Source organism: Paenibacillus tyrphae (assembly GCF_027925525.1).
GTDB lineage: Bacteria > Bacillota > Bacilli > Paenibacillales > NBRC-103111 > Paenibacillus_G > Paenibacillus_G tyrfis_B.
Genome location: NZ_BSDJ01000045.1, coordinates 1 through 50,211, shown reverse-complemented (window position 1 = coordinate 50,211; position 50,211 = coordinate 1). Strand labels below are relative to the sequence as shown.

At 55.7% G+C, this 50,211-nt stretch carries 41 protein-coding genes; 9 read left to right on the top strand and 32 right to left on the bottom strand.

Annotated features, from left to right (window positions below):
• Positions 1-77: 77 nt before the first annotated feature.
• From QMG93_RS32660 to adhP, 3 genes are all read right to left on the bottom strand, one after another.
• Entirely contained in the window at positions 78-443 is a 366-nt protein-coding gene (locus tag QMG93_RS32660; protein ID WP_281944015.1) for a DUF779 domain-containing protein, read from the bottom strand.
• Between the two features lie 13 nt (positions 444-456).
• Positions 457-1,977 carry an aldehyde dehydrogenase gene (gene adh / locus QMG93_RS32655; RefSeq protein ID WP_216793594.1) on the bottom strand — a complete coding sequence of 507 codons (1,521 nt, stop codon included), beginning with the start codon at positions 1,975-1,977 and terminating at the stop codon, positions 457-459.
• 95 nt (positions 1,978-2,072) lie between these two features.
• Positions 2,073-3,086 (bottom strand): alcohol dehydrogenase AdhP, encoded by a 1,014-nt coding sequence (gene adhP, locus QMG93_RS32650; RefSeq protein ID WP_281944011.1) that lies wholly within the window; start codon positions 3,084-3,086, stop codon positions 2,073-2,075.
• Positions 3,087-3,333: 247 nt separating this feature from the next.
• Between adhP and QMG93_RS32645 the strand changes: the two genes are divergently transcribed.
• The gene (locus tag QMG93_RS32645; RefSeq protein ID WP_281944010.1) at positions 3,334-5,097 is read left to right on the top strand and encodes a sigma-54-dependent Fis family transcriptional regulator; all 1,764 of its coding nucleotides are present in this window, start codon (positions 3,334-3,336) and stop codon (positions 5,095-5,097) included.
• Between the two features lie 177 nt (positions 5,098-5,274).
• On the opposite strand, the gene QMG93_RS32640 is transcribed toward QMG93_RS32645, so the two are convergent.
• From QMG93_RS32640 to QMG93_RS32615, 6 genes are all read right to left on the bottom strand, one after another.
• On the bottom strand, positions 5,275-6,774 hold the full coding sequence (locus QMG93_RS32640) for a right-handed parallel beta-helix repeat-containing protein (RefSeq protein ID WP_281944025.1): 1,500 nt from the start codon (positions 6,772-6,774) through the stop codon (positions 5,275-5,277).
• A 232-nt stretch (positions 6,775-7,006) separates the two neighbouring features.
• Positions 7,007-7,942, bottom strand: a complete 936-nt coding sequence (locus QMG93_RS32635; protein WP_281944009.1) for a carbohydrate kinase family protein — start codon at positions 7,940-7,942, stop codon at positions 7,007-7,009.
• Positions 7,943-7,961: 19 nt separating this feature from the next.
• Positions 7,962-9,263, bottom strand: a complete 1,302-nt coding sequence (gene melA / locus QMG93_RS32630; RefSeq protein WP_251598202.1) for an alpha-galactosidase — start codon at positions 9,261-9,263, stop codon at positions 7,962-7,964.
• 39 nt (positions 9,264-9,302) lie between these two features.
• Positions 9,303-10,127 carry a carbohydrate ABC transporter permease gene (locus QMG93_RS32625; protein ID WP_281944007.1) on the bottom strand — a complete coding sequence of 275 codons (825 nt, stop codon included), beginning with the start codon at positions 10,125-10,127 and terminating at the stop codon, positions 9,303-9,305.
• A gap of 16 nt (positions 10,128-10,143) precedes the next feature.
• A complete protein-coding gene (locus QMG93_RS32620) occupies positions 10,144-11,082 on the bottom strand; it encodes a carbohydrate ABC transporter permease (RefSeq protein WP_281944005.1) in 939 nt (312 codons plus the stop codon).
• A 17-nt stretch (positions 11,083-11,099) separates the two neighbouring features.
• Positions 11,100-12,410, bottom strand: coding sequence for an ABC transporter substrate-binding protein (locus QMG93_RS32615; protein WP_281944003.1), 1,311 nt, complete (start codon positions 12,408-12,410; stop codon positions 11,100-11,102).
• Between the two features lie 240 nt (positions 12,411-12,650).
• Between QMG93_RS32615 and QMG93_RS32610 the strand changes: the two genes are divergently transcribed.
• Complete coding sequence (locus QMG93_RS32610) at positions 12,651-13,706, top strand: LacI family DNA-binding transcriptional regulator (RefSeq protein ID WP_281944001.1); 1,056 nt, start codon at positions 12,651-12,653, stop codon at positions 13,704-13,706.
• Positions 13,707-13,733: 27 nt separating this feature from the next.
• Here QMG93_RS32610 and nagA read toward each other — a convergent pair whose 3' ends face one another.
• The 4 genes from nagA to cls form a co-directional block, all read right to left on the bottom strand.
• A complete protein-coding gene (nagA, locus tag QMG93_RS32605; RefSeq protein WP_281943999.1) occupies positions 13,734-14,882 on the bottom strand; it encodes an N-acetylglucosamine-6-phosphate deacetylase in 1,149 nt (382 codons plus the stop codon).
• A gap of 96 nt (positions 14,883-14,978) precedes the next feature.
• Entirely contained in the window at positions 14,979-15,743 is a 765-nt protein-coding gene (locus QMG93_RS32600; protein WP_281943997.1) for a class I SAM-dependent methyltransferase, read from the bottom strand.
• 140 nt (positions 15,744-15,883) lie between these two features.
• Complete coding sequence (locus tag QMG93_RS32595; RefSeq protein ID WP_281943995.1) at positions 15,884-16,495, bottom strand: C40 family peptidase; 612 nt, start codon at positions 16,493-16,495, stop codon at positions 15,884-15,886.
• Between the two features lie 92 nt (positions 16,496-16,587).
• Positions 16,588-18,033 carry a cardiolipin synthase gene (cls, locus tag QMG93_RS32590; protein ID WP_281943993.1) on the bottom strand — a complete coding sequence of 482 codons (1,446 nt, stop codon included), beginning with the start codon at positions 18,031-18,033 and terminating at the stop codon, positions 16,588-16,590.
• 197 nt (positions 18,034-18,230) lie between these two features.
• Here cls and QMG93_RS32585 point away from each other — a divergent pair, with 197 nt between their 5' ends.
• Positions 18,231-18,788 carry a nitroreductase gene (locus tag QMG93_RS32585; RefSeq protein ID WP_281944023.1) on the top strand — a complete coding sequence of 186 codons (558 nt, stop codon included), beginning with the start codon at positions 18,231-18,233 and terminating at the stop codon, positions 18,786-18,788.
• A gap of 89 nt (positions 18,789-18,877) precedes the next feature.
• Here the strand turns inward: QMG93_RS32585 and QMG93_RS32580 are convergent, their stop codons facing one another.
• A complete protein-coding gene (locus tag QMG93_RS32580) occupies positions 18,878-19,555 on the bottom strand; it encodes an MOSC domain-containing protein (RefSeq protein ID WP_281943991.1) in 678 nt (225 codons plus the stop codon).
• A 134-nt stretch (positions 19,556-19,689) separates the two neighbouring features.
• On the bottom strand, positions 19,690-20,991 hold the full coding sequence (locus QMG93_RS32575; RefSeq protein ID WP_281944021.1) for an Nramp family divalent metal transporter: 1,302 nt from the start codon (positions 20,989-20,991) through the stop codon (positions 19,690-19,692).
• Between the two features lie 444 nt (positions 20,992-21,435).
• On the opposite strand from QMG93_RS32575, the gene QMG93_RS32570 reads away from it, so the two are divergent.
• Positions 21,436-21,645 (top strand): hypothetical protein, encoded by a 210-nt coding sequence (locus tag QMG93_RS32570; protein ID WP_281943989.1) that lies wholly within the window; start codon positions 21,436-21,438, stop codon positions 21,643-21,645.
• A gap of 80 nt (positions 21,646-21,725) precedes the next feature.
• Here QMG93_RS32570 and glgA read toward each other — a convergent pair whose 3' ends face one another.
• From glgA to glgB, 4 genes are all read right to left on the bottom strand, one after another.
• Positions 21,726-23,171, bottom strand: a complete 1,446-nt coding sequence (gene glgA / locus QMG93_RS32565; protein ID WP_281943987.1) for a glycogen synthase GlgA — start codon at positions 23,169-23,171, stop codon at positions 21,726-21,728.
• A 143-nt stretch (positions 23,172-23,314) separates the two neighbouring features.
• Positions 23,315-24,424, bottom strand: a complete 1,110-nt coding sequence (gene glgD, locus QMG93_RS32560) for a glucose-1-phosphate adenylyltransferase subunit GlgD (protein ID WP_281943985.1) — start codon at positions 24,422-24,424, stop codon at positions 23,315-23,317.
• Positions 24,425-24,430: 6 nt separating this feature from the next.
• Complete coding sequence (locus QMG93_RS32555; protein WP_281943983.1) at positions 24,431-25,600, bottom strand: glucose-1-phosphate adenylyltransferase; 1,170 nt, start codon at positions 25,598-25,600, stop codon at positions 24,431-24,433.
• Positions 25,593-27,533, bottom strand: a complete 1,941-nt coding sequence (glgB, locus tag QMG93_RS32550) for a 1,4-alpha-glucan branching protein GlgB (RefSeq protein WP_281944019.1) — start codon at positions 27,531-27,533, stop codon at positions 25,593-25,595. Before glgB ends, QMG93_RS32555 begins: the two co-directional genes overlap by 8 nt.
• A 214-nt stretch (positions 27,534-27,747) precedes the next feature.
• Here glgB and QMG93_RS32545 point away from each other — a divergent pair, with 214 nt between their 5' ends.
• The 3 genes from QMG93_RS32545 to QMG93_RS32535 all read left to right on the top strand — a co-directional run bounded on the left by QMG93_RS32545 (position 27,748) and on the right by QMG93_RS32535 (position 30,636).
• Positions 27,748-28,875, top strand: a complete 1,128-nt coding sequence (locus tag QMG93_RS32545) for a peptidylprolyl isomerase (protein ID WP_281943982.1) — start codon at positions 27,748-27,750, stop codon at positions 28,873-28,875.
• A 186-nt stretch (positions 28,876-29,061) separates the two neighbouring features.
• The gene (locus QMG93_RS32540; protein WP_281943981.1) at positions 29,062-29,925 is read left to right on the top strand and encodes a class I SAM-dependent methyltransferase; all 864 of its coding nucleotides are present in this window, start codon (positions 29,062-29,064) and stop codon (positions 29,923-29,925) included.
• A gap of 3 nt (positions 29,926-29,928) precedes the next feature.
• Positions 29,929-30,636 carry an RluA family pseudouridine synthase gene (locus QMG93_RS32535; protein WP_281943980.1) on the top strand — a complete coding sequence of 236 codons (708 nt, stop codon included), beginning with the start codon at positions 29,929-29,931 and terminating at the stop codon, positions 30,634-30,636.
• A 72-nt stretch (positions 30,637-30,708) separates the two neighbouring features.
• Here QMG93_RS32535 and QMG93_RS32530 read toward each other — a convergent pair whose 3' ends face one another.
• A complete protein-coding gene (locus QMG93_RS32530) occupies positions 30,709-31,980 on the bottom strand; it encodes a stalk domain-containing protein (RefSeq protein WP_281943978.1) in 1,272 nt (423 codons plus the stop codon).
• A 271-nt stretch (positions 31,981-32,251) separates the two neighbouring features.
• Between QMG93_RS32530 and QMG93_RS32525 the strand changes: the two genes are divergently transcribed.
• The gene (locus QMG93_RS32525; RefSeq protein WP_281943976.1) at positions 32,252-32,620 is read left to right on the top strand and encodes a VOC family protein; all 369 of its coding nucleotides are present in this window, start codon (positions 32,252-32,254) and stop codon (positions 32,618-32,620) included.
• A 528-nt stretch (positions 32,621-33,148) separates the two neighbouring features.
• Here the strand turns inward: QMG93_RS32525 and QMG93_RS32520 are convergent.
• Together QMG93_RS32520 and QMG93_RS32515 are read right to left on the bottom strand one after the other, a co-directional pair.
• Positions 33,149-33,232, bottom strand: a complete 84-nt coding sequence (locus tag QMG93_RS32520) for a putative holin-like toxin (protein ID WP_220389023.1) — start codon at positions 33,230-33,232, stop codon at positions 33,149-33,151.
• Between the two features lie 151 nt (positions 33,233-33,383).
• Entirely contained in the window at positions 33,384-33,803 is a 420-nt protein-coding gene (locus tag QMG93_RS32515) for a MarR family transcriptional regulator (RefSeq protein ID WP_253957162.1), read from the bottom strand.
• Between the two features lie 192 nt (positions 33,804-33,995).
• Here QMG93_RS32515 and QMG93_RS32510 point away from each other — a divergent pair, with 192 nt between their 5' ends.
• Positions 33,996-34,163 (top strand): hypothetical protein, encoded by a 168-nt coding sequence (locus QMG93_RS32510; protein ID WP_010496499.1) that lies wholly within the window; start codon positions 33,996-33,998, stop codon positions 34,161-34,163.
• On the opposite strand, the gene gyrA is transcribed toward QMG93_RS32510, so the two are convergent.
• The 10 genes from gyrA to QMG93_RS32460 form a co-directional block, all read right to left on the bottom strand.
• Positions 34,160-36,595 (bottom strand): DNA gyrase subunit A, encoded by a 2,436-nt coding sequence (gyrA, locus tag QMG93_RS32505; RefSeq protein ID WP_281943970.1) that lies wholly within the window; start codon positions 36,593-36,595, stop codon positions 34,160-34,162. The genes QMG93_RS32510 and gyrA overlap by 4 nt on opposite strands.
• A gap of 14 nt (positions 36,596-36,609) precedes the next feature.
• Entirely contained in the window at positions 36,610-38,583 is a 1,974-nt protein-coding gene (gene parE / locus QMG93_RS32500) for a DNA topoisomerase IV subunit B (protein ID WP_281943968.1), read from the bottom strand.
• A gap of 54 nt (positions 38,584-38,637) precedes the next feature.
• Positions 38,638-39,630 carry an ABC transporter permease subunit gene (locus tag QMG93_RS32495; RefSeq protein WP_251598221.1) on the bottom strand — a complete coding sequence of 331 codons (993 nt, stop codon included), beginning with the start codon at positions 39,628-39,630 and terminating at the stop codon, positions 38,638-38,640.
• The gene (locus QMG93_RS32490; RefSeq protein WP_281943965.1) at positions 39,623-40,600 is read right to left on the bottom strand and encodes an ABC transporter ATP-binding protein; all 978 of its coding nucleotides are present in this window, start codon (positions 40,598-40,600) and stop codon (positions 39,623-39,625) included. Before QMG93_RS32490 ends, QMG93_RS32495 begins: the two co-directional genes overlap by 8 nt.
• 18 nt (positions 40,601-40,618) lie before the next feature.
• The gene (locus QMG93_RS32485; protein WP_281943964.1) at positions 40,619-41,554 is read right to left on the bottom strand and encodes a GDSL-type esterase/lipase family protein; all 936 of its coding nucleotides are present in this window, start codon (positions 41,552-41,554) and stop codon (positions 40,619-40,621) included.
• 171 nt (positions 41,555-41,725) lie between these two features.
• On the bottom strand, positions 41,726-43,150 hold the full coding sequence (locus tag QMG93_RS32480) for a M23 family metallopeptidase (RefSeq protein WP_281943963.1): 1,425 nt from the start codon (positions 43,148-43,150) through the stop codon (positions 41,726-41,728).
• Between the two features lie 165 nt (positions 43,151-43,315).
• Complete coding sequence (locus tag QMG93_RS32475; protein WP_281943962.1) at positions 43,316-44,083, bottom strand: sugar phosphate isomerase/epimerase family protein; 768 nt, start codon at positions 44,081-44,083, stop codon at positions 43,316-43,318.
• Positions 44,084-44,198: 115 nt separating this feature from the next.
• Entirely contained in the window at positions 44,199-45,995 is a 1,797-nt protein-coding gene (locus tag QMG93_RS32470; RefSeq protein WP_281944017.1) for an ABC transporter ATP-binding protein, read from the bottom strand.
• Positions 45,996-46,045: 50 nt separating this feature from the next.
• Positions 46,046-47,884, bottom strand: coding sequence for an ABC transporter ATP-binding protein (locus QMG93_RS32465; protein ID WP_281943961.1), 1,839 nt, complete (start codon positions 47,882-47,884; stop codon positions 46,046-46,048).
• A gap of 412 nt (positions 47,885-48,296) precedes the next feature.
• A partial coding sequence (locus tag QMG93_RS32460; RefSeq protein WP_309299715.1) for a dynamin family protein occupies positions 48,297-50,211 on the bottom strand: 1,915 nt, incomplete at its 5' end.

Below are 50,211 nucleotides of genomic sequence, written 5' to 3'. Positions count from 1 at the left end.
CCCCCTGTACTCGAAGGGGCATCGGATTACAGCCCTAGCATATTCAAATGCGTTCTCCGCAACAACCTGCCGGCCGATTACGGCAGTCCGAGCACTTTCCGTTCCTCGTCGGTAAACACGCGCGACCGAGTCAAAAATCGCACTCCCTCCGGGCCTTCGAGCGAAAACATGCCGCCTCTTCCGGGCACTACGTCGATGATCAGCTGTGTATATTTCCAATAGTCATACTGCGCTTGACTCATATAGAACAGAGCCCCGCCGATCTCGCCGAGCCGGACATCCTGTTCCCCGAGCAGGAATTCCCCCTCCGGATAACACATGGGAGAGCTGCCGTCGCAGCAGCCTCCCGATTGATGGAACATGACGGGGCCGTGTTTGTCCTGGAGCAGCCGGATCAAGGCCAGCGCTTCGTCCGTTGCAAGCACCTTCGGGACCGTATCCATCGCGCCCCCCGGATCAGAAGAAGCCCAAGGCGTCCGTGCTGTAGCTGACCAGCAGGTTTTTCGTTTGCTGGTAATGCGACAGCATCATCTTGTGCGTCTCGCGGCCAATCCCGGAGCCCTTGTACCCGCCGAACGCCGCATGCGCCGGATAGGCATGATAGCAATTGGTCCAGACGCGCCCCGCCTGGATGTTTCTTCCGAACCGGTATGCCGTGTTGATATCCCTCGTCCACAGTCCGGCACCCAGTCCGTACAGCGTATCGTTGGCGATGGCCAACGCTTCCTCCTGATCCTTGAAGGTCGTGACGGAAACGACCGGCCCGAAAATTTCCTCTTGGAAAATGCGCATTTTGTTGTGGCCTTTGAATACCGTCGGCTGAACGTAATAACCGCCGCTCAGGTCTCCTCCGAGCGCCGCACGGTCTCCGCCGATCAGACATTCGGCTCCTTCCTGCTTCCCGATGCTCAGGTACGACATGATTTTCTCGACCTGCTCGGAGGACGCCTGCGCGCCGATCATCGTTTCCGTGTCGAGCGGGTTGCCCTGCTTGATCGCCGCTACCCGCTGCAGGGCCCGCTCCATGAACTGGTCGTAGATCGACTCCTGAATGAGCGCGCGGGACGGGCAGGTGCAAACTTCTCCCTGGTTCAGCGCGAACAGCACGAAGCCTTCGATCGCCTTGTTCAGGAAGGCGTCATCCTTGGCGTACACGTCCTCGAAGAACAGATTGGGCGACTTCCCGCCGAGCTCCAGCGTGACGGGGATGATGTTCTGCGAAGCGTACTGCATGATCAGGCGTCCCGTCGTCGTTTCGCCGGTGAATGCGATCTTGGCGATGCGGCTGCTCGAAGCGAGCGGCTTGCCGGCTTCCAGACCGAAGCCGTTCACGATGTTCAGCACGCCTGGCGGCAGCAGGTCGGCAATCAGCTCCGCGAGTACGAGAATCGACGCCGGCGTCTGCTCCGCAGGCTTGAGCACGACGCAGTTGCCGGCCGCCAGCGCAGGCGCGATTTTCCACGTTGCCATAAGCAGCGGGAAGTTCCACGGAATGATCTGCCCGACGACGCCTAGAGGCTCATGGAAATGATAGGCAACCGTATCGTTGTCCACTTCCCCGAGCGTGCCCTCCTCTGTACGGATGCAACCGGCGAAATAGCGAAAATGGTCGATGGCCAGCGGCAGGTCGGCCGCGAGCGTTTCCCGGATCGGCTTGCCGTTGTCCCACGTCTCCGCGACGGCGAGCAGCTCTAAATTCGCTTCCATACGGTCCGCGATTTTGTTCAAAATTTGCGCACGGGCGGCTGCCGACGTTCGGCCCCAAGCGTCTTTGGCGGCATGGGCTGCATCCAGGGCCAGCTCGATGTCTTCCGCTGTAGAGCGGGGAACCTCGCAGAAGGCTTGACCCGTCACAGGCGTAATGTTGTCAAAATACTGCCCTTTCACCGGCGCGACCCATTGACCGCCAATAAAGTTTTCGTAGCGCTTCTTGAACGTTACCTTGGCTCCGGTTTGTCCTGGTTGTGCATAGATCATCGTTTCGTCCTCCCACGGTTGAATTGGATAGAGTAGGTAATTGGTATGTGTTGATACAGATGTATGCAACGGATTCGAATGTATGCCTTGTACCGTTAATCGAGCGTCAGAACGACACGTCCGTTGACCTGACCTTTTTGCAGCCGGTCGAACACTTCATTAATCTGATCCAGCGACTGCGTCTCGATATTCGTCTTCACCTTGCCCCGGGCGGCAAAATCCAGCGCCTCCTGCAAATCTTTCCGCGACCCGACAATCGAGCCCTTGACCGTTACGCCGTTCAACACGGTATCGAAAATCGGGATCGGTAAATCCGCATTCGGCAGTCCGACGACGACCAGCGTGCCGCCGCGACGAACCGAACGGTACGCCTGCTCGAACGCTTTCGGCGTCACGGCGACGCTGATGGCGGCGTGCGCTCCCCCAATCTCCCGCTCGATCGCTTCGGCAGGGTCTTCCTTCATCCCGTTGACGGTCAAATCGGCTCCCAAAGCCATAGCCAGCTCCAGCTTATCGTCATGAATGTCCACGGCGACGACATGGTAGCCCATCGCTTTGGCATACTGGAGCGCAACATGGCCGAGTCCGCCGATGCCGTAAATGGCAACCCACTCGCCGGGCTTCGCTCCCGTCACCTTAAGCGCCTTATACGTCGTCACGCCTGCGCAGAAGATCGGAGCCGCATCCACATAGCTTAAGCTATCCGGAATTTTCGCCACATAGGCGGCCGGCGCTTTGCAGTACTCGGCATACCCGCCGTCCACCGAATAGCCAGCATTGAGCTGGTTTTTGCAGAGCGTCTCCCATCCCGTCAGGCAATAATCGCATTCGCCGCACGCGGAATAGAGCCAAGGAATCCCGACGCGGTCCCCGACCTTAAGCGAAGTCACGCCTTCGCCCAACGCCACGATTTCACCAACGCCTTCATGCCCGGGAATAAGCGGCAGCTTCGGTTTGACCGGCCAATCTCCGTGAGCGGCATGCAGATCGGTATGGCAAACCCCGCACGCTTTAATCTTGACGAGCACTTCGCCGTGGCCGATCTCCGGCACGGGTACGTCTTTAATCTCCAATTGCTGGTGAAACTCATTTACAACGGCCGCTTTCATCTTGATGAATTCCTCCCCTTGAGATATGTTTTTTGACTTCGCTATATACAAAGCAAAAAGCGTGCCAATACGTGTGAGCCGCGTCACACAAGGGACTTTTGTAAGCGTTTTATTAAAAGTTGTTTCATTCCGGAACACTCCCTCCGTTCTTTCCGGTTCAAAATGGAACAATTGCTGTGAACAAATGGTGAACCTTCACGGGTTGTGATATTCTATACTTATATTGATGTTTCCGGAGGTGTCTTTCTTGTCATCCTTGGACATTCAGACTTATACGGAGGTTGTAGCAAGCTCATGGAAGCGCTGCCAGCGGTACGGATTGAAACCGACCGACCCGTTTGATAACCGTCTGCTGACCGGAAAGCTCTTTCAGGAGCGATTAAAGGAAAACGAAACACTTGTTCGTCACGCCTCGAAAATTTTCGACACCATCAAACCTTTTATTCAGCAGTCCGGTCAAACGGCCCTGCTCATCGATGCCCAAGGCTGCATTCTGTATGCTGCCGGGGATCCGGGCTTTTCGAAGCGGGCGGAAGCCGTTCAGCTTCAGGTCGGGGCCGTATGGGACGAGAAACGCAAAGGCACCAATGCGATCGGCGTCGCGATCACCGAAAAAATTCCCGTCCGCGTCCATGCGGCGGAGCATTTTTGCCAGGCCAATGCTTTTCTTACCTGCGCTTCTTCCCCGATTTTCAGTCCGACAGGCGAGCTGATCGGCGTCATCAATTTCAGCGGCAAACGGGAGACCTACCACCACTACAGTCTGACTCTTGCCGTCATGGTCGCGGAATCGCTGCAAAACCGGCTGCTGCTGGAGGAAGCGAAGCAGGATCAGCTCGTTACGCTTCAAGAGCTTGAATTCACCGCAAACCATAACCCGCTCCCGCTGCTGTCGCTCGACAGAGACAACCGGATCATTCGGGCGAATCAGGCGGCGCTGCGGGCCGTAGGCAAAGATGCGATCGGCAAGCCGTTCAACGGCATCGAAGGCTTCTCCGTCAAAACCATTCAAGACAGCAGCCGCACCGTCTGGCGCTCCGTAGCTGTCCGCAAGCCGCAAGAAGGCAGGCACGGCCTCTACAGCTTCTCCGACATCGCCGGGACATGCCCCAATTTTGTGGAAAAGAAGGAATTGGCCTCCAAAGCGGCACTCACCGAAATCCCCGTCCTTCTGCTCGGTGAAAGCGGTACGGGCAAAGAGCTGTTCGCCCAATCGATCCACTCGGCAAGTCTGCGGGCGGACCGCCCTTTCATCGCCGTCAACTGCGGTGCGATTCCGGATAGTCTGGTGGAAAGCGAATGGTTCGGCTACGAGCGAGGAGCGTTCACGGGAGCAAACAGAGAGGGAAGCACAGGTAAATTCGAGGCGGCGCATACGGGGACGATTTTTTTGGACGAAATCGGGGATATGTCGCTGCGCGCACAGGCGGCGCTGCTGCGCGTGCTGCAGGAGCGAACCGTCACGCCCGTCGGCAGCACCAAGTCAAGACGCATCGATGTGCGGATCGTCGCGGCCACGCACAAGCATTTGCCGCTGGAGATCAAGGAAGGGCGCTTCCGCGCGGACTTATACTACCGGCTGAAGGGCATCCAGATCACGCTGCCTTCCTTACGGGAACGCTCCGATCTGCTGACGCTGGTGGAGCATTGGCTGCACAAGAACGGCTGCCCCTACCGCCAGCTGCCGGAAGAAACGAAGCGCAAGCTGCTGCGCTATGGCTGGCCCGGCAATATCCGCGAGCTGCACGGCGTGCTGATGCAAGCTTCGTTCCTCGCGGGAGAAGGGCCGATCCGTCCCGAGCATCTACATTTTGACGAGCTCGACCAAACGGACACCTTTGAATGCCGGAGTGACGGCCCGTCCGTGCCGACGTTAAGGGATGCGGAGATTGGAGCGATCCAGCGGGCACTGCAGTCGACCGGCTGGAACCTGAGCAAATCCGCCACCCTCCTCGACATTGGCCGGACGACGCTGTACCGGAAGATCGAACAATACGGCATCGAGCCATAACAATCTGATAAAATAAAAAACAGGAGAGCTTCCGCATCCATACGGCATACGGTGCTCTCCCCGAATTAATTGGTTATCATAACGGTTGAACCTTTATCCTCACTTCGGATCAAATCCGTCTTCCTTTTCCTTCCACCTGCTCAATTCTTTAAACCAATCGTTCGAACGCTTTCCATGTCAAGGCGTAGCTTCGTACGCGCCGATATCGACGCCGCTTCCCTGCACTCTCGGCTGCCCGTCGAGATCCGCGGCGCCGATGATGGCCGGCTCCGTCGACCCGGCGTTAATCGCAGGAGAGGTCACTTTCAAATGAAAATTGTTTGCCGATGCGTTCACGAACCCGGGATCGGCAAACTTCGAGTGCGCGTCGTTCCCCGTCCCCGACTTATAGGCGGCAAAGCCGGTGTATTCCTTGTTTTTCCAGGTCCACGTCGCATTCGAATTGCCTCCCGGCGCAAAGTACAAGTTATAATCGACAACATTGCCGCTGTTTTTCGTATATTCGTTATAAATCAAAATGTTCGATGCGCTGGCCACCATAATATTGTTTTTGACGATGTTGTTCTGTGTGTCGTATTGAAGCAGCAGTTGGCCGCCGCCTAGATTTTTCGTATCGTTCTTATACAGCGTATTGTTGACGACGATACAATTGACCGTCGATCCCCGCTTCGTATCGTATCCGCCCATGGCAATGCCCGTATATCGGTTGCCGTACACCAAGTTGTTGCGGATCGTAACGCCGCTTGTCGATTTTCCTTGATGCTCGCTGGCGATCTCAATGCCGATGTCGTTGTTGTAGCTGTAGTTTTGCTCGATCACGGTGTCTTTTCCGCCGTCCACATAAATACCGCCCGCCGCGTTCGAATCGTTCGGAAGCGTTTTGCCATAGGAAGGGTTGTTGTTGGACGTAATGTTGTAGACGGTATTGCCGCGAATCAGGCCATTCCGGGCTTGGTCGTACGCCGGATTCGGCGCTTTTCCCTCGAAGCCGATGACGTCGATCCCGATATTGTCGTTGTCGTGAATGAGATTATTCGTAATTTCGAATGAATCGACATTCCCGTTCACCACCAACGATTCGCTGGAACCGAGCACCAGATCGCTCAGCGTGTTGCCGTCGATGATGACACGCTCCAGCGCTACCGGTGCTTTAGTGCCGTACACGGCGATGCCGTGCGCATCCCGACCGGCCAAATCCGAGCCGAGCGTCGCGGTGTTCTTAATGTGGTGGACGTTGTTGTTGCGAAGCTCGATATGGCTGCCCGCTCCGTGGACGAAAATGCCGATCGGCACTTTGCCCTTGGCCGATGTTGCATAGTTGCGGATTTCGAAGCCTTTGAGCGTGACGTAGCTGGCATCGGCGATGTCCACGAGACCCTCGCCGCCGGACACGGTCAAGCCGGTTCCGTCGATTATCGCCGCTTGAGCCGGCGAGCTCTCGAAGGTGATCGGGCCTGCGGCTGCCGATCCGGATTTTGTAATCTTCAGCTTCTGATTATACACGCCGCCCAATACATAGACGGTGCTCCCCGGGGCGGCATGATCGGCGGCATATTGGAGCGTTTTCCACGCGGCGCTGCTGCTCGTGCCGAGATTGCTGTCGCTGCCTGACGTTGACACGTAGTACGTTACGGGATTAGCTTGCGCTTGAGACGTTCCCACACTTGCTGCCAGCATGCCGAAAAGGATGGCGGCGGCTGCGATGATGCGGGGCGCCTGGTTTCGAATTCGGATCACGAACGTTCATCTCCTTTAACGCTTGGTATCGGCATAGTTACTACCTGCTGCATGCAGACTTCCCCTAAAACCACTTCTGTCGCCCGGTGCACACCACCTCCTTTAGCTGAACGTCGGGCGGCCCCCCTTGCAAAAATGCCCCGCAGGCAGGCCGCGTCTCATGCACTGCGCCTCAGCTTCGGATTGCCACGGAAGCCTGCAGCCGTTCCACCGCTTCCACGGTTGGCAGCCGTCCCGTTCCGCCGACGCCCTGCGTGGCGATCGCTCCGCAGGCGCAGGCGTAGCGGAGAAGCGCTTCGCCGCGCTGGCCGCCCAGATAGGCATGGATCAGCCCGGCGTTAAAGGCGTCCCCCGCCCCCGTCGTATCGACCGGGACGATATCGTAGGCTTTTACGGACAGTGGCGTCGTGCCCGTCTGAAACAGCGCAGCGCCGGCAGCGCCGCGTTTGACCGCCACTAGCCGCGCGTCCGGCGGCAGCAGCTCCCACACCGCTTCGAGCGTCGCAGCACCGTAAATGTGCAGCAGCTCCTCTTCGCTCGGGATAAACAGATCCGTAGCGCCGAGCAGCGCGTGAATCGAAGCCCGGTGCCACAGCTGGTGCACATCCCATCCCGTATCGAACGACGTGCTGCTTCCCTGCGTGCGCGCGGTTTCGAACAGCGGCTTCCAATGATCGCGCATGCCGTCCTGCAGGAAGTACGAGCCGAAATGCACGTGAGCCGCCTGCTTCAGCAATGTATCCGGCACGTCCCGCGGCTGCAGCATCGGAATGCTGCCCGGATACGTCATCAGCCCCCGGTCGCTCGGTGTCGAGAAGGATAGGGTCACGCCGGTTTTCAGCGCGGGATCGCGCTTCACATGCGCCGTATCGACGCCCATTCGCTCCAGCTCGCGGATGCAGAAACGGCCGAAATCGTCATCGCCCACGACGCTGACGAACCGGACGTCCTGCCCGAGTCCGGCCAGCGCGCACGCCGTAATGGCCGAGGAGGAGCCGAGCACGACGTCGAACGAGTCGACCAGTTTCTCCCGGTTCCATTCGGGCATCAGATCGTTCCCGGAAATAATGATATCTACGTTCAATTCGCCAAGCACGACGACAGACATGGTTTCTTCCTCCCTTTTTCTACTTCAGCTCCGGCACGAACGCGCGCTCCGCCTCGTACAGTTCCTCGAACATTGCCTTAATCTCGGCAAGCGAGCAGACGGCGGAAGTAAGCGGATCGACCATCAGCGCGTGCAGCGCCATGTCCTTGTCCCGCTCCAGCACGGCCGATACGGCCAGCTCGAAGAACGCCATGTTGCTGCGGCACAAGGCGGCCAAATGCTCCGGCAGCCGGCCGAAGCGGCACGGATTCACGCCGTTGCGGTCCACCATGCAGGCGACCTCGACGACGCCGTCCTGCGGCAGGTTCGAGATTAGCCCTTGATTGACGACGTTGCCGTAAATGACCTTCGGCTCGTTCTTCACCATCGCCTCAATGATGACGGCGGCGTATTCGTGGCTCGATTTCATTTCGAGCGGAAGCTCGCCCGACAGCTGCTGCAAAATTTCCTCGTCGTTCGTCTTCCGCCAGATCGGCCAGTTGTTCGCATAAAAGCCGGTGGCTCCGTTATACCCCGTACTGCAGTGCTGGTCGATCAAATCCTGCCTCTTGCGGTAATACGGAATGTATTCCGAGAAATGGCCGCTCGATTCAGAGACGAACGCGCCGAGGTACTTCATGGCGTCGAAACGGACCGGGTCTTTGCGCAGCAGCTCCGGGTCCTGAATCTTGTCCAGCAGCACCGGATACAAGTCTTTTCCTTGATGCGTCAATTCGACGAACCAGGACATATGGTTGATGCCGCCCGCTCTCCATTTCAATTCCTCGTATGGAACGCCAGCGTACTTCGCCAGCTGGCGCGACGAATTTTGAATCGAATGGCACAGCCCGACGACCGGAATATCCGTAATGCGCGACGTAAGCAGCGTCACCGCCGACATCGGATTCGTGTAGTTCAGAATGATCGTATCCGGGCACAGCTCCTCCACATCCCGGACGATCTCGATCCAGCTCGGCAGCGTGCGCAGCGTTTTGAACAAGCCGCCCGGCCCCAGCGTATCGCCGATGCACTGCTTTACTCCGTATTTTAGCGGAATTTCGAATTCGTACTTCACCGTCTCCAGTCCGACGACCTCGATCTGGTTAATTACAAAGTTCGAGCCGGCCAGCACCTCCCGGCGGTCCGTCGACGCCAGCACCTGCCAGCGTTTGCCCGTCATCTCAACGATGCGCTCGACCAATCCGCGCGCAATGGCGAGCCGGGCCGGATCGATATCGACCAAGGCGATAATCCCCTCGTCCATGCCGGAAATCCCGAAAATATCCATCACAATCTCCCGGGTAAACGCGCTTCCTGCTCCGATAATCGCAATTTTTGTCATAGTTCTCTTCTCCCGTCCTTTTGTTTACATATGTAAAACTCACTTCATCCCCGTCATTGTCAGACCCTTAATAAACTGCTTCTGGAAAATCAGGAATACGATAATAACCGGCACCGTAATCAGCACGGCAGCGGACATAACCACATTGTAGTTGACCGTATGCGCCCCGTTGAAAAAGACCAGCGCGAGCGGAACCGTCATGTTGTCCGTATCGTTGAGCACAATCAGCGGCCACAAATAATTGTTCCACGACGCCATGAACGTAAAAATCCCAAGCGCCGACAGCATCGGCATAATCAGCGGCGTAATGATCCGCCACATCACCTTCAGCTCGCCCGCCCCGTCGATCCGGGCCGCCTCCATCAAATCCTTCGGAATATCCTCGATAAACTGCTTCGCCAGAAAGACGCCGTACGAGCTGACCAGATTGGGCAGGATAACCGCCGCCAGATGGTTGATCAGCCCCAGCTTGGAGATGATCAGATACGTCGGGATCATAATGACCTGGAACGGAATCATCATCGTCCCAAGCACGAGAACAAACAGTACCTTTTTCCCCGGAAATTCGTACTTGGCGAAAATATAACCGGCGAGCGCGCTCGTGAACAGCGTAGCCGCCGTGACCAGAACCGAAGTGACTGCGCTGTTCGCCAGCCATCTCCAGAAAGGCGCCTCCCGGAACACCGTCTCGTACCCGGCGAAGCTCGGCTGCTCAGGCAGCAGCGTCGGCGTCGCGGAGATGATCTCCATGTTGCTTTTGAGCGACGAGAGCACCATCCACAGGTAAGGAAGCAGCATGATGCAGGCGGCCACGGTTAAAACCGCGATCAGCACGCCGTCGAACAGAGTCGTTTTCGTTTTCATGTTCCGCAGCCTCCTCTCAATGCTCCCATTGGGACCGCCCCCATCGGAGCTGCAGCAGCGTCACCAGCAAAATAATGAGCAAAAACACCGCCGCCATCGCCGAAGCGTAGCCCATATTCGAATTGCCGAACGCCTGATCGTAAATGTTCAGCGCGAGCACCCGGGTTTCGTTGAACGGCTCCCCCTTGGTCATGACTTGGAATTGAGGGAACGCCTGGAAATACGAGACGACGGTCGTGACCGTCACGAACAGCGTCGGGCGGCTGAGCAGCGGCAGCGTGATATGCCGGAACATGTGCCACCGGCTCGCGCCGTCCAGTGTCGCCGCTTCGTAGTACATGTCGGGGATCGAATCGAGCCCGGCGATAAACAGCACGATATTGTAGCCGATGTCCGCCCACAGCGTCATGACAATGACCGACAGCAGCGCATAGTTCGGATCGCTCAGCCAATGCACCGGCGGGATGTGCAGCTTGCTCAGCACCAGATTGAACAGGCCTTGATCGCTGAACATCGTCCCCCAGACGACGGCCGACCCGGACAGCGGCGCGATAGCGGGCAGGAAAAAGACAGTGCGGAACACGCTGCGCAGCCGCCGCGACCGGACCCGGTGAATCCCGAGCGCAATCAGCAGCGTAATGACAATGTTGACGACGACCGTGAACGCGACGAACTTGAACGTCACCCATAGCGATTTCAAGAAGATGGCGTCGTGAAACAGCCGGACATAATTGTCCAATCCGACAAAAGGCGATTGGTCTGCCAGCGGGCTGAATTTGTAGAACGATAAGATCAGGCTCCAGGCGATCGGAGCGAAGGCGAACAGGCCGAACAGCAGCAGAATCGGCGTCAAGGATACGAACGCGAACCGTTTTTCCTTGCGGTACTGGGCGGTCGCGCTGCTCCGGAGCGCTTTGCCGCCGGGCTTGCTGGGTATACTAGAGCTGTTTTCCATCCCTTAACACTCCCGGTTTACTTGTGTTGATCTTGACTATCGTTGACGGCCTTCTCGATCGCTTTCAATCCGTTTTCCACCGTTTCCTTCCCGCTGACCATGAGCTGGAAATGATCGTTGATTTGCTTAAAGAAATGGTCGCGGTCCCAGATGAGGCCGATCCATTGCCCGTGCGGCAGCAGGCCGACGGATGTCCGCATGAACGGGTTTTTGCTTACGAACTCCGGGTCCTCCGCGACCTCTTTCTTGGCCGGTACCGTGAAGGTGCCGAGGTTCCACGCCTTCAGATTTTCTTTTGACGAGAGGAATTGAATGAAGTCCCACGCTTCCTTGGATGCCTTGCTCTTCTTCGAGACGATCAGCCCCCACCCGGACTCAGCAGCAAAGGACGGCGGATTGTCGGTAAAGGACGGCACCGGCACGTATTCGAAATCTTTGGCCTTGTAATTGTCGAGACCAGCGGCAATCGTCCACGGTCCGCGGTAGGTCATCGCCGCCCCGCCCTTGAAGAAGTAGTCGGATGAATCGAGTTGTCCCCCGAAGGCCGTCAGATCGGTCACTTGATCCCGCACAACCAAATCCTTCAGCGCCGTCATCGCCTTAATCGCCTCCGGCGTCTGGAAATTGACATGGCCGTCGCTGCCCCAATACTTGCCGTTCTGCTGTAAAATCATCGACAGGAACGTAAACGTGATGTTGTCCCCCGAGATGAAATCGAAGCCTTTCACCTTCATGCCGCTGCCGTCGCGCACCGTCAAGGCCTTGGCGCTGTCGACCAGCTCCGTCCATGTCTTCGGCGGATAAGCGAGTCCTTTGTCGCTAAACATTTTGGGATGCGCCAGCATGCCGCCGTTCTCGATATTGAATTCCAGCGGAAGCCCGTACAGCTTGCCGTCCCACTTAAACCCGCCTAGCGGGGCCTCGTAGTACGCTTTGTCGGCCTCCTCCCCACCGGGCACCTCCGACAGCAGGCCGTTCTTGGAATATTCCGGCACCCACGTGCCGAACGCTTCGGCGATATCCGGCGGATTTTGCGCGGAGAACGACGCTTTCAGCTTTTGGTTATAGACGTCGTACGGGAAGCTTTGATAGCTGATTTCTACATTTGGGTGCGCTTTCATATAGCTGTCAATTAGCTTCTTATAATTATCGTTGAATGCCTCCGCCTGATGGCTCCAAAACACCAGCTTCACCTTTTGGCCGTTCCCTCCGCCTGCGTTGCCGCCAGCTGCACCGGACGACGGCGCTTGCGAGCACCCGGACAGTGCCACGGATACGCCCAGAGCGGCGAAAAGCGATGCCTTCGTCAATCGTTGTGCACCTTTCATTCGAGTTCCCCTTTCTCGTAGATCGTCATCGTAGATTGGAATCGATTGCCTATCCAAAATGTACCGCTTTCATTGCGCAAAGTCAACAATTATTTTTCAGTTATTTGCGGCAATAATTGCAAAAATATATTTTGTTTTGCAGTGATCATTTCAGTTGACCTGACGCGCCGTTTTGCGTAACATGAAAAGTAGAATTTGCGGCAAATTTTCTCATTATCCGATAAGAAGCGGGGTTACGTTATGCCAACACTGAAAGATATCGCGGACCGCGTCGGCGTGTCCGTCTCCACGGTGTCCCGCGTCTTGGCCAACGACGCCAACCGAACCGTGAATACCGCAACCAAACAAAAAATATGGGACGTCGCCCGGGAGCTCGGCTATCAGATCAAATCGTCCGGCGACGACGGCAGAGCCACGCGAGGCATCGGCTGTATCGTGTCAACGCTTCAGAACCGCCACTATCACCCTTACTTCTCGGTCATTTGCGACGGCATCGAGAAGGAACTGGCGAGACACGGCTATAAAATCGCCTTCACCTATACGCAGGAAGAGCTGAAAAAGCCGGAAATTTTGAAGCATGCCGTACAAGACAGCCAGGTCGAGGGCTTGATCGTCATCGAGGGCATCGAGGCCAAATTATACAACCATCTGAAGAAGCACATGCGCAATGTCGTCGGTATCGACGTGTCGGACCCCGACATTCCAACGATATCGTATGACCGGGTGGAAGCGGCGCGGCAGGCCGTCCATCATCTGATCGAACAAGGCCACCGCGACATTTTGTTTATCGGAGGCACCGGACGCTCCGGCAAATTCGAGAAGGAGAAGCGCTACCGGGGATACCGGGCGGCCTTGGAGCAGGCGGGATTGCTGATCCGGGCGGAGCGGATCATCGACGCCGGATGGGAGCCAAACAATGCGTATCAGCTTATGCTGCGGTATTTGGACGAGCACGTCGAGGATTTGCCGACGGCGGTTTTTGCCGCAAGCGACATTATGGCGATGGCCGCGATGCGGGCGATTGCCGAGAAGGGTTACCGCATTCCGAGTGAGTTCGCCATCGTCGGCTTCGACGACAACGAGCCTTCTCGTTACACAATTCCGCCGCTGTCCACGATCCATATTCCGACGTACGAGATCGGTGTTGTTGCCGCAAAAACGATGCTGCAATGCATCCGCGATCCGTACCCGCTGCCGATCAAAATTTTGGTGCCGTTCGAGCCGATGTTCCGCCAATCGAGCGAATGGATACTGCCGGGAGAAGCCGCCCACAACAACAAAAGGACAGCCGAGTGAACTTCCGCTCGGTCTGTCCTTTTTCGTTTATTTCGCTTGGCCGTACACAACTTCGCCTTCGATCATCGTCCAGCGGACGTTATAGTCCACGTCCAGCATTACGATATCGGCGTCGGCGCCCGGCTCGATCCGCCCCTTGCCGGTCAAGCCTAGAACGCGGGCCGGCGTCGTCGAAGCCATCGCGACGGCTTCATGCAGCGGGATGCCCAGCTCTACCGTCTGGCGGAGCGCCATGTTCATCGTGACCGTGCTGGAGGCAAGCGAGCCGTCCTGCAGCCGGGCGACGCCGTCCTTCACCTCCACCTGATGGCCGCCGAACAGGTACGATCCGTCGCCAAGCCCCATCGCCTGCAGCGCATCGGTAATAAGCACCATGCCTTCCGGGCCTTTCACCCGATGCATCAGCCGGATGATGGCCGGATGCAGATGGACGCCGTCGACAATCGCTTGCAAGCTGACACGTTCGTCCTCAAGCGCCGCGACGATGAGACCGGGCTCCCGGTGATGAATCGGCCGCATCCCGTTGAAGCAATGCGTCATGTGGCTGGCGCCCAGCGCGAACGCCTCTTTCGCTTCCTCGTAGGTCGCGTCGGAGTGCGCCAGAGCAACGATGATTCCTTTGGCAGCCAAATACGCCACAAGCTCTTTGCCGCCGGGAAGCTCGGGAGCCAGCGTCACCATCTTCATCAGATCGCCCGTCTGCCGGAGGATCTCTTCCATTTCTGCGAGATCGGGATGCCGAAGGTAGCGCTCGTTCTGCATGCCTTTCCGCTTCGGATGCAGATATGGGCCTTCCATATGGATTCCGGCAATTCGCGCTCCGGGTTCATGCCCAGCCACACGCCGCACGCTCTCGATCATCGCGAGAAGCTGCTCGATCGTCGAGCTGACCGAAGTCGCCAGAAACGAAGTGCAGCCGGTCCGCACGCAGGCGCGGGACACCGCTTCGATGCTTTCGGGCGCGCCGTCCATCATGTCGAACCCGTCCGCTCCGTGGATGTGGACGTCGATCATCCCGGGAATCAACACCCCTCCTTGGCCGTCGATGACGTTCGGACCCTCATGGCCCCCTTCCTTCACTTCGGCAATCCGCCCGTTCTCAACAAGCACGGAAGCCAGCGGCAGCACTTGATCTGCAAGTGCAACTCGAACATTCGTTATCCAACGGTTTATCATAGGACGTACGACCTCCAAGTATAATAGGATTCAATCATGGCAGTGACCGGAAATCCGCATCGAACAAAAACCTCTGTCCTGATCCAAGCACTCAGCTCACGGCTTGACGGCCGTCAAAATAAACCGGCTGCACGTCGTATCGATATAGCCGTGCTTGCGAATATGAGCATGTATTTCTCTCAGGGCGCCCTCATACTTCCGGACGGAGAAATCCGGAATTTGCCACGGGATCGCCTGCAGATAATAAATGATGGCACCGATATCGTAGAACCTTGTCTTCGTGCGTTCCTCGTCACGTAATGTAATCCGCAGTCCGGCACGCTCCAGCCCCTCCGCCGCCACTTCTAGGCGCCAATCGGCAAGTTCGAACGGCGGTGCGCCGAGCCAATCGTTGATTTCCCGATCGTTGTCCCCACCCACCTGCTGCGTTAGAAACGTGCCGCCCGGCTTCAGGGTACGGGCGACTTCCTGCGGAGCGAACGATTCGTGACGGTTGATGACCAGCTCAAATCGGGCGTCCTCTAATGCAAGACGATCATCTTCTTTCACCGGCACGACCGGTACGCCCAGCGGCCCCAACAGCGCCGCGGCAACCGGGATATTCGGCTCGTAGCCTTCGGTCGCCACAGTATCCGCCGGAAGCGGCGCGAGCGAAGCGAGAAACTCCCCCCCTCCCGTGCCCATGTCCAGCAGCGACCGGACGGCGGACAGCCGTTCCCTGACGTGAACGTAATAATTCCAGCGAAGCGGAAACTCTCGCATTCTTCCCGTATCGGTAAGATGCGAGAAATCCCATCCGGCAAACGGTTGATCGGTCTCATTCAAATAGTAATCGAATTCGGTTGGAGCAGGTTGAACCACCTTTTTCACCCCTGTTCTCGTTATGAAAACAAAAAAATAGCGCCGCGCCGCCGCAACGTCAAAGCGTCCGACGGGCCTCGCTATTCATTATGGAGCAAATTTTCATTTATTTCAACATAAATAAATTATTTTTCCTTTTTTTAACCCGGAATAACCCGCCGTGCGAACAAGAAGTGCTGGTACCAATACTCTCCTTCTTTCTCGTCCTTATGAATATTGCTGATCACTACGCCGATCCCGGGCTGGTACGTATGAAGAATTTTTCCTTCCCCCATATAGATCCCCACATGCCGGACTTTATTGAGACCCGTTTCATTCGGAAAATCTTCGTCCGAGAAAAACATCAAGTCGCCCCGCCGCATGTTCATAAATGCAATTTCCGTTCCTTGTACCGCTTGCTCTCTGGCGTTGTAGCCTAACGAGACCCCGTGGTGACCGTACAAATATTGAACGTAGGACGAGCAATCGAACGCCTTGTCGTGAAACCGTTCCGCCCCGTAGACGTATGGAGTCCCCATATACTTGGCGCCCTCCGCGATAATGGCATCGGCCGTTGCGCGCCACGATTTGCCGCCGCCAGCTTCCTTCATGCGCACGCCGCTGTCCGGTGTGGGCGGCAAGGCCGTTTGTTCACCCGGCACGTTCGAGTTGATCCGGCTTTTCGGCTGTGGTTGACTGCAGGAAGCAGCCGCACCTGCAACGAATAGCAGGACGGATAGCGTCCATACGATGCTTTGCCATGATTTGACCATGCAATCCCTCCTCCTCCCTATTGTGAAAATAGGGAGCCGAGGCTATGCGAGGGAATTGATGGCGTCTGAGGCACGGACAGCAGGATTGCAATCTACAAGATCGGCGACAGCAGCCGGGTGACCGACTCGCGCGCGCGGTGAAAGCGCGGACGGCTGTAATACCGCTCCAGCGTCAATTCCGTGCAGTGCTTCAAATCGTGCTCAAATATTTTTTTCAGCTTGGATACGGTTTTTCCCCCGTAGATTAAAGCATTGACTTCAAAATTGAGCTTAAAGCTGCGGATATCGATATTGGCCGTTCCGACGGAACCAACCTTGCCGTCGGCTACAATCGTCTTGGCATGAATGAAGCCCCGGTGATACAAGTAGCACTTGACGCCGACATCGAGCAGATCTCCCAAGTACGAGAACGACGCCCAATACACGATTTTATGATCGGGTACGGCAGGAAGCATAATTTTGATGTCGACCCCGGATAACGCGGCCATCTTCAACGCATTCAGCAGACTTTCGTCAGGAATAAAATACGGCGTCTGCAAATAAACGGACGCCTTGGCGGAGTTGATCACTTTAATATAGGCGTTCTTGATCTGCTCCCGGTCGTTGTTGGGGCCGCTCGACAAAATTTGCACCCCGGCATCCCCCTCATGAATCGGCAGCGGAAAATACTCCTCGATCGGGTTCAGCTTAAGCCGTGAAGCGAGATTCCAATCCATAATGAACTGTGCCTGCATTTGAAGAACGGAGCTGCCTTCGATTCGCAGATGCGTATCCCGCCACGGGCCGAACCGCGAATCCAGTCCCAGATACTCATCCCCGACGTTAAACCCGCCGATGTAACCGCACGTTCCGTCGATGATCGCCAGCTTCCGGTGGTTCCGGAAGTTCAACCGCATGTTCACATACGGAATACGGGACGGGAAAAAGGCGGACGCCTGCCCGCCCGCCGCCAGAAGCGGCCGGAAGAAATGTTTGGATAGTCCCGCACACCCGATATCGTCGTATAAAAAACGGACCTGCACGCCTTCCTTCGCCTTTTCGCTGAGCGCGGCGATCAGCCTCCGGCCCAATCCGTCGTCCCTGACGATGTAATACATCAGATGAATGTGATGCTTCGCCCCGGCGATCGCCTCGAAGAGCGAGTCAAATTTGCGGTTCCCTTCCGTAAAAATGTCGATCCGGTTATCCTGCGTAAAGAAGGCATAGCCGTTCTGCAAATTCATATAGATCATATCGTGGTAATCAGCCATAACCGGGTCGTGGTATTCAATCCGGCGCATGGCGACCGCTTCAATCTGCTTCTCGACCAGCAGCGCCATGTTGTGCAGCTGCGCTTCCTGCGCTTTATAAATTTTGCGCTTGCTGAGGTTTTGCCCGAACAGCAAATAGGCGACGAATCCGATCCCCGGCAAAAACAGCAGGACCATCAGCCACGCCCAGGTGACTCCGATATTTCGTCGCTCCAGGAAGATGACGGCAAACGCAAAGATGATGTTGATAAACGAAAGCACGAAGTACAAATTTCCGAAGATGTTCAAGCTGCCAGCCACCTTTTTTTCACTGCCCAACGGACCTTATGGTCCTCTCATTGTAGCACCGGACCTTGACCTGGGCAACAGGGTAGAGCCGTCGCTGCAGATTGAAAACATGCCGGAAAAAGCATACAATAATCGATGATCATCATTCTTGATTTCATTATTTATCGGACTGGTTTGGAGGAGCAGAACTTATGAATATTACAATTGCGGAAGCGCTGCGCCGACGTAGAGCCGTGCGCAATTTTCAAGCCCGCGAAGTCGAAACGGAAAAAATCGAAAAGCTGCTGGAGGCCGCGACTTCGGCGCCGAACGACCGGCTTCGAGAGCCGTGGCACTTCTATGTGGTGCGCGGCGAGGCCAAGGAGCGTTATACGGAGCTGGCGCTTGCCTTCCTGCAGGAGCGGTTTCCTACGAAGCCGGAGCTGATCGAAGCTTCCATGACGGCGGTCCGGAATACGCCGCTTCTTATTATTGTCGCGTCGGATATCGTGCCGGGCGATGCGGAAGCGTCCGAGGATAACGAATACGCCGTTGCCTGCGCCATCCATTCCATGTGGCTGGCCGCTGACGAGCTTGGCCTTGGGATGGTTTGGAGAACCCGGGGCGTGGGCTTGGTCCGGGACGAAAGGCTTCACCGTTTTATAGGCGCAACGGAAGGGCAGAAAATCATAGCCACGCTTTGCGTCGGCTACCCCGAAGGTGAAGCTGCGCCGACGAAGCGAACGCCGTTCACGGAAAAAACCACGTGGCTGTAATCTGAATCGCAAAAAGGACGTGCCCCATGCTTTTATCACATGGAGACACGTCCTTTTTTCATGAAGCCGAAGCCGCCAGACCCGGCTCCTTAGGCTTGACCGGTCAAACGTTCCTTCGTATCGGTTTCGATGCCGCCCAGCCGTTTCTCGAACGTTTTGCGCCAGCTGTCGGACAGCTGATCAATAGCCAGCAAGGCGCGCATTCCTTCTGCGTTGTGCTTCTCATGATGCATAATGCGGTTGCCGAACGTAACCGTTCTGCCGTGCGGATGACGCTCCAGTAAGATTAGCTCGTCCCCTGCTGCGACGTTCCCTTCCTGCAGCACCCGGAAGTAATAGCCGGTATAGCCGGTGTTCTGCACCAAGAGCGGCAGTTCGGGTACGCCGTATTTGACTGACAGCTTAAAACAAGGCTGCCTCGGCTGACTGACCTGCAAAACGGCACCGCCCACCTGGAACGTATCCCCGATGCAGACGTCGTCTTCCAGCAAGCCCTGCGTCGTCAAATTTTCTCCGAATGCACCATACTGCAGCTCTCTTCCGAGCTGCTTGGCCCAATAAGCATAATGCTCGTAAGGATAGACGCACACCGCCTTGTCAATGCCGCCGTGATGTACGAGATCCGCCTGTCCGTCCCCGTCGAAATTCAAGGAAGACAAGAACACCTCACCCTCGACCGGATGCTTGTTAATGCCCGTGGACACTTCCTTTTTCTCAAACGGAACGGACTGCGGTTTGCCTACATTGAGAGAAACAAGCTTGATCATTCTTTGTTCCAGCTCCTGCCATCGAAAATTGCATTATTCATTCCACTATACAGGAAAATACGCCGGTATAAAAGAACCAATCGGAGCGTAGTGTAGAGCATCCAATTCCAATTTTCATTCCTATTCCCGGGCGATCAGTCCGCGAACGTTGCGTAGAGCAGGTAAATGTTCAAGACGGCGATAAAGATCGCCACAACCCAGGATAAGACCGACAGCCACGGAGCGTTGACGAACTCGCCCATTTTTTTCTTGTCGCTCGTAAACTTAACGAGTGGTATGACGGCGAACGACAGTTGGAAAGATAAGATAACTTGGCTGAGAATGAGCAGCTTTGCCGTTCCGCTCTCTCCCGCAATCGCCGTGACGATGACGGCAGGGATGATCGCGATCATCCGCGTGATCAAGCGGCGCAGCCACGAAGGCATCCGGAAGTTGAGGAAGCCTTCCATGACGATCTGTCCGGCCAGCGTCCCGGTTAACGTCGAGTTTTGTCCGGAAGCCAGAAGCGCTACGCCGAATAAAATACTTCCGAGGGCCGTTCCCAGCAACGGCGTCAGCAGTTGGTAAGCATCGTTGATTTCCGCCACTTCGGTTAAGCCCGCCCGGTGAAAGGTCGCAGCCGACAAGATCAGAATCGCCGCATTAATGAATAGCGCGAAAAACAAAGCGATGGTCGAGTCCCAAGTAGCATATTTGATCGCCTGCCGCTTCCCGGCCGTCGTCTGCTCGAATTGCCGCGTTTGCACGATCGACGAATGAAGGTACAGGTTATGCGGCATAACGGTCGCGCCCAAAATACCGATGGCAATGTACAGCATCGCCGGATTGGTGACGATCTGCGTGGTCGGAACGAATCCCAAGGCGATACCGCCGATGTCCGGCTTGGACAAAAAGATTTCGACCGCGAAGCAGGCGCCGATCGTCGCGATCAGCACGATGACCAACGTTTCGATATAACGGAAACCCTTGTTTTGCAGCAGCAGCACAAGCAGCACGTCCAGCACAGTGATCATAACCCCGTACAGCAGCGGGATGCCGAACAGCAGTTGCAGCGCAATGGCGGAGCCGATGACCTCGGCCAGATCGCACGCCGCAATGGCCAGCTCGCACAGCACCCACAGCATCATCGAGACCGGCTTGCTATAGTGGTCGCGGCACGCTTGTGCAAGATCCCGCCCGGTGACGATTCCAAGCTTCCCGGCCAGCGCCTGCAACAGGATCGCCATGAGATTCGAGATCAGAATAACCGATAGCAGCGAGTAGCCGAATACAGAGCCTCCGGCAATATCCGTAGCCCAGTTCCCCGGGTCCATATACCCTACCGCAACCAAGTAACCGGGTCCGGCAAAAGCCAGAAACTTTTTGATCCAGCTTCCGCTCTTCGGGATTTTCAAGGAACGGTATACTTCCGGCAGCGTATGCTGCGTTCTTTCCAATCTCCAGCCGCTGCCATTCTCTGTACGCTCTTTTCTTTTGGTTCTCGGGCTTTGTTCGATTTTCGTTTGTACTCCCAGTTCTTCATTCATGGTCTACACCTCAATCTGTATATATTCCAACAACAAGATGCCCCAGTCAAAAAATGATGTCATTATCTAACATTCATGTCCCGGGCTAAATTTGTTGTCCTAGTGCAACTTTTGGAGTAAAAAAATAGTCGTAGAAAATACTATTCAGATTAAAATAATTCTATACTAAAAATTTTACTCGTCTATTCGATTTCGTCAAGAATTATTTTTTAGGAGGCGCAGCGGGAATAAAACCTTGACTGAGAATCTAGCGGGAATACATCCGCAGCATGGCGCATATCGTAGGAAACAGCGTTCCATTCGTGGGAGCGACCATCGAAAGCGAAAGGGTTGGATGAAACGATGTGGGAAAGCGTGCTAAAAAAAGATCAGTTCGAGATTCGGATGAATCCGACGTACAAGTCGATCCTGTTCCAGGTTTCGGACACGGCAGGGTCGGAAGGCAAGCCGGCGCTGGTGTTGAACCAGGCCGAGCTGTTCGAACTGCTGCACGCCTTTCTGGCGATCAACCGCTCCTTTAACCGGGAGACCATGTACTATGATGAGGAGCCTGACGGCGCCTAAGCAAAAAAAGAAGGCCGGATACGCGCACATGAATAGCGCTGCCCGGCCTTCGCTCCATTTGGACGAAGATGCTGATTCGTTCACTGCCCAACTTCCGATGCCGCCGCCAGCTGACGGTACAAGTCGGCATATTGCTGGGCCGATCTGCGCCAGCTGAAATCTTTTTTCTTGATGTTGTTCATCAAGTTCGTCCACACTTCCGGCTCCCGATATAACCGGACGGCGCGTTCGATCGTGTACAGCATGTCATGGGCGTTATAATTCGTAAAGCTGAAGCCGGTCCCTTCCCCGGTCGTTTCGTTATAAGGCGTCACGGTGTCCCGCAGCCCGCCGGTCTCGCGGACGATCGGGACGGAGCGGTACCGCATCGCAATCAACTGGCCGATCCCGCACGGCTCGAACAGCGAGGGCATCAAGAACAGATCCGACCCGGCATAAATTTGACGGGCCAGCGCTTCGTCGAACAAAATTTTCGCCGACAGCTTGTCTGGAAACGCACCTGCGGCCCAGCGGAACAGCTCTTCGAACCGCGGCTCTCCGGTGCCCAGCACGACCCACTGCGCGTCAAGCGCCATCAGCTCGGCGATCACCCGGTCGATGAGCGCCAGCCCCTTCTGGTCAACCAGGCGCGTCACCAGCGCGATCAACGGCACGTCCTTGTCGGCCGGGAGGCCAAGGCGCTCCTGCAGCTTCAGCTTGTTCTCCTGCTTTTTCGCATAAGAATCCCGGTAATTGACCTCGAGATGCGGGTCCGTCATCGGGTCGAATTCCTCGTAATCGATCCCGTTCAGTATGCCTTGCAGCCGGCCGCTTTGGCTGCGCAGCAGCCCGTCGAGATGCTCCCCGTAATACGGCGTCTGAATTTCTTCAGCATACGTCGGGCTGACGGTCGTAATATAATCCGAGTACAGCAGACCACCCTTCAGAAAGCTCGCGCCGTCGTGCATCTCCAGCGCATACCCGTGCAGATGCTCTTCGCCCAGGGCAAAAAAGTCCTGGAACTGCTCCTTACCGAAGACGCCCTGGTATTTCAGGTTATGAATCGTAATGATCGTTTTAAGATGGGAATACAGCGGCTGATGACTGAAATGCGCCTTGTACAGCACCGGAATCATCCCTGCCTGCCAATCGTGGCAATGAAGCAGATCCGGCATATAATCGATATGCAGCAGAGCGTCAAGCACGGCGCGGCAGTAGAAGGCGAATCGTTCCGCATCGTCACCGTAGCCGTAGCAGCCCTTGCGCTGGAAATAATATTCGTTGTCGACAAAATAAAACGTAATTCCCTCGTGCTCCAGCCTCTGAATGCCACAGTATAAGCTTCTCCAGCCCATCTGGAGAGTAAAGGAAGCGACGGTTTCCATCTGTTCCGTGAAACGTGCCGGAATGTCCTCGTACTTGGGCAGAATGACCCGGACGTCGATCCCCTGCTTCGCCAGCTCCTTGGGCAGCGAGCCGATGACATCGGCAAGTCCTCCCGTCTTGACAAAAGGTACGGCTTCTGACGCGGCAAATAACACTTTCATGGCTTCCTCATCCCTCCTTTTTAAAATCCGGTGAATCAACAAACCGCTTCGCGAGCGGACCGTTCCTCCGATCGCCGTTCCACCCCGGCCTGACATGCCTCCGGAACAATTCCGCCCGCTTCGCTTGCTTTCACCGTTATATCTTAAATCACCTTCGTCTTCGAAGCGATAAACGGCGCTTGTTTATCGCCGGTCAGCACGCGGCCGCGGCTGATAAACACGTCTTTGTCCAAGATCGCATTCTCGATAATGACATTTTCTTCGATCTCGCAGTTTTGCAGAATGATGCTGTTTTTGACGTATGCGCCCTTGCGGATTTTGACCCCGCGGAACAGGATGCTGTTCTCCACCTTGCCTTCGATGATGCAGCCGTTAGCGATCAGCGCGTTGCGGGCATGGGCGTTCTCGGCGTAGCGAGCCGGGGGTTCGTCCTTGACCTTGGTGTAGATCAGGTTCTTCTGGAAGAACAGCTCGCGCCATATTTTCGGGTTGAGCAGTTGCATACTGTGCTTGTAGTAGCTTTGGATCGTGTTCACTATGCCAGTATGGCCTTCGTGCAGGTAGCCGTAAACGCCCAGCTTGTCGACGTTCTTCATAATCCCGTCGCGGACGAGATGGTCGTAGCCTTGGGCGAGGCATGATTCGACCATATCGAGCAGCAGCTCCTTGCTCATGACGTACATTTCCATGGAAACGTTGTCGGTGCGCAGACGCCCCGAATGATCTTCGATCACCGTGACTCGGCCGTCTTCCTTAATAGCCATCCGGCGGAAGGAGGCGCATTCGTCGTTGTCCGATTTTTTGTAGACGACCGTGATGTCGGCGCCCTTCTCCAAATGGTAGTCGAGCACAGCATTGTAGTTGATATTACAGACGATATGGCTGCGCGAGATGATCACATAATCCTGCCGCCCACGGTAAAAGTAATCGCGGTGGCTGTAGAACTGGAACAGGTCGCCCCGCGCCAGTCCGGTGTCCCCGTGAAGGACGGCGGGCAGGATGAACAATCCGCCGCGCTTGCGGTCCAGGTCCCATTCTTTTCCAGACCCGAGATGGTCCATCAGAGACCGGTATTTATGCTGTGTGAATACAGCGACATTTTCAATGCCCGAGTTCACCATGTTGGACAATGCAAAATCGATCAGCCGGTATCTGGCGCCGAACGGCACCGACGCGACGCACCGGGAATACGTCAGCTCCTCCAAATCGTCCCGCTCGTTGACAAGATTGATTACGCCCATCATTCGCTTCATGCGGCTTCACCCTTTCCCAGAGGCGCTAGTGGCCCTGCCGATACGCTCGTTGCTACCGATCAACACGATATCCCCGCCGCCGTCCCCGTCCGGTTGTCCGATGACGCACCCGTCTTCCACAACCGTTCCTTCGCCGATAATCGCCTTATGGATGCTCACGTCGCTGCCGATCGTCACGTTCGGCATAATGACGGAGTCCCGGATGACGCTGCCCTCGCCGACCTCCACGCCGTAGAACAGCACGGAATGATCGACCTCGCCGAACACGCAGCAGCCTTCGTTGACCAGCGACCGCCGCACCTGCGCCGTCGGGGCCACGTACTGCCCGGGCTGGCAAGGATTAACCGAATAAATGCGCCATTCCCTATCGTTCAGGTTGAATTCGGGCTCATCCTCCAGCAGGTCCATATTGGCTTCCCACAAGCTCTGGATCGTTCCAACGTCCTTCCAGTAGCCTTCAAACGGATACGCAAAGAGCGGCCGCCCATCGCTCAGCATCAGCGGGATGACGTCTTTGCCGAAGTCCTTGCTCGATTCGGGATTGGCCTCATCCTTGATCAAGTATTCCTTGAGCGCCTGCCAATTGAAAATATAGATGCCCATCGAAGCCAGGTTGCTCTTCGGCTCCTTCGGCTTCTCGGCGAACTCGGTAATCCTGTCTTCGTCATCCATACTCATCAGGCCGAAGCGGCTCGCTTCCTCCCACTTCACTTCGATGACGGCGATCGTGCAGTCGGCCGCTTTGCTTTTATGGAAGTCGAGCATCCGGTCGTAATCCATCTTGTAAATATGATCGCCGGAGATGACCAGCACGTACTCCGGGTCGTACTGCTCGATGAACGAAATGTTGCGGTAGATTGCGTTCGCCGTTCCCTTGTACCAATCGCCGCCGCTCTGCTCCATATAAGGGGGCAGCACCGTCACGCCGCCGCTCTTGCGGTCCAAATCCCACGGCGTTCCGATACCGATATACGTGTTCAGCACCAGCGGCTGGTACTGCGTCAGGACACCGACCGTATCGATGCCCGAGTTCGTGCAGTTGCTGAGGGTAAAATCGATGATCCGGTATTTGCCGCCAAAATGAACCGCAGGCTTCGCCAGCTTACTCGTCAGGACGCCCAGACGCCTTCCTTCCCCGCCGGCCAGCAGCATCGCCACACACTCTTTTTTACGCATCGGCTTTCCCCCTCCTCATTGTCGCATTGGTACGCTTGCGCTTGATTTTGACGGGCTTGAAGATGACGGCCGCCAGCGGTGGCAGCGAAATATGCAGGCTGTCCTGCCGGTCGTGCCACGGGATGTTTTCCGTCCGCAGCATGCCCTCGTTCAGCTTGCCGGAGCCGCCGTATTCGCCTGCGTCACTGTTGAACAGTTCCACGTACTCTCCGGCGAACGGAACGCCGATCCGGTACGTCGCATGATACACGGGCGTAAAGTTGCAGACGATCACGAGCACGTCCTCCGGATTGCCGGAGCTGCGCATAAACGTCGTCACGCTCTGACGCTGGTCGTGGGGGTCGATCCAGGCGAACCCTTCCGGTTGATGGTCCAGCTCCCACATCGCAGGCTCGCGCAGATACAATTGGTTCAGGTCCCGGACGTACCGGTGCATGCTGCGGTGGCTGTCGTAGCCAAGCATCTCCCAATCCAGATCCTCCAGGTCCTTCCATTCGTCAAATTGTCCGAATTCGCCGCCCATGAACAGCAGCTTTTTGCCCGGATGGCCCATCATATAGCCGAAGAGCACCCGCAAATTCGCGAACTTCCGCCAATAATCCCCAGGCATTTTGTTGAGCAGCGATTTTTTGCCATGCACCACTTCGTCGTGCGACAGCGGCAGCACATAATTTTCGGAGAAGGCGTACATGAAGCTGAACGTCAGCAGCCCGTGGCTTCCGGAACGGAAATACGGGTCCGTCTCCATGTACTTCAGCATGTCGTTCATCCAGCCCATGTTCCACTTGTAGTTGAACCCGAGGCCCCCGGCGTCAACCGGCGCCGTCACAAGCGGCCAGGCGGTCGAATCTTCGGCCATCATCAGCGCATCGGGATAACAAGCGAATACCGTGCGGTTCAATTTTTTCAGGAAAGCGATCGCGTCGGGATTCTCGTCTCCTCCGTCGACGTTCTTGATCCACTGCTCGCGCGGCTTGCCGAAATTCAGATAAAGGAGGCTCGCGACCGCATCGACGCGCAGTCCGTCAATATGGTACATATCCATCCAGAACAGTGCGTTCGAGATCAGGAAGTTAACGACTTCCGGCTTGGAAAAATCGAAGGCGAGCGTGCCCCATTCGGGCTTCTCGGCTAAGAAGGGATCGCTGTGCTCATAAAGCGGCTGGCCGTCGAACTGCCGCAGCCCGTGCTCGTCTTTGACGAAATGGCCCGGCACCCAGTCCATAATGACGCCGATCCCCGCCCGGTGGCAGCAGTCGACGAAATACATGAAATCTTTTGGGGTGCCGAAGCGGCTGGTGACCGAATAGTAGCCGGTTGCCTGGTAGCCCCAGGACCGATCGTAAGGATGTTCGGCAAGCGGAAGCAGCTCGATATGGGTGTACCCCATCTCTTTCACGTAATCGACCAGTTCGCTTGCGAGTTCACGGTAGGAATAGTAGGCACCGTCGGGCTTTTTTTTCCAGGTGCCGAGATGCACTTCATAGATGTTTAACGGGGAGCGGTAGACGGATTGGGACGTTTTGCGCGATTGCCATTCCTGGTCGGTCCATTCGAAGCCGTCCAGGGAGCAGATGCGTGAAGCCGTTCCCGGCTTGAGCTCGGACCAAAACGCGTAAGGATCGGCTTTATACTGCAGCGTTCCGGCAGAGGTGACGATTTCGTATTTGTAGTACTCTCCTTCCCGGACATCGGGCACGAACAACGACCAGACGCCCCAGGTGCTGACCTTGTGCATCGCATGACCCGAGCCGTCCCAGCAATTGAAGTCGCCGATTACCCGGACCTCACGGGCGTGAGGAGCCCAGACGGCGAAGCGGACGCCGCGTTCCCCCTCAGACTCGGCCAGATGGGCGCCAAGCATCCGATAGCTTCGGAATAAATTGCCTTCGTGGAACAGATACAAGTCCTCCGGACCGGGGATCAAGCTCATCACGTTCCGTTCATCCCCCTTTTCGATGATTGTTTCTGTCTCTACTTACACAAATACTACGCGATTGAATAAATTCCTGTCTGAAAAGTGCAAATTCTTCGTGAATTCAGAATTTGGCAAAAACGGCGGCAATCCGAAAAAGATGAAAAAAAGGATTTTGCTTCCCTTTGTGGAAGTAGTAAGTCACCCCCAAAGAGAGAGGATGGATTAATGTATGAATGACAAGCTGAAAGGTTTGGCGCTGGGCTTATCGCTGGGCGTCATGCTGACGGGATCGGTCGCCTATGCGAGCGGCACTCAAATTGAGGTATATTTTAAGCAGCTCAAATATATGTTCGACGGTGTAGAGAAAAAACCGACCGCCGAGCAGGGGCAAGGTTTCATCTATAACGGCACGACCTACGTGCCGCTCCGATTCGTCAGCGAAGCGCTCGGCAAGGAAGTAAGCTGGGACGAGAACAGCGGGACGATCTGGGTCGGCAAGCAAGGCGATCCGAACGCCGTCGTCGCAACCTACAAGGGCGGGCAGATTACATGGGGCGAGGCCAACAAGTTCACTTCGGTCTTGCACTTGCTGAACAATTCCGGAGAGGTTGACGAAGAATTCCTAAAGCATATGATCGCCTACAAAGTGTTAGCCGGGCGGATTACCGCGGAGCAGAAAGCCGCCCTCCCTGCTGAAGTCGACAAAGAATACGGGGAAATAAAAAAATATTGGGCCAAACGGTACCAAACCGAGGACATTGCCTCCTTGCTGGCCAAGGAAGGATTGAGCGAACAGGATGTCCGCGACTACCTCGGCCTCTCCCTCGCCGCCGGAGAGGCCCTCTCCGCCCAAGCGACCGACGCGAAGCTGAAGGAAACCTACGATGCAGCCATTGCTGCAAAAACCGGCGAGTTCGTAGAAGCGTCCGTGCGGCATATTTTGATCGGCTTCAAGGACGCCGAAGGCAAAGAGCGCTCGAAGGACGATGCCAAGAAGCAGGCGCTAGACATTGCCGGGAAGCTGAAGAACGGCGAGGATTTCGCTGCTCTCGCCAAGCAGTACACCGACGACCCGGGCTCCAAAGATACGGGCGGGCTGTATGAGAACCAGCCGGTAACGGACTGGACCGAGGCGTTCAGGAAAGCGGCTGTCGAGCTGGAACTGAACAAGATCAGCGAGCCGATCGAGACGGAGTACGGCTACCATATCATGCGCGTCGAAGCCCGTTCCACACAGTCGTTCGACGAAGTGAAGGACGAGATGAAGAGTGTAGCGCTGGAAAAAGCCTACGATACGTTCATGGAGCAGGAGCTGCCGGGATTAATCGAGAAGCTGGACCTGCCTAAAGCCAAGTAATACATCTTTACGAAAAAAAATCGCACAATAATGAACAAGCCGGAGCGCCCTTTCGGGGCGTCTCCGTTTTTTTGCGTCCGGCCGATGGATTCGTCTGCCGGAATCGTGTAAAATGTTGAAGAATAACGGCTTTGCTGAATGGGCAATGCTGAGACTGGAAATCAAATTAAAGGATGGTCGCTACTTATGTTTGCTGCACAAGATTGGAAAGATTACGAATTGATCGACACCGGAGGCGGCGAGAAGCTGGAGCGCTGGGGCAACATCGTCCTGCGGCGTCCCGATCCGCAAATTATTTGGCCGCTGCCCCAGGAGACAGGCGTATGGCGCGGAGCCGACGCCCATTACCACCGCAGCTCCAGCGGCGGCGGCAACTGGGAATACCGCAAGGACATTCCCGAGCGCTGGACGATCTCGTACCGCGGGCTGTCGTTTCATATTAAACCGACCGGCTTCAAGCACACCGGCCTGTTCCCGGAGCAAGCCGTCAACTGGAGCTGGATGATGGATAAAATCCGCAGCGCCGGCCGGCCGATCCGCGTGCTGAATCTGTTCGCTTATACTGGGGGCGCTTCCGTCGCGTGCGCTTCGGCGGGCGCCGAGGTATGCCATGTCGATGCGTCCAAGGGCGTCGTGCAGTGGGCCAAAGAAAACCTGCAGCTGTCTGGTCTCGGGGACCGTCCGGTGCGCTTTATTACGGACGACGTGTTCAAATTCGTCCAGCGCGAGCAGCGACGCGGCAGTAAATACGACGCCATTATTATGGACCCGCCATCGTACGGACGCGGACCGAACGGCGAAACATGGAAGCTGGAGACGAACCTGTTTCCGTTTGTGGAAACGTGCATGAGCATTTTGACGGACAAGCCTTTGTTTTTCCTCATCAATTCCTATACGACGGGGATTTCCGCCACGGTGCTTCACAACACGCTTGCCTTGTCTCTTGGCCGAAGCCATGGCGGAACGATCACTTGCGGCGAAATCGGCCTGCCGATTACGGCCTCGAAGCTGACGCTGCCGTGCGGCATTCTCGGCCGCTGGGAGGCTTAGCGTATGGGCGGCGCTCATCCGCACGTGCCGGTGCTCTACGAGGACAATCACGTCATCGTCGTCGTTAAGCCGCCGAACGTTCCGACGCAGGAGGACGCCTCCCGGGACCCCGACCTGCTGACGCTGATCAAAGCCGATCTCAAGGAACGGCACAAGAAGCCGGGCAACGTGTACCTCGGTTTGGTTCATCGGCTCGATCGGCCGGTAGGAGGCGTCATGGTATTCGCCAAAACCTCCAAGGCGGCCTCCCGGCTCTCCGATGCGGTCCGTACGCGTACGATCCGCAAAGTGTACACCGCCGTCGTGAACGGGCGGCCCAAAGAGCCTCAAGGAACGCTGCGGCATCATTTGCTGAAAGATACCAAGACCAATATGGTATCCGTCGTTCCCGCTTCGAAAACCGGCGCCAAGGAGGCGGTGCTCGATTACCGCGTCCTGTCCGGCCGGGACGGCTTGTCGCTCGTGCAGGTCGAGCTGCACACCGGACGGCCGCATCAAATCCGCGTCCAGTTCGCGGCCATCGGCTGCCCGCTCGTAGGCGATCAGCGGTACGGCGGCGCTCTGGCGAAGCCCGGTCAGCAGATCGCGCTGTGGTCTACTCTGCTCGAATTCACGCACCCGGTCACACAGGAAGCGCTCCGCTTCACGTCGGAGCCGCCGGGAGCCTTTCCCTGGCTGCTCTGGGACCTGAAAGCCGCAGGAGCGGTGTAAAGACGCGATAAAACCTCCGAAACCACGATTCAGGTGGTGTCGGAGGTTTTACTTTTTCGATATATATGGCCTTTATTTCGTCTTGATATACACCGTCTGGGCCGCCTGGTCCCAGCTCACTTCGCTGCCGAGTGCCTCGCTGATGAAGCGCACCGGCACCATCGTGCTGGAATTGACGAGCTGTGCCGGAACTTCCAGCGGCTTCGAGGTCCCGTTCACCGTCGGCTGCGTGCTGCCGATTTGCAGGTAAATCGTCGTGCCGCCTTTGGTCGCCGTCACCGAGCGCTCAGTCTCGTTCCAGGAAATTACAGCGCCGAGCCGCTCGAAAATCGCCCGCATCGGCACCAGTACGCTGCCGTCCTTGTTGACCGGAGGCTGCTCGAAGGTTTGAAGCTCCCCGTCGATCATCACTTTGATGGCATCGAAGCTGATGTAGAGCGGCTTGATCTCCAGCCCCCCGCCGAAATGCCGCTTGCGGAGCGCCATAATTTCCTCCAGGGAATCGGAGCGCTGGCGCAGCACCTTCTTCACCGTCGTATCGCGCAGAGCTGTCAGCTCTTGAATCGTATTCTTTTGCGTTTTCTCCAACGAAGCGACGGCTTTATCCCGAATCGATTGCAGGTCTTTTTCGCCATCGGTCAAGATTTTATTGATTTTTTCCTCCGCATCCGCCCGTGACAAGCTGCCGTGACGGTACTTGTTCATCGTGCTGCCGGAGTAATTCTCGTTCGACTCGTTATGAAGCCCCCACATCTTGCTGCCGGAGTAGCTCGGGTTCATTTCGTTGGAAAAGCCCCACATGGTGCTTCCCGAATAGCTCGGATTGATTTCGTTATGGTATTTCCACATCAGCGAGGAGCTGTAATTTTCATTGAGCTGCGTGGCGAAGTTCCAATGCGTGCTTGACGAATAGTTCTCATTGTTGCCCGTCGCATATTTCCACAACGCCCCGGACGAGTAACTCGGATTGATTTCCCGCTTATACGCGTTCAGCGCATCCCGATAGCTGCTGCCGCTGTATTGTTCGGCCAAACTTCTATAATCCTTATCCAACAACGTCGTCAAGTAATCGAGGTCCTCTTCAAGCAGCTTGTCCAATGTCCGCTGTTCCCCATGAATTTGCTCGTAAAAAGCGTTGTAAGCATCGGTCGATTTCTTTTTGTCTTCGTCGTACATCCCCCGGTATTTCGCTTCCAGCCGTTCGTACCGATCATTGACCTCCTGAATGAGCGCCTTATCGTAATTCGCCGCATACGCTTGAGGCACGGCGTTTGCCGGGATGACACTCACCGCCGCAAAACCGGCCAGTAGCGCCAACGTTATCATGGTGTTTTTCTTCGTCATAGCGTTCCTCCTGCTTGTAAGTATGTAAGATATGACATACAGGAGCAAGTACTTCGATAGATGGAATGCATTTCCTTCTTACTTTTCAAAAAATGAATCTGCCGACCCATCCGGCCGGGCGTTTTATCCTACGTTAGTTTTACTTCCGTTAAATCAAGAAAGCTTATTTCCCTAAGTACGAATGTTTGTTATGATGGTGGAATGATATTCCAATTTATAAGACCAGGTGACTTCCAGTCGCACACCGGTCCTGAGGAGGCTTCTTTAGCCGATGCTAGAACGTTTGGAGCATATGCAAATCCCCGTCCGCAACGTGGAGGAAGCGGTTCAATGGTACACGCTTCATCTCGGATTCCGCTTGGAAGGCCAAACGGCGGGAAGACACGCCTTCTTGACCTTGTCTTCCGGTCCTATGCTGATGCTGTGGGAAACCCCGGAGGAAACGCACGCCAATTTCACAGTCCATGGAGAAACGATGCCGGTGCTGCTGTATCGCACGTCGGATATTCATGCTCTTCACGACAGGCTTAAGGGGATAGGCGCGCGAATCGCTTTTTACAAGGACGAAGGGTTCGGCCACGTACTGAAGTTTTACGATCCGAGCGGTAACCTCTGGGGCGCCATACAGCCGAACGCTTAAGACCTAAGGTATTTGACGACCGGCCACTTTTCTTTTTGCAGACCGTGCCGACGTCGGTTACCGGAGGAACCAGCATGTTCGGATTCTACAGATCCCGCAGCACATCCCTCGGCCCGGGATCGTCCGCGCCTGCGTCATCCCCCTTATCGGCTGCGGCACATGCATAAAGCCGCGATGCTCCAAGGGTCGTCTATCCATCGAAGACATTCCTCTGCTTCCGAATCGAATCCTTCGACGTTCTTCGCCCCAGTATATAACTCTATGAGCGGCGTTCGGCGCATATATGACGAAATTGGAAAAAGACCGGGCGCCGTCATCCGACAAGGTTGTACAAAATCACCGAACGTCTTTTCAAAGCAAGCGGGGATATGGTATGATGGATTTACAAAAAAAGTTATTGCCTGCAAACCAGAAAGGCCGCGAATGTTCCAGCATCCGCGACCTCGCTACAATAGATTGCCCTCAAGGCGATCGGCGCAAGGAATAACCAAGCGGTAGACCTCTCGGGTTCCAAGGCTCAAGGGAGGTCTACTTCTTTTTTAAGTAGGAAAGTAAAGCGAGAATAAACATGCCGAACATGAACATCAACGTTACGGCATCCTTTACTTCCATGGCATCACCTCCTTCCGGATTCGCTGATGCGAACCCATCAATGGCAGGGGTGTGCCAACCGTCCTTGAGTGCCTTTCCCTATTGCATCCACATTATACCATACACCATGACAAATGAGAACATATTTTCGTATTTTTACTTTGCGAAAACGCTAAGCATTGGCAACCTTGCCCAGCAGATATACGAGCAATTGCTGATTGTGCGAGGAAATTCGGCTCAAATATTGCTGCAAAAACCGTTCGCGGATTTGCACGCCGCGTTCGCATTCGAAGCGCCCCTTCTCCGTTACCAATACCCACACGATACGGCGGTCCTTCTCGTCCCGCTCTCTTGCAATTAACCCGCTCTTTTCCATCCGGTCAAGCAGCGTCGTAATCGCCGCGGGCGTCGTCGCCAAATACTCGATGAAATCCGAAGGCTTCATCCGGTCCTGCTCGGAGGCCAGCAGCCTTTCGAGCACCGTAAGCTGTCCTTCCGTCAGCGTCGGAGCAAGCTCCGTTTCCATATGCGTGCGCAAATCTTTGGACAATTTCCACCACAGCTTGGCAAATTCCTGAGTTATCACAATCATCACTCCCGAAAAACCAATCTTTTTCCTAATTATAGCATTGACCTCCGTCTTTTTAAAGGTTAATCCCATAAATATTTTAGGACATAAAACGATAAAATCGGGTACCTTTTGACGGAGTTCAACATATACTGCACATGGGACGTTCGCCTATACGCGGAGCTTGTCAATCCATGGAAGACAAGGAGTGGAAGAATGGAAGACTGGAAGCGCAAAATCGGAGAAACCGCATTGACGAAAGGAATCATAAACGACCCAAACTGGCTCGAAAAGCTGGACGATTCGATGCCGGTATGGGCCGTTCTGCAATTGATGCTGGAACTGCTCGAAAAGCTTGAGCCGCAGTACACCAGCTATGATTAAGTGATTTTCAAAATATCCGTTACCGTTTCGTTCTTATTGGCCGGTACGACGTATTTCCCTGTAGATTTGCGGTCATCGATCGGCGTCTGCTCGGTCGAGAACGTCACTCTTCCGCCCGTACTGAGGATGGCGGTCAGGTCGAACGGCTCTTTAACAACAAAAGCGCCTTTCAGCTCCGATCCGTTCGGCTTTACCCGCTTGCCCTCCTTGAATTCGAACGTAATAATTCCTTTGCCCCCGCGTCCCTGAACGGGATAATCCGCGACGAGCGAACGCTTCGCATACCCAAGCTCCGTCATGACGACGACTTCTCCTTCGTCCCCGTCGATCCAATCCGCAGCCACGACTTCATCATCATCCTTAATCTGAATGCCGCGAACCCCGGCAGCGGCGCGTCCCATCGGATTCACTTCGTCCTCCTTGAAGCGAATGGCCATCCCCTGCTTCGTCACCAGCAGCAGCTCCTTTGAGCCCGTGCTAAGCAAGACATTGATCACCGCGTCCTGATCGCCCACTTTGCAAGCGACGATCCCGGTCGAACGGTTCGTAAAATATTCCTTCAGCTCGGTCCGTTTGACCTGCCCTTTGCGCGTCACGAACACGAGCGACTTGCCCGGCTCCTCGAAATCCTTGACCGGCAGCACGTGAATAATGCGGTCGTCTTTGGAAATCGGAATGACGTTGACGATGGCAGTGCCGTTCTCCTTCCATTTGTACTCCGGAATTTGATGCACCGGCAGCAGGAAGTATTGCCCTTTCTGCGTGAAAATAAGCAGGCTCTCCAACGTATTGACATCGAGCAGATAGCGAAGGTAGTCGCCTTCCTTCAGTCCCGTCTTGTCAATCTCGCCGCCGGAGCGGATAAACGAGAGCTTGCCCGTACGTTTAATATAGCCTTCGCTGGAAAGCGTAACGAAGACGTCTTCGGCCGTCACCATGACTTCCAGATTGACTTTAAGCTCTTCCACTTCGTCCTGGATGTCCGATCGGCGGTCGATGCCGTACTTATCGCGGATTTGCGATATTTCATCCTTAATGACAGCCAGAAGCTTCTTCTCGCTGCCAAGAATCCCTTTCAGGTACGCGATCGTTTTCTGAACGTCCTTCCATTCTTTTTCCAAAGAATGAATCTCCAGATTCGTCAAGCGATACAGCTGCAAGGTCAAAATCGCATCGGCTTGCCGTTCGGTGAAGCCGAACTTGGCGACGAGGTTGTTCTGGGCGTCCTGACGGTTTTTCGACGCTTTGATCGCGGCGATAACCTCGTCCAGAATGTTGAGCGCCTTAACCAGCCCTTCGAGCACATGGGCGCGGTCTTCCGCCTTCTCCAGCTCGAATCGCGAGCGGTGGGTGACCACTTCTTTCTGGTGGTCGATGTAGGCCTCCAGCATATCCCGCAGCCCGAGCTGCTTCGGCGTCTTGTTGACGATGGCGACCATGTTGAAATTATAGGCTACCTGCAGGTCGGTTTTCTTAAACAAATACGCCAGGATTCCCTGCGCATCTGCGTCCTTTTTCAACTCGACGACAATACGAAGACCCTCGCGGCCGCTTTCGTCGCGAACCTCCGCAATGCCTTCGATTTTTTTCTCCAGACGAATATTTTCCATCGCCGTTACCAGGCGGGATTTCACGACTTGATAAGGAATTTCGGTAATGACGATCTGCTGGCGCCCGCCACGCAGGTCCTCAATGGCCGTGCGCGCCCGCACGTAGATGCGGCCCCGGCCGGTCCGGTACGCGTCGCGTATCCCTTCCGAGCCCATAATAATGCCGCCGGTCGGAAAATCCGGGCCTTTGATGGTGCCCATCAATTCCTCCAGCGTGCTGTCGGGCTTATCGATCAACGCAATGCAAGCATTGACTACCTCGCGCAGGCTGTGCGGCGGAATTTCCGTCGCAAACCCGGACGAGATGCCGCTGACGCCGTTGACGAGCAAATTCGGAAACCGCGAAGGAAGCACGACCGGCTCTTTCGTCGTATTGTCGAAGTTGTCCTTGAACTGGACCGTCCGCTTCTCGATGTCCCGCAGCAGCTCCATGGCGATTTCGGATAACCGCGCTTCGGTATACCGCATCGCAGCCGGCGGGTCGTCGTCCATCGAGCCCCAGTTGCCATGGCCGTCAACCAAGACATGACTCATTTTCCAAGGCTGCGCCATCCGCACCATGCCTTCGTAAATCGAGGCGTCGCCGTGCGGATGATAATTACCCATTACATCCCCGACCGTTTTCGCCGATTTGCGGTACGGCTTATCCGGCGTGTTCCCAGAATCGTACATGGCGTACAGAATACGCCGCTGCACCGGCTTTAAGCCATCCCGCACGTCCGGGATCGCGCGGTCTTGAATAATATATTTGGAATACCGGCCAAACCGGTCGCCTACAACCTCTTCCAGAAAGGCCGGCAAAAAATTTTCCGAGATACTCACAAAAGGCCCCCCGTTTATTCTTCAAATTCCGTGAAGTCCACGTTCTCGATGATCCACCGCTTCCGCGGATCGACTTTATCCCCCATCAGTGTAGATACGCGCCGCTCGGCTTTGGCCGCATCTTCGATCTGCACCTGCAGCAGCGTGCGCGTGGCCGGGTCCATCGTCGTTTCCCAGAGCTGGTCGGGGTTCATCTCACCGAGTCCTTTATAACGCTGCAGCTCGATGTTTTTGCCGAGCTCCTTGGTCAGCGCGTGCAGCTGCTCGTCGGTCCAAGCGTAACGGACCGTGCTGTTTTTGCCGGCTTTTTTCGTCACCTTAAAGAGCGGCGGCTGGGCGATATACACCTTGCCCGCGTCGATGAGCGGCTTCATGTACCGGTAGAAGAACGTAAGAAGCAGCACCTGAATATGCGCGCCGTCGGTATCGGCATCGGTCATAATGATAATTTTCGCATAATTGCTTTCCGACTCGTCGAATTCTGGGCCGACCCCTGCGCCGATGGCGGCGATGATCGCCTTATATTCGTCATTTTTCATAATATCGAGCAGCTTGGCTTTCTCCGGGTTCATCGGCTTGCCCTTAAGCGGCAAAATCGCCTGATGCTTCGAATCGCGCCCCTGCTTCGCCGACCCGCCCGCGGAATCGCCTTCGACGATGAACAACTCGTTGCGGGTGTAGTCCTTCGATTGCGCCGGTGTCAGCTTGCCGCCAAGGTTCGAGCTTTCGCTCTTGCCCTTCTTGCCGCTGCGCACCTCTTCCCGCGCCTTTCTCGCCGCCTCGCGCGCTTTGGCCGACTGGATCGCCTTCTTCATGATCATCTGCGCGACTTGCGGATTTTCTTCGAGGAATACCGCCATTTTATCGGAGACGACCGAATCGACCGCGCTCCGCGCCGAAGCGCTACCGAGCTGGTCCTTCGTCTGGCCGACGAATTCGACCTCGCCCATCTTGATGTTGATGACCGCCATCATGCCTTCGCGCAGGTCCTGCCCGTCCAGGTTTTTCTCCTTTTCCTTGAGCATCCCGTTCTTGCGCGCATAGTCGTTCATGACGCGGGTATAGGCGGTTTTGAAGCCCGTTTCGTGCGTTCCTCCGCCGCGCGTCGGAATCGAGTTGACGAAGGACACGATCGTCTCCGTGTAGCCGTCGTTATACTGCATCGCCACTTCGACTTCGATTTCGTCCTTCTCCGCTACAAAGTGAATGACGTCGTGCAGCACCGTTTTTTCCTCGTTCAAGAACTGCACGAACTGGCTGGCGCCGCCTTCGTATTGGAACTCCTCCTGCTTATCCGCACGCTGATCGGTCAGCGTAACCTTCAGCCCCGAGTTCAAAAAGGCGATTTCTTGCAGCCGCTCGTAAAGCGTGTCGAAATTGATCGTCGTTCCGCCCTGAAAGACGCGCTTGTCGGGTTTGAACGTTACCTTCGTTCCGCTTTTGCGCGTCGTACCGATCACTTCCAGGCCGGTGACCGGCTCTCCGACGTGCTCCTTGCCTTGTTCGTCCACCCAATATTCAAACCGCTGGCGGTGTGTTTTGCCTTCGCGGTAAATTTCCACTTCAAGCCATTCGGACAGCGCATTCGTCACGGAAGCGCCTACGCCGTGCAAGCCGCCGGACTTTTTATATCCCCCGCCGCCGAACTTACCCCCGGCATGAAGCATCGTAAACACCACCTGCGGTGTGGGAATCCCCGTTTTGTGCATGCCGGTCGGAATACCGCGGCCATTGTCGCACACCGTAACGGACTGATCCTTATGGATCGTCACGTCGATTTGCGAACAATGCTTGGCCAAGTGCTCATCCACGGCGTTATCGACGATTTCCCAGATCAGATGGTGAAGCCCGGACGTGCTGGTACTGCCGATATACATCCCCGGCCGCTTGCGTACCGCTACCAGTCCTTCGAGCACCTGGATATCGTCTGCACCGTAGTCCGCCGGCGCTGCTGTCGTTTTTCCTAACAAATCGAGTTGATCCGCCATCGCAGCCTCCCTAAAAACACCTATGTCTCCGCAACATTATAACATTTGAACGGATTAGTTCAATACATCTTTTTTCGTGAATACCGCAAACGAGACGATCACCGACGCGATTCCCCATACGGTCAACACCGCCAAGGAGAACGGCAAATCCATGCCTTTGATGGGCGGAAGCGTCCCGCTGAGATACGTCGTCAAGTTCAAGTTGACCATGAACAAATATTTGGCCGCCTCCCAGGAAGAGACCATATTCGTCAAGATCGTGCCCGAGATGAGCAGCGCCAGCATGATGCCCATGCCCGCTGCCGTGCTGCGCACGAGCACCGAGATCATCAGCGTCATCACCGCGACGACGAGCGCCGCATACCAGACAAGCCCCAATTCCATGATCAGGTACAGCCAATTGTCCACCGGACGGACGAACGAAAAGTCTACTTCCGTCCCCTTCGCCTGAAACCCGAAGAACACCGGCATGTCCCAGCCTCCGTAGCCGAACACGACGCCGGAAATAAGATAGCATAAAATGGCTGTCGCAATAACGATAAACGAAGTGAACAAAATCAGGCTCAGCAGCTTGCTCAAGAGGATTTTCCAGCGCTGCACCGGTCGCGTCAGCAGCAGCTTGATCGTCCCTGTCGTATGCTCCCCGGATACCATATCGGCAGCAACGACCATAACCATGAGAGGAATGAACAGATTTACCGCATTTTTGACAAACTCTCTTGTAAAGGTTACCCCGTTCGGCTCGGCCGGATTCACATCTTTATCCAGATAGTACTGGGCCAGCTTCACTTCGACGCGGCGCCACTGCTTCCATTCCTCGGGCACGCGTCCGCTGCTGAGACTGCGGGTATAGTCCACAATCTTCTGCCGCTGCTCGACCCGCCAGTCGGTCGTTCCGAACTGCTTCCGGTTGCTCTCCGCCACCTTCATCTGCGCATACGTGAACATCGGAATGATCGCGGCCAAAATAAGCAGCACGACGAGCAGCCGCTTTTTTTTGATCATTTTGATGCACTCGTTCTTGACCAGCGGATACAAACTAACCAATGCGCTCACCCTCCGTCAGCTTCAGGAATAAATCTTCCAGAGTCGGAAGCTTGATTTCGATGCCGTGGAGCGCAACGCCCGCTTCCATAAGCTGCCTCGACAGCTCTGGAATCGCCTCCGGATTTTGCAGGGCAACCAGCCGTGGCACCCCTGTCTCCGTTCCGGACTCATCCGCGAATGAGACCGACTGAACCTCCAGATGCGATTGCAGAACTTTTAGCGCCGTCTCCGTGGGAAGCACGCTCCAGACGACCGTGCTGACGGATTCGTCCACAAGCGACGATACCTCGCCGACCGTAATGACCTCGCCGTGGCTTATTATGGCAACCCGGTCACACATTTGCTGAATTTCGCTGAGCAGATGGCTGGAAATAAACAGACTGAGCCCGGTCTCGGCCAATTGGCGGATAAATTCCCGCAGCTCCTTGATCCCTTGCGGATCGAGACCGTTGGTCGGCTCGTCCAAAATGAGCAGCTTCGGATCGTTCAGAAGCGCTTGGGCGATGCCCAGACGCTGCCGCATGCCCAGCGAGTACGTCTTGACTTTATCGTGGATGCGCGCATCCATGCCGACGATGTCCACCACTTCGCGGATGCGATTCTCCCCCACGCCCGGCAGCATGCGGGCAAAATGCTCCAGGTTTTCCCAGCCACTGAGGTACGAATACAGCTCCGGATTTTCCACGATACAGCCGACGTACTGCAGTGCTTCGTTATGTTCCCTTTGTACGTCGAAGCCGCAGATGCGGATCGAGCCTTCCGTCGGCTTGATCAAGTCCACCAGCATGCGGATCGTCGTCGTTTTTCCCGAGCCGTTCGGTCCGAGAAAGCCGAAGATTTCCCCGGCGCGCACGTCGAACGAAATGCCTTTGATGATCAGCCGCTTGCCTATCATTTTCTTAACGTTATCGACCGCCAGAACAATGTCCGCGTCTCTGCCTTTCCGATGCTGTTCTCCGGCCTGAGCCATGCGCTTCCGTCCTCCCCGCTATTTCAAAGTTTCGACGATCCGCTCCGCGATCCGTTCGTAGCCGTCCTGATTCGGATGAAAATGGTCCGTATACAAATACTTGTTCAAATTCAGCTGGAACAAATCGTACGTCGGCACCACTGTGATGTTCGAGTACCGGTTCGCCAAATCAAACGCCGCCGCGTTCCACTGCTGAATGACCGGAGCCCCTTCGCGCTGAGGGTCCAGATCGAGGAACGGATGGTACAGGCCGACGTAAAAAATTCGCGCATGCGGGCTCGCCTTGCTGACCCGGTCGAAAATTTGCTCCAGACTCTTCAATGCGTCCGGGATACGCTCGGCCGCCGCTTTCGGGTTAAAGCCCGCTCCGGCCTCCTGATCCGGCGAGCCTGGGGTGCTTTTCGGCGCTTCGGCGCCTTGGATGCTTTGGGACGTCTGCGACTTCGAAGAATCTGCCCCGGTTGTGCTGTTACTGCCGTCGCCCGAACTAAAGATGCCCGCGCCGCCTTGGAACAAATCATTGCCCCCGATCGTAAGCAGCACCAGATCCGCATCGGCAAGCGACTTGGCGATGTCGGCTTTCTTGTCCCAATCCTTGAGCACATCGGCCGTCCGATAGCCCGGAATCGCAAAATTATTATAGACGAACACCGGCTTGCCTAGCTGCTTCTCCAGCTTGTCCCTTACGTCGCCGACATAGCCTTTGCCGGACAAATCGCCGGTGCCTGCGCTCAGCGAATCTCCTAGCGCCACGATTCGGATCTGATCCTTCGCTTCCCAGTTGTCCGTCTTCGGTTTCGCAGCGGGCTGCTGCGGGGCTTCTGCTGCGTCGCGCGCAGCGGGCTTCGGAAAAATAATCTGATTGATGCCATAGGCGAATCCGACAGCGCATAGCACCGTCGATAACATCGCGGCAAAGCCGACGGTCCGCCACAACCATCGTGTGGATTTCATGCGTTCTCCCCCAGTTTCAGCAGCTTCACCTGCAAGGACTGATCACTTCAGTAACTATACATTTTAGAGTAGCGGTTTGCCGCGCGATTTGCAAACTTTGGGGAGGATGGAGGATTAAAGAAGGGGTAAACAGAGGCAAGCGACATGCGAAGAAAAGCGTCAAACTGCGGTTCAGGCACTCAAATATTTAAGCGGATTTTGCTGTTGCCCGTTCTTGATGATCTCGAAATGCAGATGGACGCCGGTCGAGTTTCCCGTGCTGCCCATCACGCCGATTTTTTCGCCTTTCTTGACGCCGTCCCCTTCGCGGACTACGACTTTGCTAAGATGCCCGTACAGCGTCTCGTACCCGTTCTGGTGATCGATGACGATGCAGTTGCCGTAGCCGGATTTCCAGCCGGCATACGTCACCTTGCCGTGATCGGCGGCCATAATCGACTTTTGCTCTGAGACAAGATCCGTACCGTTGTGATTTTTCCCCCAACGCAGCCCGAATTCGCTCGTAACTTTGGGCTGCAGCACCGGCAGAGCGAACTTGCCCGTACCCACGCCGGGAATCACTTTCGTCCCTTGCTTCACAACCGTCCGTACCGGCCATTCGAGTATCGTTTCGTCGACCACCGACTCACTAGCGGGCTCGCCATTCACGCGAACGGCTTCGTAGGTCACCTGCTTCCAGCCGGGCTTGCCGCTCGTCACGATCTGAATAACGCCCGCCTGCAGCTCACTGTCTTTTTCGTAAACAATGTCGCTCGCGATTCGAACCTGCTCGGTACGCGTCTCGACCGTTTTCACCGACAAAAGCGGCTCATTGACCGTAAGCTGAAGCGTCTGCCCGACGCGGATCAAATCCTTCTTGATCTGCGGGTTATTTACCCGGATCACATCGGCAGCGACTTGAAACTTCTGTGCAATTAACGAGAGGCAATCCCCTTTCTGCACCGTATACGAGAGAGGCTGGGCGGCGCCGCTTAAAATCCGGTTCAGCACCGCTTCAACCGGCTCGAACTTGCCTAGGGGGACGGCCGTTTCGAGCAGCTGCACGTCCTGGGTAAACTCGGCGGTCACTTTCACCTTCGGCCGGGTTCCGGCGTCTGATTCCGACAAGATTGCAACCTCTTTCTCTTTGGATGCGTTCAAGAAAGGCGCCTTCACTTCATCCAGAAGGGCTGCGGCAGTAAAGACGTCGTTCACAACGCCGACCGTGGTGCCATCAATCCTAATCTCCGTGGCCAAAAAAGCAAAAATTAGTTTATCGTTCAGCGCGGTGATCACCGCATCATTGTCGTATGCGCCTTGGAACATTTTGTTTCCTTCGAACCGAACGAACCGAAGCCGCTCCAGATTGGACGTGACGCGCGCATGGTCGTACTGCCGCTCTACTTCTTCGTACCGGGTTGCCTTCCATTTCTTTACAACCTCTGGGTCACTGACCGTCCCTACATGATGATCGTCCAAAAACACGTCAAACCGATAAACCGGCTGCGCCTTTGCGAACCAGCGGCCCGAGATCAAGACGGCGACGATGACCGCAAAGGCCGTTCCCCATTGCACTAGCTGCAGCAGCAAGCCCGGTGTGACAATGCGCTTTTTCAACGTCATTCCCTCCCTTAACGGATCGTTTCGATGTTCGGGGCAGCGAACAAGTTTACTTCCCCATGTATATGTCAGAGGTACGGCGAGTAGACAAAAAAACAAAAAACCCCCGACGTTTCGGCTTGCGCAAAAACGACGAGGGCAGTCGTAACATCGACGATCCGCTTACTTGGACGCCAGTTGATCGGCCATACGATGCAGGTTGGTTAAGCTGATTTGCAGACTATCCAGCGGGTTGCCCGGACAAACGTCCTGCTCCACCGCGTACCATTCGATACCGTTTGCTTCGCCCCACTGCAGAATCGGGATGAAGTCGATGACGCCCGTACCCACTTCGGCAAATGTCTGACGCTCGTCATTCGACATGTCCTTCAGGTGAATGATCGGCATCCGGCCGGCATAAGGGCGGATAAACGGCACCGGATCGAGGCCGCCTTTTTTCACCCAGTACACGTCGACTTCGGCCAGCACGGCGTTGTCCTTGGACGGCTCAAGCAAATATTCGAGCGCGGATACCCCGTTCACGGTTGTCTCGAACTCGAACGCATGGTTGTGGTAGCTGAGCCGGAAGCCGAGCGGAGCGAGCTTCCCCGCCACTTCGTTCAGCTTGGCGCGTACCGCCCGGTACCCTTCTTCGCCGCGCAGATCGGCGGCGATGAACGGGCAGATCAGGTCGCGTGTACCGAACAGCTTGGCCTGCTCGACAATCGTTTCAAGCTCGTTTTGCAGCGCTTCGTAGCTAACGTGCATCCCGGCGGTGCCAAGCCCCGTCTCCTTGAGGACGGCTGCGATTTCTTCGGCGGTATAGCCCCGCAAACCGGAAATTTGCACACCGCTCCAGCCCATCCGTTTCAGCTCCCGCAGCACGCCCGGAAAATTCTTCTCCAGTTCGTCACGCAGCGTATACAATTGTGCCGCAAACTTGTTTTTCACAACGATGTCAGCTCCTTTGATTTAAGGAGAGCGCATAAAGCAGACGATGCCTGACAAATGCGCTTCCGGTGGGTATTGTTAACGTTAACAATCATACCACACCGGCCAATATCTGTTAACCCGTTTCTTTCAAAAAGCGGTACTGCGCTTGAATCAGTCCGTGATAAATGCCCTGATGTCGCATCAGCTCCTCGTGATTGCCCTGCTCCATAATTCGTCCGTGATCCAAGACGAGAATATGATCGGCATGACGAATCGTCGACAACCGATGAGCGATAATGAAGGACGTGCGTCCCGCCATCAGCGTCTTGAGCGCTTCTTGAATTTTCAGCTCCGTCTCCGTATCGATGCTGGCCGTCGCCTCATCCAGAATGAGGATGCGCGGGTCCGCCAGAAGCGCCCGGGCAAACGAAAGCAACTGGCGCTGTCCCATCGACAGCACGTTCCCTCTCTCCTGCACCTCGGTATCGTAGCCGTTCGGCAAATTCACGATAAACTCGTGAGCGCGGACAGCCTTGGCCGCCGCCTCTACCTCCTCGTCGGTCGCATCAAGCCGCCCGAACCGGATGTTGTCGCGAATCGTCCCGGAAAAAATAAACGTATCCTGAAGCACGATCCCGATCTGCGAACGCAAGCTTTGAATCGTTACGTCGCGAATATCGTGACCGTCGATGACAATGCTGCCGCCCGTTATATCATAAAAGCGGCAAAGCAGGTTGATGATCGTGCTTTTGCCCGAACCGGTATGACCGACAAGCGCAATCGATTGGCCGGCCTTCACGTTCAGATCGATCCGCTGCAGCGCGTGCCGTCCCGGCTCGTATTCAAACTCCACCTGCTTGAAGTCGATATCTCCGCGAATCGTAGGCAGCGGCCGGGCAGACGGCTTCTCCGCCACGTTCGGCTGCTCGTCGATATATTCGAAGATCCGTTCCGACGAAGCCATCGCAATGAGCATCTGCGAATACATTTGGCCGAGCCGGTTGATCGGCTCCCAGAAGCTGCCGATGTAAGAGGCGAAAGCTACGAACAAGCCGACGGTCATTTCCCCGCTTTGAATGAAATAAGCGCCAAGCAGGAACAAAATAAAGTAGCCGACCGCTCCGGTAACCTCGATGATCGGGTTAAACGACTGGTTCAAGGTCGATGCGCGATTCCACGATTTATGGTTATCCTGGTTCATTTGTTCGAAATATGCGATGTTCTGCTTTTCCTGCGTGAACGCCTGCGTCACCTTGATGCCCTGGATGCATTCGTTCAGATGCGCGTTAATGCGCGACGTCTTCGTCTGGACGACCTGCCAGGCGCGGCGAATTTTTACTCGCAGCCGTGTCGAAATCAGGAACATGATCGGAACCGTGACAATAATCGCTGCGCCTAGCTTGACATTGTAAAATAATAGGATGAAGATGATGCCGATCAGCTGCACACAGTCGATCATCAGGTTGACCGCGCCGTTCGTCAGCAAGTCTTGAAGCGAATTCACATAGTTCGTCACGCGAACGAGAATCGAGCCGGCCGGACGTTTGTCGAAAAAGCGGAACGACAGCCGCTGAATATGGCTGAACAAATCGTGGCGCAAATCGTAAATGATCCGCTGGCCGATCTCGTTCGTATACCGGATCCGGTAGTTGTTCGCGAGCCATTGAATGATATATAGCACGAACATGGCGCCTACGCAAAGCGCGAGCAGCTTGCCGTCCTTCTGCTTCAGCGCGTTGTCAATCGCAAAGGCGATCAGAAGCGGATTCAGCAGCTTCGTCAGAGCGCCGACGGCCATCATAATCAGGATGACGGGCGCCATCTGCTTCGCATACGGCTTCATATATTTGCCGACGCGCTTGACCTGAACCCAGTCGAACCCTTTGTCAAGCTCCTCATCGTCTTGATAGACGAACCGGGATTTCAGCAGTTCATCGCCTTCGGGCTTCGAACCGCCGGATGAATGGTTCCGTTGTCCGCTCAATGGGCAAACCTCCTTACGTTGGCTTGAGAGGCAGCAGCCACTTCCGCCGCCGACTCGTTATGCTGAGCCGGTTCATCGGTACCGGCATCGGCATCGATCTCCTCCGGCTGATCGGCAAATTGAATTTTGTACGTTTCGAGGTACGGCCCCTCCTGTTTCATAAGCTCGGCGTGGGTGCCCCGCTGCACGATCCGGCCCTCATCCAGCACCAAAATTTCATCTGCATGCTTCAGCGAAGAGATACGGTGCGCGATAATAAACGTCGTGCGGCCTTTCATCACCTCTTCGAAGCCTCGTTGAATTTCGTGCTCGGTTTCCATATCTACCGCGCTCGTGGCATCGTCGAGTATTAAAATTTTCGGATTTTTCAGCAGCGCCCGCGCAATCGCAATCCGCTGCTTTTGCCCGCCGGATAGGCCCAGACCGCGTTCGCCGACGATCGTATCGTAGCCCATCGGCAGCTCCATGATGAAATCGTGCGCTTTTGCCAGCTTCGCCGCCTGAGTGACCTCTTCCATGGTCACGTCGTCAACGCCGTAAGCGATATTGCCTTTGATGCTGGAAGAAAACAGAAACGTCTCCTGAAAAACGATTGCCATTTGACTGCGCAAACTTTCCAGCGTAATATCGCGAATGTCCGTTCCATCGAGCGTAATCCGGCCTTCCTTCACATTGTAGGCCCGCAAAAGCAGCTGAATGACCGTCGATTTTCCGGAGCCTGTACCGCCTAGCAGGCCGATGACCGAGCCCGCAGGCGCATCCAGATTGAAATCGGTGAGCGCCGGCTGCTTATCCGTATACGCGAAGGTCACGTTGTCGAACCGGACGTGGCCCTGCACCAGGTCTGGCTGCAAAACGACTGCATTCTCTTTATTTTTCACGTGCTCGTATTGATGCAGTACTTCGAGCAGCCGTTCACCGGCCGCTTTCGATTGCGTGAAGTTGTTGATATGAAAGCCGATGCCCCACATCGGGCCGATGATATACCAGATCAAGCTGAAGAAGGCGACAAGCTCTCCGAGCGAAATGCTTTCGTTCATCACCATCCAGCCGCCGACGCCGAGCAGAATGACCACGCTCAGGTTGGCGAACAGCTCCATCAGAGGAAAATATTTTGCCCAAATGCCTGCGGTCAACACGTTGTTTTCCTTATAGTTTCCGTTGCGTTCGGAAAATTTGTCGATTTCATGCGGCTCTCTCGCGAACGACTTGACCGTCCGTACCCCGGTGATGTTCTCCTGCACGGAGGTCGTCATGCTGCTCATCGATTGACGGATCGACCGAAACGCCGGATGAATTTTTCCCTCGAATCGGATCGCCGTATAGACGAGGAACGGCATGCAAATCATGGTGAGGAGCGTCAGCTGCCAATTGATCGACACCATCATGATCACGCCGAAAGCAAACATCATGATCACGTTCAAAATCTGGACGAAGCCGAAGCCGATAAAATCCCGTACAGCTTGCAGATCGGCCGTGAGGCGCGACATCAAATCTCCTGTGCGCGCTTTGTCGTAATACTGAAACGACAAGTACTGCAGCTTCCGGTAAAGGGCGGCCCGCAGGTTGAATGCGGTCTGGTTGCCGAGCCGCGCACTGGTCGCGCCGTGCAAAAACTGAAAGGTCGCCTTGACGATCATCACGCCGGCCACGAGAAGCGCCAAGTACGGGACGGCCGAGAACTGCCCTTTCGAAATCACTTCGTCGATCAAATACCGAAGCAGATTCGGGTACACGAGTCCCAGCGCCGTTGCCGTCATCAAGCAAGCGATCGAGGCGTACAGAAACCTTCGTTCCGACCAGTAAAACTCCTTCAGCTGCTTAAATACTTCCATGGAGCTCCTCCTTCTCCGGCTTTGCTGCGAGAGCGCTTCCTTTCCGCGCAAAGCCTCTGCCGATACATTTTTTTCTCATGGAATACGGCGCTAGAGCCGCAAAAGCAAAAATGGCTTTCGAAGCGGAATGATGGCTCCGAAAGCGTTTCAGCTATGAGAAGAAGTGTAGCATCATCCCCAAGGGGCGGCAAATACGGGTTGCCCCATAATCTTGATTTTCCCAGAGTATTCCTTCAAATCGTCACAATATGGAAGCGCAGCGCTACTATTTCTCCTGAATAGTACGAAATCGTCGAAATGAAAGCCCTTTCATGAAAACAAAAAAACGAGGTCGCCCGCCATCGGACAACCTCGGATTAACCGTTTGACACTTAACCAAAAGGAGACGCATTCCCCTAAAAATATCGTCATTTCATCCAATAAAATTCAACAATTTGCTGTGCTTCGCCTGAAGCTCGTTCAAGTCAATCTTCATCTCTAGCGCTTCCAGCAGCCCTTCGCCGTGCTCCTCCAGCGCCTGTCGGAGTCTTGCCGCCAGTTCCTGCATCACGCTACGCAGCTGTTCTGCGTAGGCTTCCTCCAAGAAGGCCGCTTGCGTATCGGCAAAGCGCGTCATTGGCGCGTTCAATCGGGCTTCCAGCTCCCGGCGCAGCTCCGCTTTCCCGTCGCCTTCGAAGAACTGCTTCGCATTTTTAAAGAAGCCTGCCAGCCACTTCGACTGTACGTCTGCGGCCTCTAACATCGCGTTCAACTCAGGCGTCTTCAGCTTAAACGGCTCGAAGCCCGGGGCTTCGAAGGACGGAATTCCTCCGGTCCGGACGGCCTCCGACCAGTTTTTCGAGGCGTCGCCCGCCATACGATTGATTTTGTTCTCGATCCGCAGCGTGGTCGCCAGCACTTCCTGGTTCAAATCGAAGGACAGCATACGTCTCAGATCCTCCCAAGCAGACTGCATGACCGTTTTCGAATCGCGGCGGTCGTCGCGAAATACGGCCGGGTTGAAGGCCGTATTGAACAGATCGCCGAAACGGTAGGACGTGCGCTGCTTGACATAGTACAGCAGCTCCTGAATTTCCTTAGACAGCTCGCGGGCTTCCGCGTCCGTGTCGGGGGCGGCAAGCCGCTTCTGGGCTTCGGCAAGCGACGTACGCAGCACTTCGGCCTGGCGGCGGCGCTCGGAAGCATCCGCGCGGGCGCTGTCCATCCAGCGCTGGAGCACGTCGGCCGCGCGGCGGATATCCGCATCGCCCGCCCGGACAGCCATCTCGGTCAGCTCCGCAAACGTAAAGCGGACGAACTCCCGCTCGAAGCGCAAAATGCCCGATTGCTCGACCGTTTCCCGGTCCTCCTGGATTTTCCCTTCCAGCGCGTAGTAGCTCGACAGCGGATAAATTCGCGGATGCCGGATGCCATGCTGGAGCAGGTTCGTTTCGACGTGCTTGACGACCCCTTCCAGCTCTTCGGCCGAGGAAGCCAAGTCGGCGGCATTGACGATGAAGAACATTTTATCCAGCTCGAAGCTGTCTTTCACGCGACCGAGCTGCAGCAAAAACTCTTTATCCGCATGGGAAAACGCATGGTTATAGTACGTGACGAACAAAATCGCGTCGGCGTTTTTGATGTAATCGAACGCTACGCCAGTATGACGCGCGTTAATGGAATCCGCTCCCGGCGTATCGACCAGCACGACGCCCTGCTCGGTAAGCGGGTTCGCGTAGTACAGCTCGATCAGCTCGACGAAGCACGATTTGGCCTCGTCGGCAGCATACCGGCCGAACTCATCGGCCGTGACGCGCAGCTCTTGGCCCAGGTGCGGGCTCATCTCCGTCCAGCCTTTCTCGACGGCTTTAAGAAACGCGTAATGCGGCTTGCCCTTGCCCGGAACTTGATCGGCAGCCAGCTTATGAATCGCCGCCAGCGCCTTATCCATCGAATTTACAGCTACGCCCAAAACTTCTAACGAATAAAAGATATCGGAAGCCAGCCTTTCCGCCGTTTTCATTCGTACTTTCGCCGTGCCGTGCGGCCAGCCCTCTTCCGGGTCCGGCGGCATGATTTTGTTGATCGCCGCGGTCGTCGGATTCGGCGATACCGGCAGCACCCGTTCGCCGATCAGCGCGTTGGCGAACGACGATTTACCCGCGCTGAACGCGCCGAAGAGCGCGATCGTGAAGCGGTTGTTCGCCAGCCGCTCCGCCTTCTCTTCGAGCGAGCGGCGGATGCTTTGCAGCGCCGCGGCGCCGGCCAGCTCCTGCGCGGCGCCGCCCAGGCGCGCGGCGGCTTCGTGCAGCCGCCGCCGGTGTCCGCCTGCGGCGAGCGCGTCCGCG

Coding starts and splice junctions, on each gene's coding strand:
- QMG93_RS32540 (WP_281943981.1), top strand. CDS start 29,062: ATGTTTGCTGCACAAGATTGGAAAGATTACGAATTGATCGACACCGGA.
- parE (WP_281943968.1), bottom strand. CDS start 38,583: ATGGCGGATCAACTCGATTTGTTAGGAAAAACGACAGCAGCGCCGGCG.
- QMG93_RS32595 (WP_281943995.1), bottom strand. CDS start 16,495: ATGGTCAAATCATGGCAAAGCATCGTATGGACGCTATCCGTCCTGCTA.
- QMG93_RS32485 (WP_281943964.1), bottom strand. CDS start 41,554: ATGAAATCCACACGATGGTTGTGGCGGACCGTCGGCTTTGCCGCGATG.
- adh (WP_216793594.1), bottom strand. CDS start 1,977: ATGATCTATGCACAACCAGGACAAACCGGAGCCAAGGTAACGTTCAAG.
- QMG93_RS32660 (WP_281944015.1), bottom strand. CDS start 443: ATGGATACGGTCCCGAAGGTGCTTGCAACGGACGAAGCGCTGGCCTTG.
- melA (WP_251598202.1), bottom strand. CDS start 9,263: ATGACAAAAATTGCGATTATCGGAGCAGGAAGCGCGTTTACCCGGGAG.
- QMG93_RS32515 (WP_253957162.1), bottom strand. CDS start 33,803: ATGATTGTGATAACTCAGGAATTTGCCAAGCTGTGGTGGAAATTGTCC.
- QMG93_RS32465 (WP_281943961.1), bottom strand. CDS start 47,884: ATGGAAGTATTTAAGCAGCTGAAGGAGTTTTACTGGTCGGAACGAAGG.
- glgB (WP_281944019.1), bottom strand. CDS start 27,533: ATGAGCTTGATCCCCGGTCCGGAGGACTTGTATCTGTTCCACGAAGGC.
- QMG93_RS32490 (WP_281943965.1), bottom strand. CDS start 40,600: ATGGCTCAGGCCGGAGAACAGCATCGGAAAGGCAGAGACGCGGACATT.
- QMG93_RS32530 (WP_281943978.1), bottom strand. CDS start 31,980: ATGACGAAGAAAAACACCATGATAACGTTGGCGCTACTGGCCGGTTTT.
- QMG93_RS32620 (WP_281944005.1), bottom strand. CDS start 11,082: ATGGAAAACAGCTCTAGTATACCCAGCAAGCCCGGCGGCAAAGCGCTC.
- QMG93_RS32535 (WP_281943980.1), top strand. CDS start 29,929: ATGGGCGGCGCTCATCCGCACGTGCCGGTGCTCTACGAGGACAATCAC.
- QMG93_RS32510 (WP_010496499.1), top strand. CDS start 33,996: ATGGAAGACTGGAAGCGCAAAATCGGAGAAACCGCATTGACGAAAGGA.
- glgD (WP_281943985.1), bottom strand. CDS start 24,424: ATGAAGCGAATGATGGGCGTAATCAATCTTGTCAACGAGCGGGACGAT.
- QMG93_RS32525 (WP_281943976.1), top strand. CDS start 32,252: ATGCTAGAACGTTTGGAGCATATGCAAATCCCCGTCCGCAACGTGGAG.
- QMG93_RS32640 (WP_281944025.1), bottom strand. CDS start 6,774: ATGCTGGCAGCAAGTGTGGGAACGTCTCAAGCGCAAGCTAATCCCGTA.
- QMG93_RS32610 (WP_281944001.1), top strand. CDS start 12,651: ATGCCAACACTGAAAGATATCGCGGACCGCGTCGGCGTGTCCGTCTCC.
- QMG93_RS32555 (WP_281943983.1), bottom strand. CDS start 25,600: ATGCGTAAAAAAGAGTGTGTGGCGATGCTGCTGGCCGGCGGGGAAGGA.
- QMG93_RS32520 (WP_220389023.1), bottom strand. CDS start 33,232: ATGGAAGTAAAGGATGCCGTAACGTTGATGTTCATGTTCGGCATGTTT.
- QMG93_RS32615 (WP_281944003.1), bottom strand. CDS start 12,410: ATGAAAGGTGCACAACGATTGACGAAGGCATCGCTTTTCGCCGCTCTG.
- glgA (WP_281943987.1), bottom strand. CDS start 23,171: ATGAAAGTGTTATTTGCCGCGTCAGAAGCCGTACCTTTTGTCAAGACG.
- adhP (WP_281944011.1), bottom strand. CDS start 3,086: ATGAAAGCGGCCGTTGTAAATGAGTTTCACCAGCAATTGGAGATTAAA.
- QMG93_RS32625 (WP_281944007.1), bottom strand. CDS start 10,127: ATGAAAACGAAAACGACTCTGTTCGACGGCGTGCTGATCGCGGTTTTA.
- QMG93_RS32545 (WP_281943982.1), top strand. CDS start 27,748: ATGAATGACAAGCTGAAAGGTTTGGCGCTGGGCTTATCGCTGGGCGTC.
- QMG93_RS32635 (WP_281944009.1), bottom strand. CDS start 7,942: ATGTCTGTCGTCGTGCTTGGCGAATTGAACGTAGATATCATTATTTCC.
- QMG93_RS32580 (WP_281943991.1), bottom strand. CDS start 19,555: ATGATCAAGCTTGTTTCTCTCAATGTAGGCAAACCGCAGTCCGTTCCG.
- nagA (WP_281943999.1), bottom strand. CDS start 14,882: ATGATAAACCGTTGGATAACGAATGTTCGAGTTGCACTTGCAGATCAA.